The organism is Streptomyces sp. NPDC048483 (assembly GCF_040651455.1).
Taxonomy (GTDB): domain Bacteria; phylum Actinomycetota; class Actinomycetes; order Streptomycetales; family Streptomycetaceae; genus Streptomyces.
Window position 1 is genome coordinate 112,845 of record NZ_JBEZJZ010000001.1, and the last position, 56,488, is coordinate 169,332.

A 56,488-nucleotide genomic window follows, 5' to 3' on the forward strand; every position below is an offset into this window, starting at 1 on the left:
TACGCCACCCAGAACCGCCAGATCGCGGTCAAGCAGATGGGCGCCGAGGCCGACCTCGTCATCGTCGTCGGCTCCAAGAACTCCTCGAACTCCGTCCGCCTGGTCGAGGTGGCGCTGGGCGCGGGCGCCCGCGACGCCCACCTGGTCGACTACGCCGAGGAGATCGACGAGGCCTGGCTCGAGGGCGTGGGCACGGTCGGCGTCACTTCCGGTGCCTCCGTCCCCGACATCCTCGTCCACGGCGTCCTGGACTGGCTCGCCGCGCGCGGCTACGAGGACGTCGAGACCGTCACGGCCGCCGAGGAGTCCATCACCTTCTCGCTGCCCAAGGAGCTCCGCCGCGATCTGCGCGCCGAGGCCGAGGCGGCCACCCGGGGCTGAGCGCCGGACGGCCCCGTGAGCGATCCGCGGCTTCCACGGAATCCGCGGGTGCCGCGGGGCGATTCCGCCAGGCGCCCCGTAGGCGGGCGATCACTTAAGCGATTCAAGGGGTGATCGGCCGCCTGCGCGCCTAGCCTTTTCCCATGAGGGTCTTCGGTGTGGACATCGGCGGATCGGGCATCAAGGGTGCCCCGGTGGATCTCGAGCGCGGCGATCTCGCCGACGACCGCTACAAGGTGCTGACGCCGCACCCGGCCACCCCTGAGGCGGTCGCGGACTGCGTCAAGCAGGTCGTGGACCACTTCGACTGGTCGGGCCCCGTCGGTGCGACCTTCCCCGGCGTGGTCACCGGCGGTACGACCCGTAGCGCCGCCAACGTCGACAAGGGCTGGATCGGCCTCGACTCCGCCGGCCTGCTCACCGGCCGGCTGGGCGCCGGCCGCCCCGTCACCCTGCTGAACGACGCGGACGCCGCGGGCCTGGCCGAAATGCACTTCGGCGCGGGCCGCGGCCGCACCGGCACGGTCATCGTCCTCACCCTCGGCACCGGCATCGGCAGCGCCGTCTTCGCCGACGGCCGGCTGGTGCCCAACACCGAGCTCGGCCACCTGGAGCTGCACGGCCACGACGCCGAGAAGCGCGCCTCGACCAAGGCCAAGGAGGACGAGGACCTGAGCTGGCAGCACTGGGCGCACCGGGTCCAGAAATACCTCGCCCATGTGGAGATGCTGTTCTCGCCCGAGCTGTTCGTGATCGGCGGCGGGGTCAGCCGCAAGGCGGAGAAATTCCTGCCGCTGATCGAGGGCATCAGGGCCGAGATCGTGCCGGCCCGGCTTCAGAACAGTGCGGGGATTGTGGGCGCGGCGATGGCCGCCCATGCCGGTCGGGCTGCTGGGCCACCTCGCGCGGACGGTTCCCCTGCCCCCGCCCCATCGGCCCGGTCGGCTGTGGACTCACCGGTCGGCTGGCCCGACGCTGCGCGATGAGCATCGCCTTACGGAACAGGGCGACGAGCGCGCAGATCAGCGTGCCGGCATAGAGCCAGGGCGCATTCAGCGCCAGGACGGTGAAGATCCCCATCAGCAGGCCGCCGAATCCGTCCGCCCCGCGCTGGATCGGCAGCGCCCCCAGCGCGAACGCGATCGGCAGCGCGACCGGCGCGGCGATCAGGTCGTACGGCCGTACCCACAGCGACGCACACATGCTGACCAGCACGAAGAACACGCCGTACGGGATCTGCGCGGAGCCGAGGAGCAGCCGGTCGAGGAAGGCGAAGACGAGCAGCGCGAGAGTGGCGAGCAGCCAGCAGCCGAGGCCGGTGAGCATCGGGCGCGGCATCCGGCGCAGCAGCTTGGCCAGCGGGGCGGGCGGTGGTGGCCGCCGGGGCCGGGCGCGGTACACCGTCGCGGTCTCGCCGCTGGGCGGCCCCGGCGGCGCGGCGGCCTCCGCGGGGCGCGGCGGCCGGGCATCGGCCTCCACGGCGGGAGCCCGGCCGCTCCGCGGCGGACTGTGCTGGTCCCTGCGCGCTTCGTGTTGCTCCACTCGCCAACGGTAGGCCGCCAAGCGGGATCAAGTGCTCGCAGGACACGCGCTTTGGGTGCGCTTGGCGGTCCGTTCGACGGACGGGCGGCGTGTCCCGGTCCCGGGCGGGGCGCCCACCCGCCCGCCTGCGCGTCTCCGGCCCCGTAGACTGGTGGATCGGCCCTCCCGGGTTCCGTATCCGCACTCCGGATCCGGTCCGGAGCGGTTGCCCACCCACCACCTCTCCCTTCGGAAGTCGAGTCGCCACCGTGTCGCTCACGATCGGAATCGTCGGTCTGCCGAATGTCGGCAAGTCGACCATGTTCAACGCCCTGACCAAGAACGACGTGCTGGCGGCCAACTACCCGTTCGCCACCATCGAGCCCAACGTCGGCGTCGTCGGCGTCCCCGACCCCCGCCTCGCCAAGCTCGCCGAGATCTTCTCCTCCCAGAAGATCCTCCCGGCCACCGTCGACTTCGTCGACATCGCGGGCATCGTCCGCGGCGCCTCCGAAGGCGAGGGCCTGGGCAACAAGTTCCTCGCGAACATCCGCGAGTCCGACGCGATCTGCCAGGTCATCCGTGCCTTCAAGGACGAGAACGTCGTCCACGTCGACGGCAAGGTCTCGCCCAAGGGCGACATCGAGACCATCAACACCGAGCTGATCCTCGCGGACCTCCAGACCATCGAGAAGGTCCTGCCGCGCCTCCAGAAGGAGTCCCGGATCAAGAAGGACGTGGCCTCGAAGGTCGCGGCGGTCGAGGCGGCCAAGGAGATCCTCGAGAAGGGCGACACCCTCTTCTCCCAGGGCATCGTCCAGGGCTCGGGCAAGGAGGAGCTCCTCCACGACCTCCACCTCCTCACCACCAAGCCCTTCCTCTACGTCTTCAACGTCGACGAGGACGAGCTGACCGACGAGGACTTCAAGAACGAGCAGCGCGCCCTGGTCGCCCCCGCCGAGGCGATCTTCCTCGACGCCAAGCTCGAGGCTGACCTCGCCGAGCTCGACGAGGACGAGGCCCTCGAACTCCTCCAGTCCGTCGGCCAGGACGAGCCCGGCCTCGCCACCCTCGCCCACGTCGGCTTCAACACCCTCGGCCTGCAGACCTACCTGACGGCCGGCCCCAAGGAAACCCGCGCCTGGACCATCAAGAAGGGCGCTACCGCCCCCGAGGCCGCCGGTGTCATCCACACCGACTTCCAGAAGGGCTTCATCAAGGCCGAGGTCATCTCCTTCGCCGACCTGATCGAAACCGGCTCGGTCGCCGACGCCCGCGCGGCCGGCAAGGCCCGCATGGAGGGCAAGGAGTATGTGATGCAGGACGGGGATGTGGTGGAGTTCCGGTTCAACGTTTAGTGCGTGACCTGGCACGACAGCGCTGATCCAGCAAACGTGCAGGTCATATGGGGTCGCATCGTTGGGGGTGCGGCCCCGTTTCCGTGCCCGCACGACGCTCCCCGGCACCATGGCGGTGAGGGCGACGGCACGGGTCGTCTGCGGTCACCGGGTCAGCAGGATCAGCGGAACCGGGTCGGCGGGGCTCCAGTCCGGCGGTACGGCGGCGATCGCGTCGGCCAGGGCGGCGCCCTGCAGGAACGCGGGCCGGTGGCCGCCGGCCGGCCGGGCCGCGCTGCCGTCCCAGGTCACCGGGACGAGGCGGGTGCGGCCGGGGGCGGTGCGGCCGGCCGGACCGCCCCGTGGAACTCCGGCCGGGTGCGCAGGCGCCCGTACCGCTCGTCCCGGCGCCCGAGGCCGGATCGGCGGCGAGGGCCGGCACCGGTCGGCGGCTCGTACGGCCCCGCGCCCGCGAGCCAGGAGCAGCCGGGCACGTCCGGGCGCCGGCGGCAGGCACCCGCCCGATCACCTCACACATGACCGTGGGGCCGCGTGCGCCGGGTGTAACCCCAGGCATTCCCGGCGCGTGACGGACCCGAAATTCGCTCTTCATACGGTGCTGTACCTGGGCTGCCGCCGCTGACAAGCGGTCCGGCCCAGGGAGGTGGACACGCCCGCGGAGTGGAGTTTCGGTGGCAGCTGGCTCGAAGGACGGCAGCGTCCGCACGGTCTGTTCGTACTGCGGGGTCGGCTGCGGGATCGTGCTCGACGTGACCCGGGATCCGGCCGACGGCCGGCGCCGGGCCGCGAAGGCTTCCGGGGACAAGGCCCACCCCACCAACTTCGGCCGCCTGTGTACCAAGGGGGCGACGAGCGCGGACATGATGGCCGCGCCCGGACGCGTCGGGAAAGCGCTGGTGCGCACCGAGCGCGGCGCGACGCCGACCGGGACCGACGTGGACGAGGCCGTCGCGGCGGTCGCGGGCCGGCTGCGGGCGATCCTGGACGAGCACGGGCCGGACGCACTGTCCTTCTACGTGTCCGGGCAGATGTCCCTGGAGGCGCAGTACCTGGCGAACAAGCTGGCCAAGGGCTTCGTCCGGACGAACCAGATCGAGTCGAACTCCCGGCTGTGCATGGCCTCCGCGGGCTCCGGCTACAAACTGTCGCTGGGCGCGGACGGCCCGCCCGGCTCCTACCAGGACTTCGACAGCGCGGACGCGTTCTTCGTGATCGGCGCGAACATGGCCGACTGCCATCCGATCCTCTTCCTGCGGATGATGGACCGGGTGAAGTCGGCCGGTGCGAAGCTGATCGTCGTCGACCCCCGCCGCAACGCCACTGCGGACAAGGCCGACCTGTTCCTGCAGATCAGGCCCGGTACCGACCTCGCGCTGCTCAACGGTCTGCTGCATCTGCTGGTCGCGAACGGGCACACCGACGAGGCGTTCATCGCCGAGTTCACCGAGGGCTGGGAGGAGATGCCCGCCTTCCTCGCGGACTACCGGCCCGCCAGGGTCGCCGAGATCACCGGCCTCGCCGAGCGCGACATCCGGCAGGCGGCGCAGTGGATCGGTGAGGCCGGCGAGTGGATGAGCTGCTGGACCATGGGCCTGAACCAGTCCACGCACGGCACCTGGAACACCAACGCCCTGGTCAATCTGCACCTCGCCACCGGCGCCCTCTGCCGTCCGGGCTCCGGCCCCTTCTCGCTGACCGGCCAGCCCAACGCCATGGGCGGGCGCGAGATGGGCTACATGGGCCCCGGCCTGCCCGGCCAGCGCTCCGTGCTCGTCGATGCCGAGCGGGCCTTCGTCGAGGACCTGTGGAAGATCCCCGAGGGCTCGCTGCGCACCGAGGTCGGGCGCGGCACCGTCGAGATGTTCGAGCAGATGGCGGCCGGTGACATCAAGGCGTGCTGGATCATCTGCACCAACCCGGTCGCCTCCGTCGCCAACCGCAAGACCGTCATCGCCGGTCTCGAGGCCGCCGAGCTCGTCATCACGCAGGACGTGTTCGCCGAGACCGAGACCAATGCCTACGCCGATGTCGTCCTGCCCGCGACGCTGTGGGCGGAGTCCGACGGCGTCATGGTCAACTCGGAGCGGAACCTCACCCTCGTACAGGGAGTCGTGGATCCGCCGGAACAGGCCCTGCCCGACTGGCAGTTGATCGCCCGGGTGGCCTGCGCGATGGGCTTCGCCGACGCCTTCACCTACGCCTCTTCCGAGGAGGTGTTCGAGGAGCTCAAGCAGGCGTGGAACCCCACGACCGGCTGGGATGTGCGCGGCGTGACCTACGAGCGGCTGCGCAGCACACCGGTGCAGTGGCCGGCGCCTGCCGCCGACGGGCCGGACCGCAACCCGGTCCGTTACGTCAACGACGGCGTCAGCCAGACGCTGCGGGAACGCGAGGACGGCACCCGCCCCCGCCTGGCCTTCCCGACCCCGAGCGGGCGCGCCCGGTTCTTCGCTCGCCCGCATCTGCCGGCCGCCGAACTCCCCGATGACGACTACCCGTTCGTCCTCAACACCGGCCGGCTCCAGCACCAGTGGCACACGATGACCAAGACCGGCAAGGTCGCCAAGCTCACCAAGCTCAACCCCGGCCCCTTCGTCGAGGTCCACCCCGATGACGCGGTCCCGCTCGGTGTCGCCGAGGGCGACCACCTGGAGGTCGCCTCCCGCCGCGGCCGGGCCGTCCTGCCCGTCGTGGTCACCGACCGGGTCCGGCCGGGCACCTGCTTCGCGCCCTTCCACTGGAACGACCTGTTCGGCGAGTACCTCAGCATCAACGCCGTCACCAACGACGCCATCGACCCGCTCTCCTTCCAGCCCGAGTTCAAGGTCTGCGCCGTCACCCTCGCCAAGACCGCCGCCCCGGTCCCGGCAGCGCGCCCGGGCACGCAACCCGCGACCGCCCCGGCGGGCACCGCGCACCAAGGAGCACCCGTGTCTCTCGTCCCGGACCCGGCAGCCCCAGCGGCTCCGGCGGACTCCGCCGCCCCCGCCCTCTCCTCACTCGCCACGCTGTTCGGCGTCACCGACCTCGCCCCCGTGGCCCTGGCCGAGCCGGAGCGCCGCTACCTCTCCGGCTATCTCTCCGGTCTCGCCCTGACCCCGCCCGACGGGCGCGTCCCGGTACTGCCGCCGGGTGCCCCTTTCGCACCGGGCCACGCCCTGTGGGTCGACGGCGTCCTCGCCGGCATGTTCTCCCGCACCACCGCGCCCGCTTCCACACCCGCTCCCGTGCCCGCTCCCGTGCCCGCTCCCGTGCCCGCGCAGACGACCGCACCGGCCGCCGGGACGGCCGCACCGACCCGCCGGCTGGTCATCCTCTGGGCTTCCCAGACCGGCAACGCCGAGGAGTTCGCCGCCACCGCCGCCGCACACCTCACCGAGGCGGGCGGCACCCCCGAACTCCTGCCCATGACGGGCACCGCCCCGGCGCACCTCGCCGCCGCCACCGACACCGACGTGCTGATCGTCACCAGCACCTTCGGCGACGGCGACGCCCCCGACAACGGCGCCGACTTCTGGCAGGCCCTGTCCGCCCCGGACACCGGACGGCTGGAGGGCGTCCGCTATGCGGTACTCGCCTTCGGCGACTCCAGCTACGACGACTTCTGCGGGCACGGACGCCGCCTCGACCAGCGGCTCGACGAACTCGGCGCCACCCGCCTGCTCGACCGCACCGACTGCGAACCCGACTACGAGGAGGCCGCCGAGCAGTGGCTCGGCCAGGTCGCCACCGCCCTGGCCACAGGCGACGCCGCCGACCGGCAGCCGGTGCCCGCAGGCGGAGCCGGGACGGCGGCCCCCGAACCCACCGCCGCCGCACCGGCCGCGCCCGCACCGGCCCCCGCACCCGCCGGCCACACCAAGGCATCCCCCTTCGCCACCCTCCTCATCGGCAACAGGCTGCTGAGCCTGCCCGGTTCTCAGAAGGAGGTACGGCAGTTCGCCTTCGACACCCGTGACGGCGAACTCGCCTACGACGCCGGCGACGCCCTCGGCGTCTGGCCGGCCAACGGCGCCGGACTCGTCGCCGAATGGCTCGCCCTCACCGGCCTCGACGCCGACGAGCCCGTCGACCTCGGCGACAGCACGCACCTCCCCCTCGAAGAAGCCCTGCGCACCCGCCTCGACATCACCCGCATCACCACCGACCTGCTCAAGTTCGTGGCCGAACGCACCGGCAGCCACGACCTGAAACGGCTCCTGCGGCCCGACAACAAGGACGCCCTGGCGAAGTGGAGCTGGGGCCGTCAGGCAGCCGACGTCGTCGGCGCGTTCCCCGTCCGCGCATCCGCAGCCGAATGGGCCGGTGTCCTCAAGCGCCTCCAGCCCCGGCTGTACTCCATATCCTCCAGCCCGCTCGCCCACCCGAGCCAGGTCCGCCTCACCGTCTCCGTCGTCCGCTACACCAACGACCTCGGCCGCGACCGCAAGGGCGTGTGCTCGACCTACCTCGCCGACTGCGCGGACGACGGCCCGGTCCAGGTCTTCGTACAGCGCTCCCCGCACTTCCGCCCGCCCGCCGACCCCGCCACCCCCATGATCATGGTCGGGCCCGGAACCGGCGTGGCACCCTTCATCGGCTTCCTCGAAGACCGCCGGGCCCGCGGCCACACCGGCCCCAACTGGCTCTTCTTCGGCGAACAGCGCCAGGCCACCGACTTCTACCACCGCCAGGATCTGGAGGCGTACCGCTCGTCCGGCCACCTCGACCGCCTCGACCTCGCCTTCTCCCGTGACCAGCGCAACAAGGTCTACGTCCAGGACCGGATGCGGGAAAAGGGCGCCCGCCTGTGGCAATGGCTCCAGGACGGCGCCCACTTCTTTGTCTGCGGCGACGCGGGCCGCATGGCCAAGGACGTCGACCAGGCCCTCAAGGACATCGCCGCCACCCACGGCGGCATGACCGACGACGAGGCAACCGCCTACGTCAGGCGCCTGTCAGCAGACAAACGCTACGTCCGCGACGTCTACTGACGGTGGACCTGCCGCTGGTCCGGACGGCTGCGACCACCGGTCGGGCCCAGGCCGGCAGCGGCCTGCGGGGCGGCCGGCACCGCACATCGACAGGGGCCCGCACCACACGGTGCGGGCCCCTGTCGGCCGCCGTCGGCCGGCGACCTCAGGCCAGGTCCAGCAACTGCTCGTAGAAACCGCCGAATCCGTTCCGTTCGTCGACCAGGTGAATCTCCAGGATCCAGTGGCAGCGCCATCCCGCCCCCTCGGTGCGACGGATCGGGTGGTCGTTGCCCGGCACGATGTACGACTCCGTCTTGGCGCCGTCGATCGACTCGTGCGGGAACTCCCCGACAAGATGCCCTGCGTGCCAGCCGCCCAAGGTCCAGCCGGCCTCGGCCGCCAGCCGCTCCACCTCGGCGTACAGCCGCTTGCCCGTGATGTCGGGATCAGCCCGGAACGCGCGTCGGCCCCCCGCGAAGACGGTCGCCAGGTCGTCCCGCAGCCGGTGCTTGGCCGGGTCGTCACCGAAGACGAAGGTGCGGCCGAAGTCCGCTTCGTACTCCTCGAAGATCGGGCCGAAGTCGACGAAGGCGATGTCGCCCTCCCCGATGACGCGGTCCGGCGGATTCTCCCGGTACGGGAACAGGGTGTGCGGGCCCGAGCGGACGATCCGCTTGTGCCAGTGCTTCGTCGTCCCGAACATCTCGTTCGCCAGATCCCGGATCCGGTCGCTGACCTCCCGCTCACCGGCCCCGGGCGCCACCAGGCGCCGCGCTTCGACCTCGGCGAACAGGGCCGCCGCCCTGCGCTGTGCCTCCACCAGACCCAGGACGCGCAGTTCCTCGTCCATGCGATCAGGTACGCCCATGGTGGTGCTCCTCCTTTCCCTGCGGTGTCGCGCGCACGATGACGAGCGAGCCTTCGTAGAACGCCTGGCTGCGCAGGTGGCCGAAGCGTGCGTCCCACAGGCCGGAATCCAGGTCGTCCCGCAGGCGCGTGGTGAACCGCTCGCGCACGCGGTCGTCGACGAAACTCCAGGCCGAGCATGCCTGCCGCGCCGCCGGATCCAGCAGCATCTCGGGCCGCCCGTAGTACGCCTCGTTGAAGCCGTCCGTACAGTCCAACGGGATCGGCACGGCCTGCACGCTGCCGGCCGCGCCGAGCGAGGCGGCCATCTTCTCGATCGACGGGTACCGACGGGCCTCGGTGTCGAGCACCTCGGGTGCGTACTCGTACAGCCAGAAATCCCGCACCGATTCCGGATCGCAGGTCAGCACGACCACCGGGCCCCGGGTCACCCGCCGCATCTCGTGCAGGCCCGCCTCCACGTCGCTCCACTGATGGACGCTGAACAGCGTCATCGCCCCGTCGAACGCCCCGTCCCCGAACGGCAGGCTCTCCGCCACCGCGTTCACCGCCCGGGGCAGGCCCGCCGCGCGCTGCGCACGCATCGCCTCGGACGGTTCCACGGCCGTTACGGCGGGGGCCGCCGACTCGTAAGACCCGGAACCGGCACCGACGTTGATGACCGTACGGGCACCGCCCAGCGCGTCCGCGACGAACTGGGCAATGCGGGGGTCGGGGCGGCGGTGGCGCGAGTAGCCTGAGCCGATGCCTCCGTAGTCAACGTCACCTGCACTGCCGTCCAGGCTGCGCACATCCATGGATCCGTACCTCGCCTTGTGAGCAGGAATCGGGAAGGTCGCCCATTGGTGCCTGATGTGTCGGCACTCCACGGCGGGCAACCACCCCCCCATATTGCAACTGCCATGCTGATACGTAAATCAACTGGCAAATGCTTGAGGCAATCCCCCAAACAGCTTGTACATGTGATCTGGAGGCCGCTCCAAGGCGAGCGGTGTCTCGGCCGGCCGGTCCGCCCCTCCGCGCCTTCCGGGGCGCTTTTGCGGCCGGGCCGCCCTCCGTAGCCCACCTCATCCATACCGACGGGCAATTGGGTGACCGCGCATCGGCTCCCGTGACCCGGCCGGGGGGAATTCTCGTTGCTCTCCGGGAGAGGGCAGTGCATGGGCCCGCGGCGCCCGCGCCCTCCGTGCTGCCTGAAGGAGTGGCGTATGAGTCTTCAGCGGGCTTTTTACGGCTCGCGCCAAGCAGGCTGCATCGCCGACCGCTTCGCTACTCCACTTGGCCGCCGCGCGCTTGCGAAAGGCTCCCGTTGTGGTCCGACACGGAGCAAAGGGCGGCGAAATGCCAGAATGCCTACTTTTAGTGTGTATATGCTCACATTAAGTAGTCGTCAGGGCTCCATGCACATGTAATGAAGGGTCAACGGTTCCATGCGCAAAATTCAGCAACTTGCGATCGTCGTCACTGCGTTCGCCGGTCTGTCCAACCTCGGTGCCGGCGTCAGCCTCGCTGACGCTCCCGTCGAGCTCCAGGGTGCCTCCCATGGTCCGCAGGCCACTGCATGGGCCACCTCGCAGTCCGCTGCGGGAGCCTCTTCGCAGGGCGGCAACTCGTACGCCCCGCACGCCGCCCCGCAGGCGGTCGCCCCGCAGCCGGCTCCGCAGGCCGTGGCACCGCAGCCGGCCCCCCAGCCGGCTCCGCAGCCCGCCTACCAGCCGGCTCCGCAGGCGGTCGCCCCGCAGCCGGCTCCGCAGGCCGTTGCGCCGCAGCCCGTCTACCAGCCGGCTCCGCAGGCCGTCGCCCCGCAGCCGGCCCCCCAGCCGGCTCCGCAGAGCTACGGCTCGTACGGAGACAAGGAGAAGGGCAACGACAAGAAGGTCGACCTCCGGCAGAACACCTCCTGCAAGTCGCACGACCTGAACGTCGACATCCTCGGCCAGGTCGGGCTCCTCAACGGCGCGCTGGGCAACGCGATCAACGGTGAGGGCCACCCGGGCAAGCAGGGCACCCGCCAGGGCTCGAGCATGGGCTGCAACAACGCTGCCCACGTCAAGTAACGGAAAGGGGCCCCGGTGTCCTGGCCATGTGCCCGGCACCGGGGCCCCTTTTCGACCTTCGTCAGGGCCCGGGCGCGGGACGGTTCGCCGTGCAGAGCGCCCGGGCATCGATCGCAAAGGAACGCACCACATGTTCAGTCGGAAGAAGATCGTGGCCCTCTCGGGGCTCCTGGGCGGCCTCGCCATGACCTACGCCGGTGCCACCCAGGCGTACGGCGGAGGATCCGAGAGCGACTGCACCCGCTCCGCCGTGGGCAACCGCGTCTGCGTCTACAAGGGCCAGCACATCTACAAGAGCAAAAACGGCAGGTACGTCATCCGGCAGGCGAAGGACTGCTCGACCATCTCCCGCCAGCGCGTGCTCTGGCCCGAAAACGGTCTGCTGAACAGTTGGGGCGGCACCACCAAGATCGGGCCCGTCGTGAACTGCTCCAACACGGTGCACCTGCCCAAGGGCGTCAAGATCCCCCACTTCGGGCACTGAGGCGCACACGGTGGATGGCCGGACCAGGGTGACCCGGGCCCGGCACCACGGCGCCATGGAGATGCGGACCGGCCCGCGCATCGGCAAGCGGCACCGCGCCGGGCGTTCGTGAGGGCCTGCCCGCCTCCGCCTTGCGCCGCGTGGTCGTGCGCCCGGTGCTGACGATTGATCAGCGCGCCAGGAGGCCCGCCCGCGTCGAGGCGGGCGATGGCTGCGGCGGTTGCGGCGGCTGCGCGGGTCACCACTTTTCCGCGGTCCCGTGTTCCCGTCAGGATGCCGACTCCCGTCGAGGAACCCGGACCGGCCTGGCGCCGGGACAGGTACGACGCATCGATGCCGCGTGGACACCCCGCGGCATCGCTGTGCACGCTCCGGTCGACGACCGCCTGGAGTTGATGGCGGCCCGCGGCCGCCCGAACGCCCCGTCGGCCATCGCCTGCGCCCGGAAGGTCTCCTTCCCGATGGCGCCCAAGGAGCCGCAGGGCACCGCCGCGGCGGCAATCCCAGGGCACCGCTGAGCTGTTCGCCGTGGTGCGTGAGTTCGCCCTGCTGGTGATCGCCGAGGACCCGTACCGCAGAGCTCGGACGCTCCGGTGGCCACGCGCTGCCGGGGGATGACGCGGCAGCCAAGGGGAGAGTGGCGGGGGAGCAGATCTTCGACGGACTCCTCGGCGACGTGATGAGGACGCCTTCGGGCGGGGCATCAGGAGCGAGGGCCGCGCAACCGCCGGGCCCTCGCCCGGCCGACCGCGGCATCACCGAGCGGCTGCGGTACAGGATCCCGGCCTCGGACTGCTCCAACTTCCCACGATAATTGCCCAGTTGACGATGTCGCGCCATGTGTTCCGACCGGCGGGACAGTCGGAGTCAACCACCCGTACATGCCCGCCCGCCTCGTACGGGAAGGCCGCGAAAACCGGGGTCAGGAGGCCGTGCCGGGTCGGCGCGGGCTGGTAACGCCGGGACCGGGAACGTCGCTTGAGGGCCTCGCCCCGTGGTGTGGTCGCGGCGCCGTGTGCCGACGTCCAGAGGGAAGAGGCCCTGCCGCCGGCCCGAGAGGCCCTCACATGCCGCCGGGGCGACGGCGGTGAATCTCGCCGTCGCCCCGGGGATACCAGGTTCTCCCGTGCCGGTGTCGCCTGACCTGCCGGGCCTCCAGAGGCTGAACGGGCCTCCCCGAGAGGCTGGTTCAGCGGTCTTTCGGCCCGGCTGCGGATCGGACGGACGTCATCGCCCGGGATCTGCCGAAGGTCGGAAGGATGGGCCGCGGTGCCGGGCCTGTGCTCGGGCGCCGGGACCCCTTTCCCTTACTTGTCGAAGGCCTCGTTGTTGCAACCCATGCTTGAGCCCATCGTGGTGGACTGCGCACCCGGAGAGCCCTCGCCGCCGAGCAGGTTGCCGCCCAGACCGTCCGCGATCCCGACCTCGCCGAGGATGATGACGTTCGTGTCGTGCGACCTGCAGGAGCTGCCCTGCTTGATGTCGAACTCCGTGCTGCTCTTCCCGCTTTCCTTCCCGCCGTCGGCGTACGCGGTGCCGGCACCGAGGAGCGCGACGCTGCCGAGGGCGGCGACCACTACGGCAGCCTTGCGAAGCTTAAGCATTTTATCTCCGGTAGATTGAGCGGATGCGATCAGTTACCGATCGACTTCGTTCAGTTACTGAGGCTAATGCGAAATATCCTGCAATCACATGGCGACGCGCCGCATTTCCCTGACCGACAGGAACTGGCATCGGCCCGGCAAATGCCCCGCACTCCGAGCAGTTCAGGGCGCCGGCCGGCCACAACGGGTGCAGGCGCTCCGCGTCAACAGCCCTGTCCGGGACCGGTGAAAGCCTTTGCCTGGGTGCGACGGAAGCCCCAGGACTCGTGGGCGGCGGGCAGGCCGACCGGGCGGCCTGCGTCGAGCGGTGTCTGCCGAGCCGGGGCGTTGTCCGCCGGCGCAGGCCTTCGCCTTGGCCTCCGCGCCTGCCTGTGTCACCGGCCAGGGCGCTCACCAGCGCGCTGCGAGGGACCGGCAACAGCACTGGCGGGCACGACACTTCGGCGGCCGGGCCGCCACTGCCTCATGCGTCCGTCACCCGACTTCGGCACCGGAACCGGAGTCGTGAAGAAGGTCGCAAACGAATCCCGGCACCGAGCCATAAGCTCGGTGCCGGGATCCTTTCCGGTTGGCTACCCGCCGACCGGCGCTCAGAACGCGCTGTTGTTGCAGCCCATGGATGAGCCCATCTTGGTCGACTGCGCGCCCGCGGCGCCCTCGCCGCCGAGCGCGTTGCCCAGCACGCCGTCGAGGATCCCGACCTCGCCGAGGATGTCAACGTTCAGGTCGTGGGAGCGGCACGTGCTGCCCTGCTTGATGTCGAAGTGGCCACCGTCCTTCCCGCCGCCGTACTTTCCGCCCTCGGCGTGGGCGGTGCTGGCGCCGAGGAAGCCGACGCTGCCGAGAAGGGCGGCCACTACGGCAGCCTTGTGAAGCTTGCGCATGTCATCTCCGGTGGATTGATCGGATGCGATCGGTGAGCGATCGACTTCGTGCAGTTACAGGAGGCTAATAGGAAGTTTCTGGCAACTCGGGTATCGACGCGCGGAATTCCGCGATCGTCCCGTTCGTACGACCGCACCGCACGCGAACGGGCCTTTCGAGAGATCACCCTCGAAAGGCCCGCGGCGAGCATCGTGTGTGGTTGGCCCAGCGGGCTTACCCCCTGGCGGTGGCGAAGGCGTTGGCCTGGGTGTTGGCCTGGGTGCAGGTGGTGCCCCGGGTCTCGGCGGCGGCGAGCACCGCGACCGGGAGGTTGGCGTCGAGCAGGCTCTGCGGACTGCACTCCTGGTACGGACGGAAGAGGTTGTTCTGATCCTGCGGAGCGCCCTGCGGAGCGGCCTCCGGGGAGAGCTGCGGGGAGAGTTGCGGGCTGAGCTGTGGGTTGAGCTGCGGGTTGACCTGTGGGGCGGTCTGCTGCGGAGCGGTCTGCTGCGGGGCGGCGGACTGCTGCGGACCGGACTGCGAGCCGGAAGCATGCGAAGTGGCCTGCGAAGCGGTCCAGGCGGTGCTCTGGGGGGTGTCCGGCTGCGGAGCAGCGGGCGGGGTGGCGCCGTTGTACCCGACGGGAGCGTCGGCATTGCCGATCCCGGAACCGATGGCGGACAGACCGCCGGCCGCCGCAAAGACGAGCGCGACCTGGTGAAGCTTGCGCATGGAACCCTCGGCCCTTCATTACCTGTACATGGAAATCTGAATTACTTATTGCGTCTTGTGCGCGCCAACAGTGCTAATTCTGGGGTTTCACACCCTGCGCACCCCCGTGTCGGACCACGGCAGAAGTCTCCGGCAGCCCCCGCGACGGCATCCGCTGCGCTGCTTCCCACGCCCCTCGAAGTCGACGGCGGATCCCATCGTCTCTCCTCTGAATTCGCGTCGGACAACAGTCGACGTGGCCGCCGTGGGCCGCCCCGGCGCCAGGGAAGAGCATTTCCCCGGCAGCGCCCGACGGGCTCCTGCACTGTTCTCTCCCAGCGGGCAACGAGATTTCCCCTGGCCCGGTCACGGGAACCGAAGCGCCGTCACCCATTTGCCGACTGGCGTAAATCATTTGGGGTGTTGGCGGACTCGCTTTTGCCGGAGCGGTACGGAGCGGTCGGGAGCGGTGGTGTGGCGTGAGTGCGGCGGCCCGCAGGGATGCCGAAACCGTGGGCGGCAGTGATCGTGCGGCGGGGTCTGACGGCCATGCCGGTACACCAAGTGATCTTGACGGTGCATCAGACACGACGACGGCGTTGTTCGGTCGGCTTGGCGGCCTGCGTCGACGCCGTTCGCAACGTTCCACCGCCGCCCGACCCGCTGCCAGGCGCCAGAATGCTGTGACAGCAGGGGAGTTCGGGCCTGGTGGGCTTGCAACACCGCTGCCGGGCGGTCACCGGCAGCGCAATCATCGAGCGCGTCGAACGGCAGGCGCGCGACCCAAGCCCTCGCCAGGGCAACCTGACAGGACACATGAGCGTGGGGTCCGATCGCGACCGGACCCCACACTCCCTACATGACGGAGTGACAGCTTCGGACGCTGTCACTCCCTGCATTCAGTCCTGGGCGCCTGCGCGGCGGCCCCGGCGGTAGAGCAGGACGCCACCGAGCAACAGCCCGGCACTGGCCGCAGCCGCCATGCCGAGCCGTTCCTCCGCACCGGTCTGCGCCAGCTGGGGGCGAGCGGGAGACGCGTCGTGGTGGCGGAGGTGGTGCCCGATCGAGGGTGTGGCGGCCGGAGGCACCGACGCGCGGTGGCGCGGAGTTGCCGGCTGACGGTGCTGGTGCGACGGCTTGTTGTGGCGCACCTGCGGCTTGTGATCCTTCTGTTGGTGGTGGTGCCGCGCGTGGCTGGACCCGCTGTTGATGCAGTCGTTGCCAAAGGCGGCATTGAGCGCGCCGATCCCGTCCGCCGTGTTGCCGCAGACGTTCACCGGCACATGCACCGGAAGCTGCACCAGGTTCCCGGACAGGACTCCCGGGGACTTCGCGGCCACGCCCTTGGCCTGGGCTCCGCCCTTGCCGTGGCCGTGGTGACGGTGATCGACATTGACGCAGGTGTTGCCGATGGCGGGGTTGAACACTCCGACGACGTCGACCGTGTTGCCGCAGACGTTGGCCGGGATGTGGACGGGTACCTGGACCAGGTTGCCGGACAGGACGCCGGGGGAGCCGACGGCAGCGCCCCGGGCACCGCTGTCGGCGAGGGTCGTGCCCGCGCTCGCGAGTAGCAGGCCGCCGGCAGCAGCCGAAGCGGCGATGACCTTCTTGATCACGTTTCTCCTTCGTGGCAGTGCGGTCACGCCCGCGGACCGCGCAAGACACAACGAGACCGAAGTGGGTAGGCCACGAATCCGGCATTTCGATCACTCTTTCAGCCTGGTGCATACACCCACTCGGCTGAGCAGAGACATCAATTCCGGTTTTATGGAGAAATTTTCAACGGTGATCGCTTCAGGGGCGGTCGAGGCCGAGCGGGCCTTGAACCGTCGGGATATCCGATGCACCGTCACGAAGGATTCATGAGGCATCCATGAGCGCCGCAGTTGGGCCGGGGGGTGCGGGTTGCGACGGGTTTTTCGTCGCCGTCCGCATCACCCACCCCGCGCTACGGGCCCGTCCGTCCCCGCGGCCGGCGCAGCGGGGCCACGATCAGTTGCGGGGGAGCTCGAACAGCGGCAGCTGACCGATGTGCAGCGGACCGATGGCGGAGTTGGCCTTGAGGGGGATGCCGAGGACGCCGGTGACGGGGTCCGGGGTGGGGCCGTTGGCGTGGGCAGGGATCGAGAGGGCCCCGGTGAGAGCGAGGGCTCCCAGCACGGTGGCGAGTGCATGGCGCACAGCGGCTCCTGCTTCCTTCGTGTCATGGGCGTGTTCCTTGCGCGGGCCACCCTTCCACCCGTGCGGGGCAGGTTCCGGCGTCCACGCCAAGCGGTCACCTGAACGCACGACCGCGAGAAAAACGCACGGGGCGCGGCTTGCCGACGGCCATACGACATCACGCGGACTGAGTTGCGCTCGCAAGTGCGGGTCGGGCGGGTCCGTCGCGCCATTTCGGATACGCCGCCACCGATATCCCGATAATCCGCACGGTGGCAAATGGGTGACGGCGCTTCGGCTCCCGTGACCGGACCAGGGGAAATCTCGTTGCCCGCTGGGAGAGAACAGCGAATGGGCCCGTTGGCTGCCGCCGGGAAATGCTCCGCCCTGGTGCCGGGGGCGGCCCGCGGCGGCCGCGCCGGCAATGTTGTCCGACGCGAATCGGAGGAGAGGCGATGGGATCCGCTGTCGACTTCGAGGGGCGTGGAAAGCGGCGAAGCGGGTGCCGTAGTGGGCTTGCGGGAGGCATTCACGTGGTCCGACACGGGGGTGCGCAGGGTGTGAAACCCCAGGATTAGCACTGTTGGCGCGCACAAGACGCAATAAGTAATTCAGATTTCCATGTACAGGTAATGAAGGGCCGAGGGTTCCATGCGCAAGCTTCACCAGGCCATGCTCGTCGTCGCAGCGGCCGGCGGTTTCTCCGCCATCGGTGTCGGCGTCAGCCATGCCGACGCTCCCGTCGGGTACAACGGTGCCGCCCCGCCCGTTGCTCCGCAGCAGTACGCGCCGCAGCCGGCTGCTGCTCCGGCTCCCGCTCCGCAGCCGGCTTATGCCCCGGCACCGGCTCCGGCTCCTGCGCCGCAGCCGGCTGCCGCTCCGGCTCCCGCTCCGCAGCCGGCTTATGCCCCGGCACCGGCTCCGGCTCCTGCGCCGCAGCCGGCTGCCCCTCCGGCCCCCGCCCCGCAGGCCGCTCCTCCGGCTCCCGCGCCCCAGCCGGCTGCCCCTCCGGCCCCCGCCCCGCAGGCCGCCGCTCCGCAGCAGAGCGGCCCGCACACCACTGCATGGGCCTCTTCGCAGGGCGCCGCGCATGCTTCCGCCTCGCATGGTGCTCCGCAGCAGGAGCAGCAGCAGGCTGCGCCGCAGCAGGCACCTGCTCCGGCCCCCGCGCCGCAGCAGGCGCCTCCGGTCGTCCCGCAGGTGGCCCCTCAGGCGGCGCCGCAGGTCACCCCGCACGTCGCCCCGGAGGTCGTCGTCCCGCAGGTCGTCCAGCCGCAGTCCGTTCCGCAGGTCGGCCCCCAGGTCAACCCGCAGGTCAACCCGCAGGTGAACCCGCTGGTCAACCCGCTGGTCAGCCCGGGCGTCCCGCAGGCTTCCCGGCTTGGGCTCGGGCAGCTCGCGGCGCCTCCGGTGGGGCAGCTTGACCTGCCCCGAATTTACTGACCGTGCAAGGACGGCCCCCTGGGTGCAGGAACGGCGGAGGCGGGGCCACTTCTGGCCGCCGTCGAACGCTGTGCGCAGCCGGCGCGAGCCGCCGCAGTGGGGCGGCGGCAACCGCCGGGTCCTCGCAGGTCTGCCGTGCCGAGCGGTGCGGGGCATTTCCTATCGGTTCCTGTCGGCCGCTCGTAGTTGTCAGAACTCGATCTGGTGCAGATCGCACCGCTCACTCAACGGAGAAGTAATGCGCAAGCTTCAGAAGGCTGCCGTCCTGGGCGCCGTCCTCGGCAGCGTCGGCTCCCTCGCCGCCGGAACCGCCTACGCTCACGGCGAGGCGGGCGCCCACGACAGCATCAGCACGCAGCACACCTCGTGCAGGACGCACGACATGAACGTCGACGTCCTGGGAAATGTCGGGGCCGTCAACGGCCTGGCGGGCAACCTGCTCAACGGTGAGGGCTCCCCGGGTTCGCAGCCCACCCGCATGGGCTCGAGCCTGGGCTGCAACAACGGCGCCCACTGAGCACCGGGCAGCCGCCCAGGTAGCCGAAAGGGGTCCCGGCGCCGAGCCACAAGCTCGGTGCCGGGACCCCGTTTCTCTTACTTGTCGCCGCCGCCGCCGCTGCCGACGCTGGTGTTGCAGCCCATGCTCGAGCCGATCGGGGTGGACTGTGCGCCCGCGGCGCCCTCGCCGCCGAGTGCGTTGCCCAGCACGCCGTCGAGGACGCCGACCTCGCCGAGGACGTCAACGTTCAGGTCGTGCGACCGACACGAGTTGCCCTGCTTGACGGTCCATGAGTCGCCGTGCTTGCCGCCGCCGTACTTGCCGCCTTCGGCGGAGGCGGAGCCGGCGCCGAGGAGGCCGACGCTGCCGAGGACGGCCACCACAACGACAGCCTTGTGAAGCTTGCGCATTTCATCTCCGGTGGATTGAGCGGATGCGATCTGTAACAGATCAACTGCGTACAGTTACGAGAGGTTAATAAGAAATATCTCTCGTCCGCTCGGCGACGCGCCGAATCTCATGATCGCGGTCAGGGCGGCGCCCGGCCGCCCGTAGGGCCGCCGGGCGCCGCGCACCGGATGTGGTGGCAGGTCAGGTGGTGCGACGGATCCTGGGGAAGGTGGTGGCCGCGGCGAGGAACAGCCAGGTGGTGACGATGAAGGGCCAGCTGAGGGTACGTCCGCCGAACGGGGCGAAGTAGGCGTTCAGGGCGGCCGTCAGCACCGTCGCCACGGCCACACCCACCACGGTGTAGAGCGCCGTCGTCACCGCCCTCGCCAGGAAGAGGGTGCCCAGGGCGATGGCCACGAGGACCCCGTTGTAGCCGTAGACACCCGTGGCGACCGCACCCGGCGGGGCGCCCAGGGCCCAGGACAGCAGCACCGCCACGGCGCTGCCCACGACGGCGGCCAGCCCATAGCGGATCCCGCCGATGAAGAGCCCCACCAGCATGATCGCGCCGACGTACCAGTGCGCCGACAGGCCGACCTGGGAGACGTTGGCGAAGAACCCGTGCCACAGATCGGTCCAGGTGTACTCGATGCCGGGAGTGGCGGCGATCGGCAGGGCCGCGGGGCTGCCGCCGGGCCAGATCCGGGTGAAGGCGGAGGCCGCCACCAGTACCACCCCGACAACCACACAGAACGGCGAGGTCAGCACCGGCAGCCGCCAGGGCGCCAGCAAGGTCGTCAGCGCCGAGACCGCCAGCACGCAGACGACGGCGCCGCCGATGGTCAGCAGGTACGTCGAGGGCTGGGGGCCCAGGAAGATGTACAGGGCGATGCCGGTCAGGCAGCCGCTGAAGCCTTGTGTTCCCAGGTCGATGGTGCCCCTGTCGACGCCCAGGGCGTACGCGGTGGCGGTGGAGACCACGGCGCCCAGCAGCCCGAAGACGCCCGTCTGCCAGTTGCCCACGAAGACCGCGAGCATGAACAGGACGCCGGTCCAGACATTCGTCAGCAGGCTGAGCTGGCCGAAGCTGCGGACCAGCTGCGCCATGAGGTGGACCGGACCGGGGAGCCCGGCGGCCTCCGCCTCGGTGTCGGGCGCGGCCGGCTTCAATGCGTCGGGAGTGATCACGGTGTCTCCTAGGCGGTCCGGGTGCGCCGCTGCCACGCCCGCTGCGGGAGATGGGGACCACAGCGCACAGACCGCGGCGCACCACCGCGTCCGGCCCTACGGCAGGACGCCTTGCGGCAGGACGTGGGTCGACGGCAGGACGTGAGGCGTCGGCGGCGTGATGTGTGTCGACGGTGCGGCGGCGTACGGCGGGGCCGATACGTCGGGGGCGAGCTGCCACTGCCCGCCCTCCTCGCGGATGGCGAGGACGCGACCGCTCCCGGTGTGTCCCCCCGGCCCCGAGAACCAGCGGGCGTCGCTCGGATCCCACCAGCGGTTCCCGACCCGGAGCACCTCGTGGTGCACCGCCATCCGCCCGATCCACGCGTCGGCGACCTGCGCCTCGTTCCAGACGGCCCGCCAGTGTTCGGGGGCCAGCGGCGGGGTCAGCACCGCGGCGCGGGCGCGCGAGTGGGGTACGGACTTGTGGGCGAGGAGCGTCGCCGCCACATCGGCGTGCACCCCGCAGTCGCCGATGAGGTCACCGTGGTCCATCAGGTCGCACCAGTACGTCGGCCACTGCACGGGCCCCCATTGGAAGAGCCCGGGGATGGCGGCGAGCGCGGTCCCGGTGTCCCCGAAGTGCGTGAGCCGGGCGAATACACCGTGTCTGACCATCCCGCAGCACGGCTTCGCGTGACTGGACACCCGGGACAGGCCGATCCGGTCGAAGCGCTTGAGGTCTGTGCTCAGACCGCTCATGGCTGCCCCAATTCCCGCGGCGCGGTCCCGCGCCCGAATTCGTAGGCCATCGAGGTGTCGTACCCGCCGCACATGCCGAAGGCGAGGTGGTCTCCCTCCCGGACGTCGGTCAGGTCCAGCCGGACCGAGAGCACGTCGTGCTCCATGCAGGACCTGCCCAGAATCCAGTTCGGGCCGGGCCCCAGTGGCACCCAGCGGGAGCCGTCGAACCGGGCCACCGGGTGTGGATGGAACGGCGCCTCCGGCATGTCGCCCTCGGCCGCGTCGACGACGATGTCGACGCCGCGGTGGGATGTCCGGCGCGCCAGGACCTGTGTCACGACGGCGGCCGACGGCTGGGTGAGAAGCTTGCCCGGCTCCATCACCAGCAGGGGATCCCCCTCACGTGCGACGGCGGGACCGTGCGCGAGCACGTGCTCCAGCGAGGCGCGAAGGTAGGGCAGGTCGTCGACATGCCACCCGCCGCCGATGTCCACCACGGCCGGGGGTCCGCCCAGCTGGTCCGCCAGCGGATCGGCCGCGCTGAGCGCCGTCACGCATTCGCGCTGCCAGCGCGCCGCGCCCAGGACGCTCTGGGCGAAGTGGAAGTGCAGCCCCCATCCGGCCCCGAGGCGCTCGGCGAGAGAGCCGAGCAGCCGGGACGTCTCCGCCATGGTGTCGCGCTCGTGCAACGGGACGCCGAAGCGGCTGACGAGCCCGGCGGGCGCGACGCGGACCCCGACGACCTCGGCCTCCAGCTGGAAGCCGCTGTCCAGCAGGGTGTGGAGTCTGCTCAGTTCCGCCACGGAGTCGACGAAGAAGGCGAAGCACCGTACGCGGTCGGTGGCGGGCCACCACTTCGCGGGCCCGTTGAGGATCGCCTGTTCGGCCGTCAGGCCGTGCCGCTCGGCCGCTTCGAGTTCGCCCAGGCTGATCGCCTCGGCGGCCATGCCGAGCCGGGCGGCCTCCTGCAGTACGGCGGGGTGGGGACAGGTCTTCACGCTGTGTGCGAGAACTACCCGGCCGAGCCCCTCGACCTCCTGCCGCAGGGCCCGGACCTGCTCGGTGAACAGGGGGAGGAGGAGGTGTCTGCGCGGAGTGGCCGCGCTCCCGGGGGGATCGAGCAGTTCCTCGAAGCCACTGGGGTGTGCGGCCGGCCCTCCCGTGTGGGTGTCCGTCTCCCTCACGTCTGCGGTCGTTCCGCCCATGTGTGCGGCGGATGCCGGGCGGTTCACGATCGGCTCCTCGGTCACCTCGGCCTCGTCGGGCGGGACCAGACACCGCTGGCCCAGCGACGGCATCCCTGAATGGCGTTTGTCACCCGGACGGGAGACCCCGCCCGCGACCCAGGCGATGGGGGTGATGCCGAGGTCCGGGTGTACCGGGATCTCCTCCACCACACGGGTGAAGCCCGGCGTGAGGAGTCTGCCGGGGTCGGCGCCCTGTCCCATGACCAGCGCGGCGGGCAGGTTGGCGCCGCACACGGAGGCACCGTGGATCCAGGCGGGAAAGCGCGGGTTGATCTCCATGAGGGTGAGTTCGCCGCTCCAGCTGCGGATGAGTTCTAGCTCACCGCCACCGGTCCACTGGGCGTCGGCGACCAGGTCCGCCAGACGGTCGTGCAGCGTCCCGTCCAGCTCGGTGACTTCACCGGCCCAGGTCTTGCCCTCGGTCGTGACCATCGCCTTCGTGATGAAGACCGCGTCGAGGAGCCGGCCGTCCAGGGCACAGAACGTGATGCTGCACTCCTGGCCGGCCACATGCGCCTCCAGATGCCAGTCGCCGCCCCATGTCCGCTGGACGACATCGCCCAGGGCCAGCGCGGCCCCGGCGGTGTAGGCCCGGTACGCGTCGTAGTGCTGGCCCTTCACCCACGCCCCGTAAGGGGACCGGCGGATGAATTGGTCGACGGCCGGCCAGCTGGTGTCGGTCTCGTGCGTCGCCGTGCTCAGGCCGAGCCGTTCCGCCGCTTCGGCAGGGGGTTTGCACACCAGCTCCAGCGCTGTCTTCGGGGGCCCCAGAATCCGGTCGTGGGACCCGAGTTCACGCGCCAGCAGCCGGACCTCCAGATCCAGGCAGGGGATCAGGACCGCGTCGTCGGGCTCCAGAAGGCGGCCCATCTGGTCGATCCACGTGGCCAGATGCGCCTCGCGCCACGCGGGGAGACAGACCAGGTCGTCCAGGAGCTCCGAGTGCAGTCCCGAACTCTCCCGCGAATAGTCCAGGCCGACGATCCGGAGATCGGGCCGGGCGAGACGCAACGAGCGGGCCACGCTCAACCCTGGTGAGGGGTTCGGGCCACTGTGCATACCGCTGACGAAGACCGTGCCGACCGCTTTCGAGGGACCGCAGGGGTCCACCGCATCCTCTGGGCACGGGGTGGTCCCCTGCGCTTCCTCAGGTCTGATGACATCTCGGCCTGCGCCTACCGGCTCGCGTCTGGTGCGTGCTTGAAGCCCCATGCCGACATCATCAGCAGAGCTTCTCTCCATGCGCACCCGGTGGCATCCGGCAGGGTGAGGCGCCGCGACGGCCCACCGAAGCCGCGGCCGCGCCACCCGGGCCGCCGGAGGGCCCCTGTCCCGGATCGCCGCGCCCGGCTCCTGCGGTCAGGCAAACGGCGGATGGCCGGACCGGGATCGACCCGGCCCGGCCACCCACCGTTCGGAAGGGCGCTCTCTGAGCCTTCATCCATGTCAAGGGAAAGAAGGGAAGGGGGAAGCGGCCGACGAGGCGCAGGGGTCTGCCGGGCCTGCCGCGCAGGCCACCTGCCCCGGACGCAGCCCGTCGCAGACGCGTATCACTGCTTCAGGGGCTCGGTCCCGAATGCGGGCGCCTCGAGGCCCTCGACCGGCGGTGCCGAGTTCGAGTTGGAGCAGTTCACGGAGGGCCCGATGTGCATCGCCCCCTTGTTCAGCAGGCCGCCCGCGGGCAACGACAGGGGCTTCGTCGACAGGCAGTCCTGCGCCTGGTGGAGGGCGAATCCGCCGTCGTCACCGGTGCCGCCGCCGTTTCTTTGCATGCAGGTGATGTTGCCCTGGGTGTCGCGGGCGCAGGTGCCCGCGGACCCTCCTGCGTACGCCTCCGTGGCGCCGGCGCAGATCATGACGAGGCCGCCCAGGAGCCCCGAGGCGGCTGCGAGCTTGTTCCGACTGAACATGTGCTGTGGGTTTCCTTTGTGATCGATGCCCGGGCGGCAGGCACCGCGAACCGGCCCGCGCCCAGGGCTCTGAGAAGGTCGAAAAAGGGGCCCCGGCGCCGGGCACGTGGCCAGGACACCGGGACCCATTTCCGTTACTTGCCGCCGCCGCCGAAGGCGCTGTTGTTGCAGCCCATGCTCGAGCCGATCGGGGTGGACTGTGCGCCCGCGGCACCTTCGCCGTTGAGCGCGTTGCCCAGCACGCCGTCGAGGACGCCGACCTCGCCGAGGACGTCGACGTTCAGGTCGTGCGACCGGCACGAGCTGCCCTGTCCGACTCCGACGCCACCACCGCCGGCGTAAGCGGTGCCGGCGCCGAGGATGCCGATACTGCCGAGGGCGGCTGCTACGACGGCAGCCTTGTGAATCTTGCGCATGTTGTCTCCGGTAGATTGAGCGGATTCGATCAGTGAGTGATCGACTTCGTACAGTTACGGCAAGCTAATACGAAATACCCGCAACAACTTGGCGGCGCGCCCGGATTTCGGGACCGTCGCGAGGGGGTCAACCGCACCGTCGGCGACCGTTCGGTCATGCCTCATGCGAACGGGCTCTTCGGGGGTGATCCCCGAAGAGCCCGCGGCGCGCGGCGCGTGTGGCCACCCCGCCGGTCTTACCTGCCGAAGGCGTGGTTGAACTGGCCGCAGGTGGTGTCGAAGTTCTGGCCGAGACCGAGCACGCCGACCGGGAGATTGCCCTCGGCAAAGGTCTGCGGGCTGCACTCCTGGTACGGACGGTAGAGGTCCTTGACCCCGTGCCCGCCGTGCCCGCCGTGGGCGAAGGCGGCACCGGCGCCGGCACCGGCAGTGATGGCTGACAGACCGCCGGCCGCTGCGGCGACGATCACGACATGCTGAAGCTTGCGCATGGAACCCTCGGTCCTTCATTGCCTGTACATAGAGGCCTGATTGCCTACTGTGACTGGCCGCACACTAGCAGTAGTCATCTGGGGGGTTCCACACTGTTGCGCGCCCCGTGTTCGCCCCTGCAGAAACCTTCCGCACGCGTACTCGACGTTGCTCCGGCCGCTCGGCGACTTTGGTCCTCTTGGTGCATGGCAGAAGGGGCCGGCTCCTCCCGGAGCCGGCCCCTTCTGCCATGCGTGTGCCCGCTGGTGCTACTCACCGTCGGGCTGGGCCCGGGCTTCCTTCTTCTCCTTGATGCGTACCGCTTCCTTGCGGACCTCGGCCTGGGTGGCGCGTTCCTTCCGCAGCCACTCGGGGTCGTCCGTCTTCAAGGCGTCGATCTGCTCGGTGGTGAGGGGGTCGGTGATCCCGCCACGCGCGAGGCCTGAGATGGAGATGCCCAGCTTCGCCGCGACGACCGGTCGGGGGTGCGGGCCGTTGCGTCGCAGTTCCTGCAGCCACTCCGGCGGTTCGGCCTGCAGCGCGTTCAGCTCGCTGCGCGAGACGACACCCTCCTGGAACTCTGCGGGGGTGGCCTCGAGGTACACACCCAGCTTCTTCGCCGCCGTTGCGGGCTTCATCGTCTGGGCGGTCTTGTGCGACGTCATGGGGTCAAGGGTATCGAGCGTGTGCGCTACCTCCGACCACGACCGGATAACCTGGCCGGGTGACAGGCTCGGCAGTACCTCCATCGTTCCGGCTCGCGTATGTCCCGGGGGTGACGCCCGCCAAGTGGGTGCGGATCTGGAACGAGCGGCTGCCCGGCATCCCCCTGAACCTCATCGCCGTGTCCGCCGCCGAAGCGTCCGACATGTTGCGGGGCCGCGGTGCCGACGCGGGTTTCGTGCGGTTGCCGATCGACCGGACGGACCTCAGTGCGATCCCCCTCTACACCGAGACGACGGTGGTCGTGGTCCCGAAGGACCACCTCGTCGCGGCGGTCGACGAGGTGGCCACCGAGGACCTGGCCGACGACGTCGTGCTGCATCCCCTCGACGACACCCTCGACTGGGAGCGTCTGCCGGGACGGCCGGCGATCGAGCGGCCCGCCACGACGGCGGACGCCATCGAGCTGGTGGCGGCAGGGGCGGGGCTCCTCGTCGTCCCGCAGTCGCTCGCCCGCCTGCACCATCGCAAGGACCTGACCTACCGGCCGGTCACGGACGCCCCCCAGTCGCGCGTCGCGCTGTCGTGGCCGGAGGAGGCGACCACCGACCTGGTGGAGGACTTCATCGGGATCGTCCGCGGACGGACCGTCAACAGCTCACGAGGGCGCACGCCGGCCGCGGCACAGCCGAAATCCCAGCGCTCCGAGGCGGGCGGCGCACGGCGGAAGCCCGCGGCCGGCAAGCCGACGGGCAAGAGCGCGCGGGGCGGTTCCGGTGGCCCCAAGGGCGGCAAGCGCGGCAAACCCCGGCGCCGGTCGTAGCCCCGGCGTCGCGCCTACGCAGCCGCAGGGCCGGACTCCGCCGGGAGCCCGGCCCTGCGCCGCGTTACGGCGGAGGCCGGTCGTGGCGGTCAGATCCCGTCGACGGCCGCGACGGTGAAGGGAGTCTGCGGCGTCCCCGGGCCCATCGGGCCGCCCTTGTCGAACTGTGAGCGGACCACCAGAGTGCGTCCGCCCTGGCGGACCAGGGTCGTGGGGACCTGCAGCGCCTCGTCGGTGACGCGGCGTTCCACGCGGGCCCGGGTGCCGTCGTCGGAGAGGCGCCAGCGGCTGATCGTATTGCTGGCGTTGTGCGCCACCCAGAGCGTGTGGTGGCGCAGCTCGAGGCCGTCGCCGTGCTTCAAGTCGCCGCCGTGCAGGGCGACCTGGCGGATGCCGCCGGAGGTGAGGTCGACGCGGTAGAGGCCGCCGCCGGTCATGTCGACGGTCAGCAGGTAGCGCCCCGACGGGTCGGCGGCGATGCCGTTGAGGGCGAGGGTGCCGGGCGCGTGCGGATCGGCGGCGCCGGAGAGGTCGTAACGCGGGGTCAGAGCGGCGCGTCCGCCGTCTGCCGCGGCGCGCGCCAGCTGGGACGGGGTGACGCGGTAGATCACGGCGCGGACGCTGTCGGTGAGGTAGGCGCTGCCGTCGGGGGCGAGGGCAAGGTCATTGATGAACGACTTCTCGCCGGGCGAGTCGAAGCGGGCGAGCAGCCTGCGCCCGCGGATGTCGTAGACCGAGACACCCGCCGTGGAGTCGATGACCCACAGCCGCCCGGCGCGGTCCACCTTCAGGCCGTTGGCGGTGGCGCGGCCGTCCGTGCCGGCGGGCAGGAAGACCTTCGCAGTGCGGTGGCCGGGGGTGATCCGGTAGACCGCCCCGGTGGCGTACGAGCCCACGTAGAGCTCCCCGGTGCGGGGGTCGGCGGCGATGCCTTCCGGGTAGACCCGGTCGCCGGGCAGTGCGTAGGCCGCGTGGATGCGCGCCTGCGTCTGGGCGTCGGTCCGGGGCTGCGCGGCGGGAGCGGCGGACTGCGCCACCGCGGCGCCGGGCAGGGCGAGGGCGGCGGTCAGGGCCAGCGCGGCGGCGCCGGTCAGCGGGTGGTGCCTGACGGAACGGGGCATGGTGCCTCTCTGTCTGCATCAGATGAGTGGGCACGAACGATAATTAGAACTCTAATCATCGTCAAGGTACTTATTACTGTACGGCCGCTACGATGCGCAGGTGACACGCATGCCCGCCACCGAGCGCCTCGGCTTCCATCTCAAGCGCGCCGAGCAGGCCCTCAACGCGACCAAGCACGCGGCGCTCAAGCCCGCCGGCCTGACCGTCGCGCAGTACGCGGCGCTGCTGTCCCTCTCCGAGAGCCCGGGGATCTCGGCCGCCGCGCTGGCCAGGGCCTGCGGGGTGACGCCGCCGACCATGAACACCGTGCTGAAGAACCTCCAGGAGCGCGGCCTGATCGAGCGCACCCCCCATGAGTGGCACAAGAACATCCTGGAGACCCGCCTCACGGAGGAGGGCGAGGCCGTCATGGCCGACGCGGACGCCCGGGCGATCCGGGTCGAGCGGGCCCTCGCGGACGAGTTCAGCGAGCCGGAGCGGGAGGCGCTCGTCGCCCTCCTGGGCCGTTGTGTGGATCTTCTCGAATCGGTCCGGCCCGCTTGACCGCAGGCGCCGTCCTCCGGGTTTGCGGAGCCGCGCGCCCGGACAAGAAATACCCGGACACCGATTCCCTTCCTTTCGGAATCCGGAATCCTCACCGTCCTCCTCCGGAATCCTCGCCGGATCCTTCCCCACATCATCTCCGGAACATTTCAAATGTCCTGACGATCAGCAATTCCGAGTTGAAATTCGGATGCGCAAAAGGAAGGATCTGATCGCTGGGAAATCGCTTGGCCACGTCGGGCCATGCGTCCGCGTGTATAAGGAGAAATGGATTTGTCCAGGTCGCGTTTGGTGGTCGTCGGTGGTGTGGTGCTCGCGGCCGGGCTGGTGGTCAGTGGCTGCAGTTCGGGCGACCAGGGCGGGGGAAGCGACGGCGGGAAGGGCGGCGCCGGGGCGGAGAAGCCCGGTCCCCAGGCGAAAATGCTCGGCCAGGTGCCGATGGCCAAGGTCAGCGAACTGACCGGCTCCAAGGGGATGTGGGCGACCAAAAAGAATTTCGTCAAGGCCGATCTGAAAAAGATAGTCGGCTATCCGCTGGACGGCGGAAAGGCGCAGTGGACGGTCCCGCTCGGCGGGGAAATCTGCTGGTCGTCGCCCCGGCCCACCCCGGACGGCCTGATCGGCGTCGTGTTCAAGAATGACAAGGACGATCCCGCGGTCTGCACCGAGATCGGGCTGGTCGATCTGAACTCGGGGAAGATGCGCTGGCACAAGCAGGCGCTCGACGGCACCTCGTCCCAGATGTTCGACGAGGTGACCATCGGCGGCGGCACCGTCGCCGCGGCCGGCACCAACGTCTCCGCGGCCTGGACCGTCGGCGGCAAACCGCTGTGGAAGCCCTCGGACAAGAAGTGCCAGGACACGGGGTACGCGGGCGGCGGTGACAAGCTGATCGCGGTGCGGGACTGCGGTGAGACCAAGCATCCCAAGGTGGACATCCAGACGATCGACCCCAGGACGCGGGCGGTGAAGTCGAGCTACAAGCTGCCGGCCGGCACCGAGACCGCACACGTGGTGTCCGTCGATCCGCTGGTCGTCGCCGTCGACGACGGTAAGGCGCAGGGCGGCTCCAGCGTGTCGGAGTTCGTGTCGATCGACGACAGCGCGGCACAGGGCAAGCTGCTCGCCAAGATCAGTGCCAAGGGCGGGAAGTACGGGAAGTACGAGGCCGAGTGCCCAGCCAACGAGGCCGACCGTTGCTCCCAGCTCGCGGTCAGCAAGAAGGCGGGCGCGCTCTATCTGGGGACGAGGGACCCGCTCGACGCGAGCTCCGATGCCGAGAACGACATCGTGGCGTTCAGCCTCAAAACGGGGAAGCAGACCGGCAAGATCGAAGGGGCCGAGGACGGCCGCCTGCTGCCGATCGGGGTCGACGAGGACGGCCAGGTGATCGCCTACCAGGAGGCCGACGACGTGTCGGAGAAGGCCGGCGCGGTCTGGCGGATCGACCCCGCCTCGAACAAGAAGACCCAGGTCCAGCAGAACCCCGCCGCCGGCCTCGCGGCCGAGGCGCAGTTCGACAGCGACCGCGAGCTGCTCTACGCCAATGACCGGCTCTACCTGGGCTCCGACTATGTGCGTGCGCCCGCTTCCTACGACAAGGGCAAGCAGGTGCTGGCCGTGGTCTTCGGCGCGAAGAAGTAGCCGAAGGAACAACCGATCCGGCGCCCTGGCGCCACCGCTGACCGGGCCGTGCCTCTCCTTTGGGGCACGGCCCTCGGCGTTCCCGGAAAAGGGGGGCGGTTCCGCAGGGGGTTTATTCATTATGCGGCGTGCGAGGGGCTGAACGCATCGGCCGCGGGGAGGAATTGGGGCGGTTTTTGCGGGCTTAGTGTTTTCGCATGGCTGAGGAAATGACGGAGGGCGTGTGTGTCGCGGGCGACGGCGTGGAGCTGGCCGTGCGGGATTACGGGGGCGAGGGGCCCGCCGTACTGCTGCTGCACGGTGCGGGGCGGACGCTGGTGGACTGGGAGCCAATCGCGCCGCTGCTGGCCGCGGGGCACCGGGTCGTGGCGATGGATCTGCGGGGGCACGGGCGGTCGGGGGACGGCGCGGTGCCGTGGACGGTCGAGGTGGCCGTCGAGGACGTGGCGGCCGTGCTGGGGGCGTACGGGATACCGGATGCCGTCGTCGTCGGGCATTCGCTGGGCGGGATGATCGCCGCGCTGTGCCTGGAGCGGGGGGCTCCGGCGGCGGTGAACCTTGACGGTCACGGGATGGGGCGGGCCGAGCAGTACGTGGGACTCGGCACGGCATATGTGAGGCAACGGCTGGCCGAGGCGCGGCAGTTCGCCAAGGACGCCGGCGGCCGGCCGTTCGCGGCGGAGGCGCTGGCCGGGGTGCTCGGCCATCAGGCCGCCATGGCCGCCGAGCTGGGGATCCCGTACGGCCTGCTGGAGAGGGGGGTGCGGCGGTCGCTGGGGGAGACGGCGGACGGGCGGCTGTTCCTGCGGCCGGGGCGCGAGCGGGCGGGGGAGCTGCAGGAGGCGATGGCGGGGCTCGGCCTGTTCGCGCTGTACCGGCGGGTGACCCGGCCGCTGCTGATCGCCCGCGCGCTGCGGCCCAACCCGCCGGTGCCGGGGGTGCCGCCCTGGTTCGACGAGCTGATGGCCGCGTATACGCAGGGGCTGCGGCGCGACCTCGACGAACTGGCACGGACGCAGGAGCGGGTGACGGTCGCCGACGTCGACGGGACGCATGCGATGCTGCTCGAACGGCCCGCGGAAATCGTTGCGTTGGTGTCGGGGTTCGTCGCCGCGCACGGTGCGCGCTAGCGCGGGAAGAGCTGGAAGAGGGTGGCAGGGCGGCCCCGGTAGCGTTCGCCGCCCGCGCGGACCATCTGCTCGATGAAGGTGCGGGCGTAGGCGGCCGGGTCCTGGCCGGGGCCGCCCAGGCCCTTGATGTACGCCTCGTGTGCGGCCAGTGAGGACACCGCCCGCGCGATGCCGGGGCCGACCTCCGCGGCGTGTGTGGGGTAGGGGGAGCCCGCGACGGCCACCCAGCGGACGCCCGTCCAGGGGGCGAGCCCCTGGCCGTCCTTGAGCTCGGGGAAGATCCAGCGGTTGCCGGCGTCGTCCGCCGCGTCCAGGACGGCGCGGCCGACGACCCGGTGGTCGGGGGTGTTCCACCGGACCCCGCCCCAGGTGTCGTGATGGTTGAGGGTGATCAGCAGCTCGGGGCGGTGACGGCGGATGGCCGCGGAAAGATCGCGGCGCAGCGCCGTGCCGCCCTTGATGACGCCGTCCCGGTGGCCGTCGAGGAACTCGACGGTACGGACGCCGACGTGCGCGGCCCCGGCCCGCTGCTCGCCCTCCCGGATCGCGGCGCACACGGCCGGCGCCAGCCCGTCGATGCCGGCCTCGCCGCGGGTGACCAGGAGATAGGTGACCTCGCGCCCGGCGGCGGTCCATTCGGCGACGGCGGCCGCGGCCCCGTACTCGAGGTCGTCGGGGTGGGCGACGATGGCGAGCGCGCGCTGCCATGTGTCGGGCATGGCGGAGAGGCGCTGCTCGTCGCCCTTACGGGAGGGCGGCGACGGCGGCGAGGGCGGCGAACCGGGCTCGTCGGGCATGGGTAGCTGTCCGTTCCCTTTGTTCCCTTTGTTCCTTTTGCTTCCTTTGTTCGTGTTGGCGCGGTTCGATCGTGCCATGCCGCGGAGGCGCGCACCGGGTGGCCCGGGATGCGTGTGCGGGTCCGGGGGCGGGGGCGTATGGGGGCGTATGCGGGGCGTGCGGGGTGGGCGGAGCGCGGGAGGCGCGGTGGGGCGCGGCCCGAATTCCCGGCTGTGCGGGGGTGGGGACGCCGGTTGAGCTGGGGCTCCTCGCCACACGTCAAGCTTTGGCCCAAGGTTGCGGTCATGAACGCGCGGTTGCCACGCTGTTGCTGACTGTCAAGCTGTTGGGAGGGGCACGTGCCTTTCGGTGAGCAGCCCGCGTACCTCCGTGTCGCAGGCGACCTGCGCCAGAAGATCGTCGACGGGTTGCTGCCGCCGCACACCCGCCTCCCCTCCCAGGCCCGGATCCGCGAGGAGTACGGCGTCTCGGACACCGTCGCCCTGGAGGCGCGCAAGGTCCTGATGGCCGAGGGGCTGGTCGAGGGACGCTCGGGGTCGGGCACCTATGTACGCGAGCAGCCCGTGCCGCGCCGTATCGCCCGCGCCGGCTATCAGTCGGGCACCTGCTCCACGCCGTTCCGCCAGGAGCAGACCGACGAGCGGGTGCGGGGGACCTGGGAGTCCAGCAGCCGCCAGGAGGGCGCCGGTTCGGCGGTCGCGGCGCGGCTGCGGATCCCGGCGGGCGCCCGGGTGATGCGGACGCGCTATCTCTTCCGGGCCGAGGGGGAGCCGTCGATGCTCTCCACCTCCTGGGAGCCGCTCGAGGTGACCGGGCGCACGCCCGTGATGCTGCCGGAGGAGGGGCCGCTGGCGGGGCGCGGGGTGGTCGAGCGGATGGCGGCCATTGACGTCGTGGTGGACAACGTCGTGGAGGAGGTCGGCGCGCGGCCGGGCCTGGCGGAGGAGGCCATGGCGCTGGGCGGGGTGCCGGGGCATGCCGTACTGGTCATCTCCCGTACGTACTTCGCGGGTGGCTGCCCGGTGGAGACGGCCGATGTCGTCACGCTCGCGGACCGCCACCGGGTCACCTATCACCTGCCGGTGAGGTAGCCGGCGGGCCCGCTGCGGACGGCGGGCCCGTCGTCCACGATCCCGCAGCGGCAGGCCCCTACGGGTCCCGTACGTCCGCACAACGGATCCCGTACGGTCCGCATTTCCTCACCCGCGTGTCCTATTTACGCGCTTTCGCCCGCGAATGAGGTCCGGATATCGGTGTTGGATACCTCACAACGCCTCAACTGGGCGGGTCTTTTTCCTGCGACAGGGCAACCGATCTTCGGATTCGCTCTTACGATGGCGAAGTTTGTGCACGGACCGGGGAAGACCAGGAGACCAGCACGTGAGCACGACGAAAACGCAGGGTGCGGAGCAGGGCTCGCATTCGAATTATCGCCGGTCCCTCGGGACCATCGCCCTGACCGCCACTGGTCTCGGGTCCATCATCGGGTCGGGCTGGCTCTTCGGGGCCGAGCGGGCCGCGGCCATCGCCGGACCGGCCGCGATCGTGGCCTGGATCATCGGGGCGCTCGTCGCGCTCACGATCGCGCTCACCTATTCCGAGCTCGGCGCGATGTTCCCGAAGGCCGGCGGCATGGTCCGCTACGGCCAGTACTCGCACGGCTCGCTCGCCGGATACCTCGCGGCCTGGGCGAACTGGATCGCCATCGTCTCGGTCATTCCGGGTGAGGCGACCGCCTCCGTCCAGTACATGAGCTCCTGGGACTTCGGCTGGGCGCACGCCCTGTACGACGGCAAGGAGCTGACCGGCACCGGCGTCGCACTCGCCAGCGTCCTGCTGGTCTTCTACTTCTTCATGAACTGGTTCGCGATCTCGCTGTTCGCCAAGACCAACACCGCCATCACGGTGTTCAAGGTCGTGGTGCCGGTGATGACCGCGGCCGCGCTGATGTTCGCGCACTTCGACACCGGCAACATCGCCCACCACGGCGGCTTCACCCCCAACGGCTGGAGCTCGGTCTTCACCGCTGTCGCCGTCTCCGGCATCGTCTGGGCCTACAACGGCTTCCAGTCCCCGCTGAACCTCGCCGGCGAGGCGCGCAACCCGGGCAAGTCCCTGCCCAAGGCCGTCATCTCCTCGATCATCATCGCGCTGGTCATCTACGTCGCCCTCCAGGTGGCGTTCCTGATGGCGGTGCCGGGCGACAAGCTGGCCTCCGGCGGCGGCTGGGCCGGGCTCAACTTCAACTCCCCGCTCGCCGACCTCGCCGTCGCCTGGGGCCTGAACTGGCTGGCCCTGCTGCTGTACGCGGACGCGTTCGTCTCGCCGTCCGGTACGGGCATGATCTACGCGGCCACCACCTCGCGCATGATCCACGGCGTGCAGGAGAACGGTCACCTGCCCGGCGTCTTCGGCAAGGTGGACAAGAAGACCGGTGTGCCGCGTCCGGCGCTGCTGCTCAACCTCGCCATCGCGTTCCTCTTCCTCGCGGTCTTCCGTGGCTGGGGCTCGCTCGCCGAGATCGTCTCGATCGCCACGGTCATCTCGTACATCACCGGCCCGGTTGCCGTGATGTCGCTGCGCCGCATCTCGCCGGACCTCACGCGCCCGGTCAAGCTGCGCGCGATGCCCGTCATCGCGCCGGTCGCGATGGTCTTCGGCTCGCTGGTGCTGTACTGGGGCCGCTGGCCGCTGACCGGCAAGGTCATCCTGATCATGGCCGTCGGGCTGCCCGTGTGGGCCTGGTACGAGATCGGCAAGCCGCTCACCCAGGGCCGCAAGCCGTGGGCCGATCTGCGCCCGCACCTCAAGGCCGGCGCCTGGATGGTCGCCTACCTGCTGATCATGGCCGCCGTGTCGTACGCGGGCGGCAAGGAGTTCGGCGGCAAGGGCTATGTCCCGGAGGGCGTCGACCTTGCCCTGGTCGCGGCGCTGGGTCTGGCGTTCTACTACTGGGGCGTGCGCAGCGCATGGCGTAACCCCTCGCTCCTGCAGGCCGAGGCGGAGCTGCGGGCGGACGAGGCGGCGGCGGACCGCCCGGCCCAGGACGACACCGCGGAGAAGGCTCCCGTCGGCGCCTGAGGCCCCGTACTTCCCCCGCTTCTCACCGGCCACTCGCGGCCGCTCCCGGTTCCCGGGGGCCGCGGGTGGCCGGTTCGGTATCTCTTTGTGCAAATCCGTATGCGGTGCGTAAAGGTCGGGCGTACGCTCGGGCATATGCGGATTGCGATTTCGGCATCAGCACAGGAGGGGTGCATGACGGCGCAGTGCACGGCGGACGGAGGGGCGCAATGACCGACAGTGGGGCCGTACTGCCCTGGCTCGTCATCCGCCAGGACGAAGGTGGCAACCGCTATCGCGTCGGCCGTTATGCCACCCGCGCGGAGGCGGAACGAGTGGCCGATCGACTGGACACCCGGGGCCACCAGCAGCTTTACGTGGTGGAGAAGGTGGGCCGGGCGATGACCTGAGGGGCGGCGAAGGGGGAGCGGGACGACGGCGGGGGACGTAGGCTGCGGCGCATGACGACCGTGCGCGTAGTGGTGGGTGCAGCGGTGTGCGACCGGGGACGGCTGCTGGCCGCGCGGCGCAGTGCACCGCCCGCCCTGGCAGGCCGTTGGGAGCTGCCCGGCGGCAAGGTGGAGGACGGCGAGACGCCCGAGCAGGCGCTGGTACGCGAGCTGCGCGAGGAGCTGGGCGTCGAGGCGGCGGCCCTGGAGCGGATCCCGGGCGAGTGGGTGCTGCGGCCGGGCTATGTACTCCAGGTGTGGACGGCCCGGCTGCTGTCGGGCGAACCGCGCCCGCTCCAGGATCACGACGAGCTGCGCTGGCTGCGGCCCTCGGAGGAGCAGCACGTCGACTGGCTCGACCAGGACCGCCCGGCCGTCGCCGAGGCGATGCGCCGGCTGTCGGCGACGCCCGTACGGCAGCGGAGCGCGCTGCCGTAACCGCGCGCGCTGCCCGGTTCGGCGTGCGCGGCCGCAAACACGGCGTGCGCCCGCAGCGGCGTGCAGGGGACGGGCGGAGCGCGCGACGATACCCACCCCACGGCCCCGGTCCGCTCGCCGCGCCAAGATGCGCCATTTGTGCCACAGTGCACGGTTGAAGGCGATACTTGGGTCCCGATACCGGGTATGTCCTGATTAACCCCGGCAGAGCAGGTATAAAGCAGGCGCATCAACGGGGATCCCGTCAGGCTGGGAAGTGATCGGCGTGAGCGACAGCGCAGCGGCAGGGGTCCCGGAGTCGCCCTCCCCCAAGGTCCGCAGGCGCGGCGTGGTCCCCGGCTCACCCATTGCCGAATGGAGCTTTCCGGCCGACCCCGGCGCGGTGCGCACCGCCCGCTCCAGGGTCCGTCAGACGCTCGCCGACTGGGGCCTGAACGGCGCCGTCGACGTGGCCGTCCTGCTCGTCAGCGAACTCGTCACCAACTCCCTGCGCCATGCCACCGGCCCCATCGGCGTCCGGATGGTGCTGCTCAGCGGCAGCGCACTCCTCGTCGAGGTCTCCGACCCCCTGCCCGACCCGCCACAGGAACGCACCGCCGCCCCCGACGACGAAGGCGGCCGCGGATTGCAGCTGGTGGCGTGCAGTTCGCGACGCTGGGGCACCCGGCGGGGAAAGAGTGGCAAGACAGTGTGGTTCGAGCTGTCCGTGGCTGGTTAGGAGACATGTGGAGTCCTGATCGTTGCCATTTCATCGACATTCTGTAGATGGCCTGCGATCGAGACTGTGCTGTGATCGTGAAGACCGTGTTCCGGATAGCCGGGGTGCTGGATACTCAGGCTGGTCCGGTCCGGGCACGATGAGCTGGAGGGGACGGGGCTCGTGAGCGAGATGTCACGTGGCGGGGCAGAACCCGCGCAGACCGAGGACCAGGGTGGTGCGGACGGCCCCGGCGACCCAGGCAGGCACCGGCATGCGCCCGGCCTGCACGGCGTACCCGTCTGGCAGAGCAGCCGGCCCGGATCGATCTACGACTACATCCGCGTCGCCTCCTTCTCGCTGGGGCCCGACGGACGGATCGACCAGTGGAGCGAGCGCGCCGCCGACATGCTCGGCATCCCGGCCCGCTACGCCCTGGGCAAGGACCCCGTAGCGGCGTTCGTCCCGAACGAACTGCGCGAGACCGGCCGCCGCAAGGTGTCCGAGATCCTCGACGGCCGCGAATGGACCGGCCTGGTGCCCTACCGCAGGGAACCCGACGGCGACACCGAAGGGCTCGCCGAGATCTATGTGATGCCCTCCGAGACGGAGAGCGGCGAGCGCGCCGCGGTCTGCCTGGTGGTCGACGTACGGGCGCTGCGCGGCATCGAGACCGACCTCGCCGCCTCGCAGGCCGTTTTCGGTCAATCTCCCATGGGCTTCACCCTGTTCGGCACCGATCTGAAGCTGCTGCGGGTCAACGAACGCTTCGCCACCGTCTTCGGCGGCCCGGCCGGCAAGTACCGCGGCTGCTCCCCGCACGACTTCCTGCCGCGCCCCGAGGCCGAGCGGATGGCCGCCGCACTGCGCCGCGTCCTGGACACCGGCGAGCCGGTCACCGAGATGCAACTGGTCGGCGCGGTGCCCGGCGAGGGGGACCGCCGCCGCTGGTCGGTCTCGCTCTACCGGCTGCACGGCGCCAGCGGCCGCCCCATCGGCGTCGCCGCCCTCGCCGCCGACGTCACCGGCCGCCGCCGCGCCGAACGCGAGGCCGCCAACGCCCGCCGCAACCTCGCCCTGCTCAACGAAGCGGGCGCCCGGATAGGCAATTCGCTCGACCTGGAGACCACCGCCCGCACCCTCCTGGACGTCGCCGTCCCGCAGTTCTGCGACCTGGCCTCGGTGGACCTCTACCAAGGACTGCTGGCCGGTGACGAGGCTCCGCCCGGCATGAGTGACGGCAGCGCGGAACTGCGCCGGGTCGCCTTCGCCAGCGCCGTCTCCGACGCCCCGCTGGCCACCTCCACCTGCTGCATTCCCGACGGCGGCTCCCCCGACGACCCGGTCGCGGTCGGCGCCGTCCACCGCTACCCCTTCAACTCCCCCTGCGCGGGCGCCCTGCGCACCGGCCAGGCGCAGATCATCCCCGGCCGGGAGAGCGACGACGGCCCGGAACTGGGCGCGGTGGTGCACTCCACCCTCGCCGTCCCGATGGTCGCCCGGGACACCGTCGTCGGGCTGGTGCAGTTCTCCCGTACGAAGGGCAGCGAGCCGTTCGGTGAGCGCGACACCGCCCTCGCCGTCGAGCTGGCCGCGCGCGCCGCGGTCTGCATCGACAACGCCCGCCTCTACCGCCGCGAACACGAACGCGCCCTGATCCTCCAGCGCAGCCTGCTCCCGCCGGGCGACCCGGAGGCCGCCGGCCTCGACATCGCCTGCCGCTATCTGCCCGGCACCACCGCCACCGAGGTCGGCGGCGACTGGTTCGACGTCATCGAACTCCCCGGCCACCGCACCGCGCTGGTCGTCGGCGACGTCATGGGCCGCGGCCTGCGCGCCGCGGTCGCGATGGGCGAACTCCGCACCGCCGTCCGCACGTTGGCGCTCCTGGACCTCGAACCCGCCGAGGTGCTCTCGGCCCTGGACGAGATCGCCCGCGGGCTCGGCGGCAGCGGCGACGGCCGGTCCGCGCCCAGGTCAGCGCGCGGCCGCACCGGCGCGGCCGCCAACGTCCCCGAGCACGGCGCCCTGGCCCGTACCGCCGATCTCTCCGAGGTCTACCTCGCCACCTGCGTCTACGCCGTCTACGACCCGGTCACCCGGCGCTGCACCTTCGCCAACGCCGGCCATCTGCCGCCGGTGCTCGTAGAGGAGGGCGAGGACGCGCTGCTGCTGGACGTGCCGCCGGGGATGCCGCTGGGCGTCGGCGGCGAGCCCTTCGAGGAGATCGACGTCGACCTGCCGGACGGCGCGCTGCTCGCCCTCTACACCGACGGCCTGGTGGAGTCCCGCGACCATCCCCTCGAAGAGGGCCTGCAGGCATTCCGCAGGGCCCTCTCGGACGCCGACCGGCCGCTGGAGGACGTCTGCGACCACGTCCTGAGCGCCCTGGACACCTCGCACGGCGAGGACGACATCGCGCTGCTGATGGCCCGGGTGCACGGCCTGCCCAAGGACGCGGTGGGCGACTGGAGCCTGGCACCGGAGGCCCGCTCGGTGGCCCGCGCCCGTGAGCTGGCCCGCGACCAGCTCACCGACTGGGGCCTGCAGGAGCTGGTCGATACGACGGAGCTGCTGGTCAGCGAGCTGGTGACCAACGCCCTGCGGCACGGCCAGGGCGAGATCCGGCTGCGCCTGCTGCTGGACCGCACCCTGGTCTGCGAGGTCTGGGACGCCGACCTCGCCCAGCCGCGCCGCCGCCGCGCCCGCGACACCGACGAAGGCGGCCGCGGCCTCCAACTGGTCGGCCTCCTCAGCACCGGCTGGGGCAGCCGCCGCACCCCCCGCGGCAAGACGGTGTGGTTCGAACTCGCCCTCCCTGACGGCGAGTCGGAGGCGGTGGATCCGACGGAGGCCCTGCTGAGCCTGTTCTGAGGGCCGTCGGCGGGGCATCGCCGCCGACCGGGCATCCACAGGCCCTGCCGGCACAGGCGGGCCCCGCCTACCCTTGGGATACAGGGGGCCCACCCAGCCCGTAGGGGACATCCCGTACGGGGTGCCTGGCAGGGGCCGCCCGTACGGGACCCCGCAGGGCCTCCGGCAGGGGACCCCGCCGCAGGGCCTCCGGCAGGGGACCCCGCCGCAGGGCCTCCGGCACGGGACCCCGCCGCAGGGCCCCCGGCACGGGCCCCCGCCAGAGCACGCCCCGTACGGCCCCCGCAGGCCCGCCCGCCAAGGCCGCCTCAGGCGTTCCGCAGATGATCCGCCGCCAGCTCCGCCTCCCGCACCACCTTCTCGGTGTCCACATGCACCAGCTCGCCCCGCGCCTTGCGCAGATGGCCGTCGACGAAGACATGACTGACGTTCGGCGGCTGGCCGTTGAGCACGATCTGGCTGGTCCAGTCGAAGCGCGGGGCGAAGTTGAGGGTGCCGGGGTCCAGGACGAGGACGTCGGCGCGTTTGCCCGGGGTCAGCGAGCCGATCCGGTCGGCCATGCCGATGCACTCCGCCCCGCCCAGGGTCGCCATCCGCAGCACGGCCGGGATCGCCGGATGGATCCCGGCGTCCTCGTGCCGCGCCCGTTGCAGCCCGACGGCCGCCTTCATCACATTGAACATGTCCGAGGTGTCGTTGGTTCCGCCGTCGTGCCCGAGCCCGGCCCGTACGCCGTGCCGGTGCATCGCGGGCAGCGGAATGATGCCGGACGCCAGCCGCATATTGCTCAGCGGGCAGTGCGCGACCCGTACGTCGTGCTCGCCGGTCAGCGCGATCTCCTCGTCGGTGAGATGGATCGCGTGGTTCATCAGGAGACCGGGACCGAAGGCGCCGGTCTCGCGCAGCGAGCGGATCGGGTCGTCCTTGCGGTCGTCGCGGTGCTCGAGGACATGGGAGTTGAGCATCACACCGAGATCGCGCGCCACCTCGTGGAACTGCCGCAGCTCCTTGAGCGCGGACATCCCCGCATGCACCGCCACCTGCGCGGAGGCCAGCGGCAGCGGGTCGAGGAAGTCCTTCTTGATCTTCGGGATGAGGGGGATGTCGGCCGCGCCCTGCGTCGAGGCGTAGACGAAGCGCAGTCCGGCGTCGTCCAGCGCGCGGATGTAGCGCTCGCTGGTGTCGTACGGGATCGGATGCACCCAGTCGACGACGGTGGTGACGCCCGCCTGGAGGGCGTCGAGGGCGGCCAGATGGACGAAGCGGTACATGTCGCGGGCGTCGATCCTGGGCAGCGTGGCGCGGTTGCAGTCGGACAGCCAGCCGTAGAGGTCCTGGGCCGAGCAGCCGCCGCGGATGCTGGACTGCCACAGGTGGTTGTGCAGATCGACGAAGCCGGGCAGGACGAGTTTTCCGTTCGCGTCCACCACCCGGGCGCCGCGCGGCACCTCCAGTCCCTTGCCGACGGCGGCGATCCTGCCGCCCCGCAGCAGGACGTCGGTGCCGCCCTCGAGCGTGCCCAGCGGGCCCTTGCCGACCTCGGGGTCCATGGTGAGCACCAGGTCCGCGCCGCGCAGCACGGTGGTCCGCCGCTCGCCGCGTATCTCCTGTGGTGCTCCCGGTCTCTCCGGCTGTCCCTGGCGCACCGCGGAGGTACCGGCGGCGGCCGCCAGAGGGGCGCCGCCGATACCTGCCAGGACCCTGCGCCGGCTCAATTTCGGAAAGTTCATTCCGTTCTTATACCGCGGTGGCGAGCGGGTGCCAGAGGTCACTTCCGGTCAAGTGACCTAGCGTCAGAAACTGCTGAGTAATGCGGACTTAGGGGAATTCGCAAGCGCCCATCGGGTGCTCGTCCCGCGCGTATCGGTCACTCACCACGGCGCCGGATCTTGTTCCCGAGCCACACCAGCGGGTCGTACTTCCGGTCCGCCGCACGCTCCTTCAACGGGATCAGCGCATTGTCGGTGATCTTGATGTTCTCCGGGCAGACCTCCGTGCAGCACTTGGTGATGTTGCAGTAGCCCAGCCCGTGGTCGTCCTGCGCGCTGCGCCTGCGGTCCAGCCCGGACTCCGGTGCCGCGTCCAGCGGATGCATGTCCAGCTCGGCGATCCGCATCAGGAAACGCGGTCCGGCGAAGGCGGACTTGTTCTCCTCGTGGTCGCGCACCACATGGCAGGTGTCCTGGCACAGGAAGCACTCGATGCACTTACGGAACTCCTGCGAGCGGTTCACATCCTCCTGCTGCATGCGGTACTCGCCGGGCCCCAGTTCCGCGGGCGGGACGAACGCCGGGACCTCGCGCGCCTTGGTGTAGTTGAAGGACACATCGGTGACCAGGTCGCGGATGACGGGGAAGGCCCGCATCGGGGTGACCGTGACCGTCTCCGTACGGTCGAACACCGACATCCGCGTCATGCACAACAGCCGCGGCCGCCCGTTGATCTCCGCACTGCACGAACCGCACTTGCCCGCCTTGCAGTTCCAGCGCACGGCGAGATCGGAGGCCTGGGTCGCCTGCAGGCGGTGGATGATGTCCAGCACCACCTCGCCTTCGTGCACCTCGATCCGGAAGTCCTCCAGACCGCCGCCGTCCGCATCGCCCCGCCACACCCGGAAGTGCGCCAGGTACGCACCGGACGGGCCGCCCGACTCCGTCCCGTTCGCCTGCTGAACTTTCGTCCGCCCGCCGTCTGCCTGCGGCTCCGTCGTGTTCTGCCCGCTCACCGGCTCAGCTCCTCGTCCGTCAGATACTTCACCAGCTCCTCCTTCTCGAAGAGTTCGAGGAGATCGGGCCGGATCGGCGGGGTCTCGCGGCGGGACAGCCGGATCTGGCCCAGCCCCGGATCCGACTCCGCCGTGGCGGCCCGGTAATCGGCCAGCTCACAGACCAGATTGATGTTGCGCCAGTGCCGGTCCATCGCCGGATGGTCGTCGCGGGTGTGCCCGCCGCGGCTCTCCTCGCGCTCCAGCGCCGCCCGCGCCACGCACTCGCTGACCAGCAGCATGTTCCGCAGATCGATCGCCAGATGCCAGCCGGGGTTGTACTGCCGGTGCCCCTCGACCCCGGCACGCCGGGCCCGTACCCGCAGCCCGGCCAGCCGGTGGAGGGCCTCGGTCATCTCGCCCTCCCGGCGGATGATGCCGACCAGGTCGTTCATCGCCTGCTGGAGTTCCTGGTGCAGGGTGTACGGATTCTCGGCCGGACCGGCGTCGTGCACCGGGTCCAGCCCTTCGTCCTCGGCGCTGAAGGGGCGCAGTGCCTCCGCCTCGGCCGCGTCGATCGCCCGCTCGTCGGGGACCGGCAGTCCGGTGACCGCCGCGGCGTACTCGGCGGCGTGCAGCCCGGCCCGGCGTCCGAAGACCAGCAGGTCGGACAGGGAGTTCCCGCCCAGCCGGTTGGAGCCGTGCATCCCGCCGGCCACCTCACCGGCCGCGAACAGGCCGGGCACGCCGGTCGCCGCCGCGGTGTCCGGGTCCACATCCACCCCGCCCATCACGTAGTGGCAGGTCGGCCCGACCTCCATCGGCTCGGCGGTGATGTCCACATCCGCCAGTTCCTTGAACTGGTGGTGCATGGACGGCAGCCGCCGTTTGATCACTTCGGCCGGCATACGGGTCGAGACGTCCAGGAAGACGCCGCCGTGCGGGGAGCCGCGGCCCGCCTTGACCTCGGCGTTGATGGCGCGGGCGACCTCGTCGCGGGGCAGCAGCTCGGGCGGGCGGCGGTTGTTGTCCGGGTCCTCGTACCAGCGGTCGCCCTCTTCCTCGGACTGCGCGTACTTCTCCTTGAAGACGTCCGGGACGTAGTCGAACATGAAGCGCTTGCCCTCGCTGTTGTGCAGCACCCCGCCGTCACCGCGGACGGATTCGGTGACGAGGATCCCCTTCACCGACGGTGGCCAGACCATTCCGGTCGGATGGAACTGCACGAACTCCATGTTGATCAGCGGGGCCCCGGCCAGCAGCGCCAGCGCGTGCCCGTCGCCCGTGTACTCCCACGAATTCGAGGTCACCTTGAAGGACTTGCCGATCCCGCCGGTGGCCAGCACCACGGCCGGCGCCTCGAGGACGAAGAAGCGGCCCGACTCCCGCTCGTAGCAGAAGGTGCCCGCGACCCGCTCGCCCTCCTTGAGAACGCGGGTGACCGTGCACTCCTGGAACACCTTCAACCGGGCGTCGTGCGAGCCGAATTCGCGCTCGTCCTCCTGCTGGAGCGAGACGATCTTCTGCTGGAGGGTACGGATCAGCTCCAGCCCCGTACGGTCCCCGACATGCGCCAGCCGCGGGTACTCGTGGCCGCCGAAGTTGCGCTGGGAGATCCGGCCGTCGGGCGTACGGTCGAAGAGCGCGCCCCAGGTCTCCAGCTCCCAGACCCGGTCGGGGGCCTCCCGCGCGTGCAGTTCGGCCATCCGCCAGTGGTTGAGGAACTTCCCGCCGCGCATGGTGTCCCGGAAGTGCACCTGCCAGTTGTCGCCCTCGTTGACATTGCCCATGCTGGCCGCGATGCCGCCCTCGGCCATCACCGTATGGGCCTTGCCGAACAGGGACTTGCAGATCACGGCCGTCCGCATACCCGCCTCGCGGGCCTCGATCGCGGCGCGCAGCCCGGCCCCGCCGGCGCCCACCACGATCACGTCCCATGCCTGCCGGTCCACATGCGCCATCGACGACACACCTTTCCTGGATGGAGTTGTCTCGGAAGCTGTCTGGAAGCTGTCTCGGAAAAGCCGTCTCAGAAGAAGCGCGGATCGGCGAAGGCCCCGGTGGCCAGCAGATAGACGTACAGATCCGCGACCCCGACGCTGATCAGCGACGACCAGGCGAGCAGCATGTGCCGCTCGTTGAGCTTGCCGACCCAGCCCCACAGCCGGTAGCGCACCGGGTGCTTGGAGAAGTGCCGCAGTCGGCCGCCGATGATGTGCCGGCAGGAGTGGCAGGAGAGGGTGTACGCCCAGATCAGCACGATGTTGGCCAGGAAGACCAGCGTGCCCAGACCCATATGGCCCCAGGCGTAGTGCGCGTCGCGGAAGGTCAGCGCGGTGTCGTACGTCAGGACCAGCGCCACCAGCACCGCGAAGTAGAAGAAGTAGCGGTGGATGTTCTGCAGGATCAGCGGGAAGCGGGTCTCGCCGGTGTACTTCTTGTGCGGCTCGGCGACCGCGCAGGCCGGCGGCGAGGCCCAGAAGCCGCGGTAGTAGGCCTTGCGGTAGTAGTAGCAGGTCAGCCGGAAACCCAGCGGGAAGATCAGGATCAGCAGCGCGGGGGACAGGCCCCACCAGGGCCCGAAGATCTCCCAGTTGGGGCCGCCGCGCATGGTCTGGCAGTTCTGTGCCAGGCACGGCGAGTAGAACGGCGACACATAGGGCGCGTGGTAGTAGTCCGCGTTCGCGAAGGCCCGCCATGTCGAGTAGACGATGAAGGCGAGCAGGCCGGCGGCGGTGCAGGCCGGGGCCAGCCACCAGCGGTCGGTCCGCAGATGGCGGGCGGGGATGGCGGCACGCGAGGCGGCATGCACGCCGGTCGCGCCCGCTTGCGGTGAGGGTTCGATGCCAGTGGCCAACGTGGGTCTCCGTGGAGGGCGCTCCGCGAAGGATGCACCGTCAAGGATGCTCCCTCGGGGCGGGAACGGGGTAGGGGTCTGAGTGGGGCGAGGGCACCCCCTAAGGGCTCTCCGCCAGAGGATCGGGGATGTCCCCTAGGGCCGGCAGGGCCTGCAGGGCGTTGAGGGCCTGCAGGGCGTTGAGGGCCTGCAGGGCGTTGAGGGGCTTCAGGGCCTGCAAGGGTCTTCTCCTCAAGGCGCGTGCCGGTCCTCGGCGCCGAGACCTTCGTCGTCGGCGCCCTTCCACAGCGCGGGGTCGTACGGCGCATCCGAGACCGTCACCATCTCGTCCTTGGCGGCGCCGGGCCGGGCCTGCTTCGCGCCCGCCGCGCTCTCCTTCAACAGGCCGAGGCTCTCGCGCAGATGGTTCGCATCGCTGCGCACCCGCCGCATGTCCAGCCCGGCCCCGATGTGCTCCTCCAGCCGCGCCACGGACCGGATCAGTTCCGTCAGGTTGCGCTCAACCGCCGTCAATTCGTCCTGAAGGGACATAACGTGCCCTCACCTCCGAAGGGTGTGGTGGGCGATCTCATGCGCCCGCGAGTGTCGCGCGTCACAGTAGGCGTTGGGAAGGGGGCCTGCGTCATTACGACTCGAACCGGTGCGTTTCGGTAAACATGCGCCGCGGCGGGTGTCGAACGCGGATACGGGGACGGCGGGTGCGGGCCGTCCGTGTATCCGCCGTCCGGGCCGCTTTTCCCTGGCCCGCGGTCTCTGGATGGGGCCGGTCGGGTGACCTTGCCGTGGCAGTCGACGTGTCGTACGGGCGCGTCGGGACCGGTCGCCTTCAGTAGGGGAGCCATAGATGTGATGAGCCGCAAAGTCGGCCGGACGTGTGGGCGCGGCGCGGGCGAGCCTCGGAGGTAACTGCCATGACGACCGACCAAGTCAGCTCAGCGTGCCGCCGGCGGCGCTGTGCCGCGCTGATCGCGGTGGGGGTCCTGCTCCCGCTGCCTGTCCTGGCCGGATGCAGCGACGACGCGGACGCGGGCGCCGCCTCCCAGGACATCGCCCCGGCCGCCCGGGAACGGCTCAAGAACGGCGGTACGGTCCGCTGGGCCGTTGACTCCCTGCCCGGCACCCTCAACGCCTTCCAGGCCGACGCCGACGCCACCACCGCGCGGGTCACCGGCGCGGTGCTGCCCACCCTGTTCACGCTCGACGACCGCGGCCGCCCGCAGCGCAACGCCGACTACCTGGACGCCGCCGACATCTCCGCCCGTGAGCCGAAGCAGGTCGTCACGTACAAGATCAATTCCCGGGCGCGGTGGAGCGACGGCCGCAAGATCGGCGCGGCGGACTTCATCGCCCAGTGGAAGGCGCTGCGCGGCAAGGACAATGCGTTCTGGACGGCCCGCAACGCCGGGTACGACCGGATCGCCAAGGTCACCCAGGGGGCGGACAAACACGAGGTCAAGGTCACCTTCGCCAAGCCTTACGCCGACTGGCGGTCCCTGTTCACCCCGCTCTACCCGCAGAGCGTGATGGGTGACGCCGACGCCTTCAACGACGGGACCCGCGAGCGGCTCAAGATCGCGGCCGGGCCGTTCATGATGGGCGAGCGGGAGAAGGGCAGCGACCGCGTCACCCTGGTCCGTAACCCGAAGTGGTGGGGCCCCCGCGCCAAGCTCGACCAGATCGTCTTCACGGAGCTGCCACGGGACAAGCGGGCCGCGGCCCTGGCCGCCGGGTCCGTCGACGTCGCCGAGATCGACCAGAGCGCCGCCAGAAAGGTCGCCTCGGCCGGCCACCCGGCAGGATCCAGGAGCAAGGCCGGTACGGACGCCAAGCCGGCGGCCCCCACGAAGCTGCGCGGCTACGCCGTCCGTAAGGCCCTCGAGCCCGCCTACACCCAGCTCGCCCTCAACGGCAGCACCGGCCCGCTCACCGACGAGCGGGTGCGCCGCGCGGTGGCCCGCGCCATCGACCGCCAGGCGCTCGCCGACACCGTCCTCAAGCCGCTCAGCCTGCCCGCGAAGCCGCTCGGCAGCCATCTGCTGATGGCCGGGCAGGACGGGTACGAGGACCACAGCGACGCGGTCGGCGGGCAGGACACCGGCGCGGCCAAGGCGCTGCTCGCGGACGCGGGCTGGAAGCCGGGCGCGGTCACCGAGCAGGCCAAGCAGAAGCCGGACGCGGTCGCGCCCAGCGCGTCGGGGGCCGCGGCGGAGCCGTCCCCCAAGACGGGCTCCGACGACGGCCGCAACCCCGAGCGGCCGGGCCGGGCCGCCGCGCGGGGCCATGACGCCGACGCCCGGCCTGCGGCCGCCGAGGCCCCGCTGTCCGCCGCGGGCGCGGTGGGCTCCGAGGTCCAGCAGTCCGCGCTGCTGCGGCAGAGCGCCGCGGTCTACAAGGCGCAGGCCGCCGCCCAGGAGGAGGCCGACGGCGGCGCGAGCCCGGCCTCCCTGACGTACCAGCGGAGCGCGGCGCGGGCCATGGGCCAGGCCGAGCGGGTCGAGACCGGGCAGGACTCCGGACCTGCCGGGGCGCGCCCCATGAGCGCCGAGCAGGCCCGCGAGGCGCGCGCCGACGAGGAGCGGGCGCACCCGGTGGCCGCCGCCCAGGTCGCCGCCGACAGCGACCCCGACGCCAAGGGCGCCCCGGGCAAGAAGGCCGCCGCCGCCCCCACCGTGCGCAAGAACGGCAAACCGCTCACCCTCCGCTTCGTCCTCCCCGACGGGGCGGGCTCGGAGCAGCTGCGCACCGTGGGGGAGCGGATCTCCGCCATGCTCGGCAAGATCGGCATCCAGACCTCCGTCCAGCGGGTCGCCGATGCCGGCTACTTCCAGGACCACATCGCCGCCGGCGACTACGACCTGGCGCTCTACTCCTGGCCCGGCACCGCCTACCCCGCGACCGACGCCCGCCCCATCTACGCCAAGCCCGAGCCCGCCGCCGACGGCTCGCTCACCGTCGAGCAGAACTACACCCGCGTCGGCACCGACCACATTGACCAGCTCTTCGACCAGGCAGCCTCCGAGCTGGACGAGGAAGCGGCCGGCAGCCTGATGGCGCAGGCCGACGCCCGCATCTGGGCCGTGGCCGGGTCCATCCCCCTCTACCAGCGCCCGGAACTGGTGGCGGCCAGGAAGTCCCTCGCCAACATCGGCGCCTTCGGCTTCTCCTCGCCCCGCTTCCAGGACATCGGCTACACGAAGTAAAGGTGGAGCCAGAGCTAATAACTGGTAAGAAACCGCAGGTCAGGGACAGTGCGTACGGCCTGTGGCGGCCGATGTCGCCCCAGGCCCGTACGATGGGGTGAGGTCGTGGCGTATGCAAGCCCGGCCGAGAGGCTCACGTGCCGGACCGTACGTGCCGCCATCCACGATCCGGGAGAAGCGCTCCAGTATGCCCACCCGTCACGACATTCGTAACGTAGCCATCGTCGCCCACGTCGACCACGGCAAGACGACCCTCGTCGATGCCATGCTCAAGCAGGCCGGCGCCTTCGCCGAGCACGCTGCCGAGAAGCTCGACGACCGGATGATGGACTCGAACGACCTGGAGCGTGAGAAGGGCATCACGATCCTGGCGAAGAACACTGCCGTCAAGTACCACCCCAAGGACGGCGGGGACCCCATCACCATCAACATCATCGACACCCCCGGCCACGCCGACTTCGGTGGCGAGGTCGAGCGCGGCCTGTCGATGGTGGACGCGGTCGTCCTGCTGGTCGACGCCTCCGAGGGCCCGCTGCCGCAGACGCGCTTCGTCCTTCGCAAGGCCCTCGCGGCCCGTATGCCGGTCATTCTGTGCATCAACAAGACCGACCGCCCCGACTCCCGGATCGACGAGGTCGTCAACGAGACCTACGACCTGTTCCTGGACCTGGACGCGGACGAGGAGCAGATCGAGTTCCCGATCGTCTACGCCTGTGCCCGTGACGGCGTCGCCTCGCTGACGAAGCCGGAGGACGGCACGGTCCCGGCCGACAGCACCAACCTCGAGCCGTTCTTCACCACCCTGCTGTCGCACATCCCGGCCCCCGAGTACGACGTGTCGGCCCCCCTCCAGGCCCACGTCACCAACCTCGACGCGGACAACTTCCTCGGCCGTATCGCGCTGCTCCGTGTCGAGCAGGGCGAGCTGAAGAAGGGGCAGACCGTCGCGTGGATCAAGCGTGACGGCACGGTCGCCAACGTCCGCATCAGCGAGCTGATGATGACCGAGGCGCTCACCCGCAGGCCGGCCGAGAAGGCGGGCCCGGGCGACATCTGCGCCGTCGCCGGTATCCCCGACATCATGATCGGCGAGACCCTCGCCGACCCGGAGAACCCGATCGCCCTCCCGCTGATCACGGTGGACGAGCCGGCCATCTCCATGACCATCGGCACCAACACCTCCCCGCTGGTCGGCCGCGGCGGCACCGGCAAGGGCGCGGACGCCAAGTCCGCGATAAAGGACCGCAAGGTCACCGCCCGCCAGGTCAAGGACCGCCTGGACCGCGAGCTGATCGGTAACGTCTCGCTCCGCGTCCTGGACACCGAGCGCCCCGACGCCTGGGAGGTCCAGGGCCGCGGTGAGCTCGCGCTCGCCATCCTGGTCGAGCAGATGCGCCGCGAGGGCTTCGAGCTGACCATCGGCAAGCCGCAGGTGGTCACCCAGGAGATCGACGGCAAGGTCCACGAGCCCGTCGAGCGCATGACGATCGACGTGCCCGAGGAGCACATGGGTGCGGTCACGCAGCTCATGGGCGTCCGCAAGGGCCGGATGGACAACATGTCCAACCACGGCTCCGGCTGGGTCCGCATGGAGTTCGTCGTGCCGTCCCGTGGCCTCATCGGCTTCCGTACGGAGTTCCTGACGAACACCCGCGGTACGGGTATCGCCCACTCCATCCACGAGGGCCACGAGCCGTGGTTCGGCCAGCTGGTCACCCGCAACAACGGCTCCCTGGTCGCCGACCGCGCCGGTTCGGTCACGCCGTTCGCGATGATCAACCTCCAGGAGCGCGGTGTCCTGTTCACCGAGCCCGGCACCGAGGTGTACGAGGGCATGATCGTCGGCGAGAACTCCCGCGCCGACGACATGGACGTGAACATCACCAAGGAGAAGAAGCTCACCAACATGCGTGCGGCTTCCGCGGACACCACCGAGAACGTGGTCCCGCCGCGCAAGCTCTCCCTGGAGCAGTCCCTGGAGTTCTGCCGCGACGACGAGTGCGTCGAGGTCACCCCCGAGGCGATCCGCATCCGCAAGGTCAACCTGGACGCCCGCGAGCGCGCCCGCGCGGCGTCGCGTGCGAAGCACGGCTGATCGTCTGCTTGTTGTGTGACGGGGCGCCCCTCCTGCGGGAGGGGCGCCCCGTTCGCCGTTTCGGCCTCCTCTACGGCTGCTACGGCTGCGGGGCCAGCGTGAACCACACCGTCTTCCCGTTGGGGTAATCCCGTACGCCCCACGCATCGGCACAGGCATCGACGATGCCGAGACCGCGCCCGTTCTCGTCCTCGGGCGCGGCCTTCTGCTGTTCCGGGGTCCCGGTGCCCGTGTCCCATACGGCGATGGTGAGGTCGTGCGGCGACCGGTCGACGCTCACGTAGGCGTCGGTCCTGGTGTACCGGTAGGCGTTGGTCACCAGCTCCGACACCATCAACTCTGCTGTTTCGGTAAGGCAGTTGAGGTCTGCCCCGGCCAGGATCTGCCGCAGGGCGGCACGGACGACGCCCACTGCTCTGGGATCGTTGGGGATGAAGATTCCGTAGGACCAGGTCTCTGCGGGCGTGCGCATGTGGCAGCCTCCAGGTAGTTGCCTGCTGTGACTGGCGCCATACGTAAGGTAGTGCTCAGGTTGCCTATCCACAACCCAACTGGGTGTGTTACCGGTTGCGTGATACTGCTCGTATGGACCGAGGGAGGGATGCATGGGTCTGAGGGCCAACCCGACGTACCGTCAACGACGGTTCGGTGCCGAGGTTCGCAAGTTGCGCGAACGGGCCGGGCTTTCGGTGAACGAGAGTGCTGCGGTGATGGGGATGAATCAGTCGCACATCAGCAGCGTGGAGACCGGGCGCACGGGCTTGTCGGAGGAGCGGCTTCGCAAGCTGGCGGCGAAGGTGGGTGGTATAAGCGCGACGTACGTTGACGCGCTTGCGGAGTTGGGGCGGCGGCCGGACAAGGGGTGGTGGAGCAGCTATCGAGATCAAGTGCGGCCATCGCTCCTCGACCTCGCAGAGCTGGAAGACGAGGCTGCTGCTCTCGTCTGCTACGAGCCGATGTTCGTGCCAGGGCTTATACAGACGCGGGACTATGCGACGGCGATCCACCGCGGTGGCTATGTGAACGTGTCTCCTGAAGTTGAGGAGGCGGCGGTGGACTTCAGGATGAAGCGCCAGGCAGTGCTCACGGGCGAGGGGGCGCCGAGTTTCCACGCGATCATCCACGAAGCAGCCCTGCACCCGTCCTTGGGTGACCGTCGCGTCATGCGCGATCAATTGGGCCACCTCTTGGAACTGGCGCGGCTGCCGAACGCAACCATCCAGATCCTCCCGTTCGACGGCCCGGTGGCCTTCGGCAGTTCCTTCACCTTGGTTGAGCCGAGTGTGCGGGAGCTGAGCACCGTGGTGGTGGCCCATGTGGAGAGTTCCCTGTACCTGGGCGATGCCGAATCGCTCGCCAAGTATTCGCACACGTTCGCTAGGCTGACAGAGACGGCGTTGCCGCCAGAGGCGAGCCACGTGAAGGACTCGCTCGGGCTCATTCAGCGGCTCCTGTACCCCCTGCTCTAGGAAGGCGCGTATGTCTCAGCTCAAGTGGCAGAAGTCCAGCTTCAGCGAAGGCCACGCCGACACGTGCGTCGAGGTGGCCGCCGCCCTGTCCGGCACCCGCCATCTCCGCGAGAGCGATGCCCCGGCGGCCGTGATGGCCACCGGCGTGGCCGCTCTCCGGGACCTCGTACGGTCCGTGAAGGCGGGCGACTTGGACGTGCCCACACCGTAAGGAGCTGCGTATGCCCCAACTCTGTTGGCAGAAGTCCAGTTTCAGCGAACCGGGGTCCGACCAGTGCGTCGAGGTGGCCGCCACCCCGTCCGGCACCCGCCACCTCCGCGAGAGCGACGCCCCGCAGACCGTAATGACCACCATCCTCGCCGCCTTCCGGGACCTCGTACGGTCCGTGAAGGCGGGCGACCTGGACGCGCCCACCGCGTAGGGAGTTGCAGATGCCCCAACTGCCCCGACAGGAGCCCGGCTTCAATGAGGGCACCGACGGCTCCGCCGTCCTGCGGGATCTCGTACGGGCCGCGGGCTGGACTCCCCCACACCGTGACCGTGAGGAGACGTACGTGACGGCGGCCGTCGTGGAAGACGAAGAGGACGACGACAGCCGCGACTACGTGGCCGGCTGCCCGCTCACCCCGCAACTGGTCCAAGAGATCGTCGGCCTCGCCGAACTGGACTGGGAGGACTGGGAAGCAGCCGACGCCGCCATGCGCCGCCTGGGCTGGCGTGACGACGAAAGCCCGCTGGAGGCGAGTTTCGTGACCGGGGTCGGTCACCTTGTCTTTGGCGGCGACGGCTGCTTCTACATGCCGTTCGCCCATGCCTACTGCCTGGGGTGCGACTTCCACGGCACGGAAGACTTCCGGGGAGATTTCCCCGGCTGGTCGAGCCAGGCGGACGCGGGGCGGGACGTACTCGACGCGCACGTCAACGCCGCCGTCGACCGCTTCGCCGAACGACTCGGTCCGCCGCACCGGGACGGCAGCAAACAAAAGCTCGGGAATGAGACCGGGGAGTATCTGTGGCGCTTCGCCGCCTGGCGGATCGGCGGGAATCTGCTCGTCGTCGGACAGGGGCTGGACGCCCTCTCGTACTACCAGGACGAGCACGCGTTGGTGTGCATGGGCCCGCTCTCCCCGGATGCGCCGATCCCCGATATCGACGGGCTCGCCGATTTCGTGTGCTAGGCGGGGGCGCGGCGAGGCGTGTGAACGCCGCTGTTGTCGCTTGCCGAGGAGCCATGCGCGGACGTATCCGTCCCGGCCCGTGGTGACCGCGGCGCCCGTCGCCGGCACTCCAAGCCCCATGCGCACAGCGGCTATGATCAAGGTGGAAGTGTCATGTGCATGGCGTAGCCTGCGCGACGCATGAAGGGCGCTCCACAGCACCACACGGGGGAGATATGGCAAACAATTCGGGATTTCACGTCCAGCAGGAGGGCATGAAATCCGAAGCGAAGAAGCTTGACGAGGCGGGCGAGGATGTCGGTGACATCAAATCTGCCATAGCCGACGCAGTCCATTTCGATAACGATATTCTCGGCGGCTCCGACTCCGGCCCTGCGTACAACGCATTCTCCCACGCATGGCACGACGAGACGAAAACGCTAGAGGGCGCGCTCCACGAACTCGCTGACAAGGTCCGAAAGTCGCAAGAGGACTATCACCAGGCTGACCGTGAGGCGATCGTCGTCACGGAATCGGCGGCTGCGGCAGACGCGCGGATATCCACAAGGCCGGCCCCCGCAGGAGGCTCGTCACCCTTCGGCTGATCTCAGCCGACACTCGCTCTTCCCTCATGACGGAATCGCACACAAGGGGCTGACGCCTTCTATGGCCGAGCAGGAATCGACCACTCAGCGCCGCGCCAAGCTGGATGCGTGCTTGAAGCGGATCGTCGAATGCGACGACAAGAACGACATGATCGGCGAAATCAAAACTGCCCTCGGCGTTCCGGCCCCGGTCGGCTCGCCAGGGACGCTCGAGCTGCTGGGGAAGCGCTATCGCACCCAGTCGAAATCCGCTGAGGATATCGCCGACCGGGTCGCGCAGGTGGCCGCATCCGGCCTTCCGGACGTCTGGATGGGCAAGACCGGCGCACAGGCATCCAACGTCATCCAGGCGGCCTCCCGTGCGACCCAGCAGATGACCGAAGCCCTGCAGAAAGCGAGCAAGGCACTGCTGACCCTGGGCGATGCCATCGGCGATGCCCAGAAACTCGACGGTACCGGCCGTGACCAATTGCACGAGGCGTTGTCCGTTCTCGGATCCGAGGACGGCTTCTTCGACAACATGGTGGACACGGACGAGGAAGACGATGCCGTGTGGCGGGCCGGCACGGTGGCCTCCGCGGGCATCGACAAGATGCTCTCCGCTGCCAAGTCCGCCGACGACGCCGCGCGCGCGGCCGCCCGCGACCTCAATAAATTCGCATCCGAGGCACGCGCCGGGAAGATGCACACCAATGACCTGTCCGACGCGGACAAGCTCGCCCTCGCCGACACTGCGGTTTATGTCGACGGTCCGTCGGAAATGAATGAGCTCCTCAGCGCCAACGACCTTGAACGTTCCGGCCGTTACATGGAAAAGATGAACGCCCAGGAACGATCGAAGTTCGACAAGATGCTTGCCGATGCCAAGTCGCCACAGGAACGCGCCTATATCGTCAAGGGGTTGGCCGCGGGATATGACATGAAAGCCTTGACGGACTTCCAGGGGAAGATCCACGGCAAGGACCCGGCGTGGCTGCAACGGCACTTGTCGCCGGTGACCACCAAGGGCGACAGCCTGCAGGACGAGGGGCTCGCCGAAGACGGCTCAAACAAAAATAAGGACAACCAAGATTTCCATGGAGAGAAGTGGTCACAGGACGGCCTTACCTGTGTGCCCTCCTCCACCGTCAACGCGCGGGCCATGGTCGACCCCCTGTATGCGCTGGAACTGACTGGTGGGCCTTCCGGACAGGAGGATGACCCCGGCGCTTTCCGTGAGCGCCTGGGCAAGGAACAGCTGCGCATGCACGACGAGGGTGACGGAAGCTATGACTACGACTTCCCGTTCTCCCGGCATCCCAACGGCGTATCCAACGAAGGCGCGGATACCCTCGCCGACAAGGAGATCAGCCCCCACACCGGCGCGTCATACGACTACCAGGAGACCGGCAGCGCGGACGCCCGTCGCGATGTTCTGCCCGACATCGAGAAGTCCGTGGCCGATGGCAAGCCGGTCCCGATCGCGATCGAGGGATACAACAAGGACGACGAGTGGGAGGGCCACGCAATGATGATCGTCGGTCAGGAAGGCAACATGCTTCAGGTCTACAACCCCTGGGGTACGACGACGTGGGTCAGTGAGGACGACTTCGTCAATGGCCATATGAACAAGGCCGCTGACAACAGAATGCCCGATGCCTACGGCGTCCACCTGCCCGCGAACTGAAGTGGCCCTTGATGCACAACAGACTCACCACCGGATTCCTCCGTTCACTGCCCGCACTGGCGCTCGCCATGCTCGCCGGATGTGGACTCACCGGCCCCGCGACATACGAACTCGACGAGCCCGACATCGAGGTGGGCCCTGGCGAGGAATTCACCCTCTCCGTACCTTCCGAGGCCACGCTCGGTGAGCGCTGGTACGTGGCCTCACCCAAGCCGGATCCCTCAGTGGTGCGTGCTTCCGGTGAGGGCCACGGGAATTCGGGAGGTGAGGACGTTGGTGCGGGCGGGGGCACTCAGCGCTTCGACTTCACGGCGGTCAAGCCGGGCAGCACGAAGATCAAGTTGATCCACTGCCCGGTGTACTCGTGCACCACCAAGGACGGCACGGTCTCCGCCTCCCCGTCGCCGGCCGGCAGCAATCATGACGAACCGACCTACCACACCTACACAGTCACGGTGCAGTGACCGATTCCGAGGCAGCCATGAATCCGACGCCACCGCTTTCCCCTGCCAGAACAGATGACGAACTTGCACAGCTCGACGTCCCCGCCCTGCTGCGCTACGGCCTCGGCTTCGGCGGGCACCATCGCACCACGCTCTTCGGCGACGGGGCCGTGGGCGCGGCCGTGGTGCTCGACCGGCTCGGCGTACCCCCGCGCTCGGTCGCGTTCCTCGCCAAGGTCACCCGCAGCGGCGGGGTGCCGTACGCCGCCGAGTTGCCCGAGCCCGTGCCGGGCGACGCGGCCGGGCCCCTGGTCCGGACGTGGCTGGGGTCTGCGGCATCCGTGGTGCACACCGTGGAGGGCGACGAAGTCGTTGCGCGCTGGCTGGAGTCGGTAGCCGCGATCATTGCCCTCAGATTTACGCATCGAAGCAGGTCCGGTGGGTCCCGGACATCGCCTGCCGCTGGGTAGCGCCACGGTAGGGCGGACCTTGGTGGTGGCTCGCCGGGGGCGTGCCCGAGGGCGTGACTCTCAGCTCACCGGTCGAAGGCCGGGACGCGTGCATACCCGTCCCGGCCCGCGGTGGCGGCGACGGTGCGGCCGTCGAGCTCGGTGATGCGGAGGCCGCAGGCGTCCCACACGATGACGGTGCCGTCCCAGCCCGCTCTCCAGGTCCCACTGTGCGAGGGGCTGGTGACTCCGGATTTTCGTCCACTGGTCTTTCGCCGGTTCCCAGGTGAAGGCAACACCGCAGACATCGACGCAGACCGGCAGCGGCCGACCGGCCACGACGACGAGA

At 70.1% G+C, this 56,488-nt stretch carries 52 protein-coding genes and 2 pseudogenes (1 of these 54 running past the window's edge); 29 read left to right on the forward strand and 25 right to left on the reverse strand.

The genetic code is table 11. The features are described from left to right. Both AB0D04_RS00560 and ppgK read left to right on the forward strand, forming a co-directional pair. A protein-coding gene (locus tag AB0D04_RS00560; RefSeq protein WP_362697395.1) for a 4-hydroxy-3-methylbut-2-enyl diphosphate reductase crosses the window boundary here: on the forward strand, positions 1–381 show its end. It extends 612 nt beyond the left edge of the window; only the last 381 of its 993 coding nucleotides appear in the window; its start codon lies beyond the left edge, outside the window; its stop codon occupies positions 379–381. Between the two features lie 143 nt (positions 382–524). Then, entirely contained in the window at positions 525–1,367 is an 843-nt protein-coding gene (gene ppgK, locus AB0D04_RS00565; protein WP_362697398.1) for a polyphosphate--glucose phosphotransferase, read from the forward strand. A gap of 13 nt (positions 1,368–1,380) precedes the next feature. Here ppgK and AB0D04_RS00570 read toward each other — a convergent pair. Continuing rightward, positions 1,381–1,719 (reverse strand): annotated as a pseudogene (locus AB0D04_RS00570) (DUF6542 domain-containing protein); the annotation flags it as partial. A 452-nt stretch (positions 1,720–2,171) separates the two neighbouring features. On the opposite strand from AB0D04_RS00570, the gene ychF reads away from it, so the two are divergent. Then, entirely contained in the window at positions 2,172–3,260 is a 1,089-nt protein-coding gene (ychF, locus tag AB0D04_RS00575; protein ID WP_362697401.1) for a redox-regulated ATPase YchF, read from the forward strand. Between the two features lie 144 nt (positions 3,261–3,404). On the opposite strand, the gene AB0D04_RS00580 is transcribed toward ychF, so the two are convergent. Further along, the gene (locus tag AB0D04_RS00580; RefSeq protein ID WP_362697404.1) at positions 3,405–3,551 is read right to left on the reverse strand and encodes a hypothetical protein; all 147 of its coding nucleotides are present in this window, start codon (positions 3,549–3,551) and stop codon (positions 3,405–3,407) included. A gap of 380 nt (positions 3,552–3,931) precedes the next feature. Between AB0D04_RS00580 and AB0D04_RS00585 the strand changes: the two genes are divergently transcribed. Further along, on the forward strand, positions 3,932–8,233 hold the full coding sequence (locus AB0D04_RS00585) for a bifunctional nitrate reductase/sulfite reductase flavoprotein subunit alpha (protein WP_362697406.1): 4,302 nt from the start codon (positions 3,932–3,934) through the stop codon (positions 8,231–8,233). A 145-nt stretch (positions 8,234–8,378) separates the two neighbouring features. Here AB0D04_RS00585 and AB0D04_RS00590 read toward each other — a convergent pair whose 3' ends face one another. Together AB0D04_RS00590 and AB0D04_RS00595 are read right to left on the reverse strand one after the other, a co-directional pair. After that, entirely contained in the window at positions 8,379–9,083 is a 705-nt protein-coding gene (locus AB0D04_RS00590; protein ID WP_362697409.1) for a M24 family metallopeptidase, read from the reverse strand. Further along, positions 9,070–9,879 carry a class I SAM-dependent methyltransferase gene (locus AB0D04_RS00595; RefSeq protein ID WP_362697412.1) on the reverse strand — a complete coding sequence of 270 codons (810 nt, stop codon included), beginning with the start codon at positions 9,877–9,879 and terminating at the stop codon, positions 9,070–9,072. The genes AB0D04_RS00590 and AB0D04_RS00595 overlap by 14 nt, the downstream gene beginning before the upstream one ends. A gap of 1,077 nt (positions 9,880–10,956) precedes the next feature. Between AB0D04_RS00595 and AB0D04_RS00600 the strand changes: the two are divergent. The 3 genes and pseudogenes from AB0D04_RS00600 to AB0D04_RS00610 form a co-directional block, all read left to right on the forward strand. Beyond that, a pseudogene (locus AB0D04_RS00600) lies at positions 10,957–11,139 on the forward strand (hypothetical protein); the annotation flags it as partial. Positions 11,140–11,269: 130 nt separating this feature from the next. Continuing rightward, a complete protein-coding gene (locus tag AB0D04_RS00605) occupies positions 11,270–11,623 on the forward strand; it encodes a hypothetical protein (RefSeq protein ID WP_362697415.1) in 354 nt (117 codons plus the stop codon). Positions 11,624–11,985: 362 nt separating this feature from the next. Next, complete coding sequence (locus tag AB0D04_RS00610) at positions 11,986–12,141, forward strand: hypothetical protein (protein ID WP_362697418.1); 156 nt, start codon at positions 11,986–11,988, stop codon at positions 12,139–12,141. A 789-nt stretch (positions 12,142–12,930) separates the two neighbouring features. On the opposite strand, the gene AB0D04_RS00615 is transcribed toward AB0D04_RS00610, so the two are convergent. The 5 genes from AB0D04_RS00615 to AB0D04_RS00635 form a co-directional block, all read right to left on the reverse strand. Further along, complete coding sequence (locus AB0D04_RS00615; RefSeq protein ID WP_362697421.1) at positions 12,931–13,227, reverse strand: hypothetical protein; 297 nt, start codon at positions 13,225–13,227, stop codon at positions 12,931–12,933. Positions 13,228–13,817: 590 nt separating this feature from the next. Beyond that, complete coding sequence (locus tag AB0D04_RS00620) at positions 13,818–14,111, reverse strand: hypothetical protein (RefSeq protein ID WP_362697424.1); 294 nt, start codon at positions 14,109–14,111, stop codon at positions 13,818–13,820. Between the two features lie 214 nt (positions 14,112–14,325). Further along, a complete protein-coding gene (locus AB0D04_RS00625; RefSeq protein ID WP_362697427.1) occupies positions 14,326–14,823 on the reverse strand; it encodes a hypothetical protein in 498 nt (165 codons plus the stop codon). 878 nt (positions 14,824–15,701) lie between these two features. Further along, complete coding sequence (locus AB0D04_RS00630) at positions 15,702–16,421, reverse strand: chaplin (RefSeq protein WP_362697430.1); 720 nt, start codon at positions 16,419–16,421, stop codon at positions 15,702–15,704. A 376-nt stretch (positions 16,422–16,797) separates the two neighbouring features. Then, a complete protein-coding gene (locus AB0D04_RS00635) occupies positions 16,798–16,986 on the reverse strand; it encodes a hypothetical protein (protein ID WP_362697433.1) in 189 nt (62 codons plus the stop codon). 630 nt (positions 16,987–17,616) lie between these two features. On the opposite strand from AB0D04_RS00635, the gene AB0D04_RS00640 reads away from it, so the two are divergent. Continuing rightward, positions 17,617–18,408: a hypothetical protein gene (locus tag AB0D04_RS00640; protein WP_362697436.1), complete on the forward strand. Its 792-nt coding sequence runs from the start codon at positions 17,617–17,619 to the stop codon at positions 18,406–18,408. A gap of 238 nt (positions 18,409–18,646) precedes the next feature. After that, positions 18,647–18,925: a hypothetical protein gene (locus AB0D04_RS00645; RefSeq protein WP_362697439.1), complete on the forward strand. Its 279-nt coding sequence runs from the start codon at positions 18,647–18,649 to the stop codon at positions 18,923–18,925. A gap of 77 nt (positions 18,926–19,002) precedes the next feature. On the opposite strand, the gene AB0D04_RS00650 is transcribed toward AB0D04_RS00645, so the two are convergent. The 8 genes from AB0D04_RS00650 to AB0D04_RS00685 all read right to left on the reverse strand — a co-directional run bounded on the left by AB0D04_RS00650 (position 19,003) and on the right by AB0D04_RS00685 (position 25,917). Beyond that, positions 19,003–19,317: a hypothetical protein gene (locus tag AB0D04_RS00650; RefSeq protein WP_362697442.1), complete on the reverse strand. Its 315-nt coding sequence runs from the start codon at positions 19,315–19,317 to the stop codon at positions 19,003–19,005. Between the two features lie 181 nt (positions 19,318–19,498). Next, positions 19,499–20,485, reverse strand: coding sequence for an urea transporter (locus tag AB0D04_RS00655; protein WP_362697445.1), 987 nt, complete (start codon positions 20,483–20,485; stop codon positions 19,499–19,501). Positions 20,486–20,581: 96 nt separating this feature from the next. Beyond that, complete coding sequence (locus tag AB0D04_RS00660) at positions 20,582–21,226, reverse strand: hypothetical protein (protein WP_362697448.1); 645 nt, start codon at positions 21,224–21,226, stop codon at positions 20,582–20,584. After that, positions 21,223–23,478, reverse strand: a complete 2,256-nt coding sequence (locus tag AB0D04_RS00665; protein WP_362697450.1) for a hypothetical protein — start codon at positions 23,476–23,478, stop codon at positions 21,223–21,225. Before AB0D04_RS00665 ends, AB0D04_RS00660 begins: the two co-directional genes overlap by 4 nt. A 527-nt stretch (positions 23,479–24,005) precedes the next feature. Continuing rightward, the gene (locus tag AB0D04_RS00670) at positions 24,006–24,365 is read right to left on the reverse strand and encodes a hypothetical protein (RefSeq protein WP_362697452.1); all 360 of its coding nucleotides are present in this window, start codon (positions 24,363–24,365) and stop codon (positions 24,006–24,008) included. 134 nt (positions 24,366–24,499) lie between these two features. After that, positions 24,500–24,781: a hypothetical protein gene (locus AB0D04_RS00675; RefSeq protein ID WP_362697455.1), complete on the reverse strand. Its 282-nt coding sequence runs from the start codon at positions 24,779–24,781 to the stop codon at positions 24,500–24,502. Positions 24,782–25,017: 236 nt separating this feature from the next. Beyond that, complete coding sequence (locus AB0D04_RS00680; RefSeq protein WP_362697457.1) at positions 25,018–25,272, reverse strand: hypothetical protein; 255 nt, start codon at positions 25,270–25,272, stop codon at positions 25,018–25,020. Positions 25,273–25,521: 249 nt separating this feature from the next. Continuing rightward, on the reverse strand, positions 25,522–25,917 hold the full coding sequence (locus tag AB0D04_RS00685) for a DUF5997 family protein (protein ID WP_362697460.1): 396 nt from the start codon (positions 25,915–25,917) through the stop codon (positions 25,522–25,524). A 59-nt stretch (positions 25,918–25,976) separates the two neighbouring features. On the opposite strand from AB0D04_RS00685, the gene AB0D04_RS00690 reads away from it, so the two are divergent. Continuing rightward, a complete protein-coding gene (locus AB0D04_RS00690) occupies positions 25,977–26,738 on the forward strand; it encodes a LysR family transcriptional regulator substrate-binding protein (protein ID WP_362697463.1) in 762 nt (253 codons plus the stop codon). An 89-nt stretch (positions 26,739–26,827) separates the two neighbouring features. Here the strand turns inward: AB0D04_RS00690 and AB0D04_RS00695 are convergent, their stop codons facing one another. Next, on the reverse strand, positions 26,828–27,859 hold the full coding sequence (locus AB0D04_RS00695) for an SMP-30/gluconolactonase/LRE family protein (protein WP_362697466.1): 1,032 nt from the start codon (positions 27,857–27,859) through the stop codon (positions 26,828–26,830). 109 nt (positions 27,860–27,968) lie between these two features. Between AB0D04_RS00695 and AB0D04_RS00700 the strand changes: the two genes are divergently transcribed. The 3 genes from AB0D04_RS00700 to AB0D04_RS00710 all read left to right on the forward strand — a co-directional run bounded on the left by AB0D04_RS00700 (position 27,969) and on the right by AB0D04_RS00710 (position 31,177). Further along, the gene (locus tag AB0D04_RS00700) at positions 27,969–28,403 is read left to right on the forward strand and encodes a MarR family transcriptional regulator (protein ID WP_362697685.1); all 435 of its coding nucleotides are present in this window, start codon (positions 27,969–27,971) and stop codon (positions 28,401–28,403) included. A 273-nt stretch (positions 28,404–28,676) separates the two neighbouring features. Further along, on the forward strand, positions 28,677–30,047 hold the full coding sequence (locus AB0D04_RS00705) for a hypothetical protein (protein ID WP_362697469.1): 1,371 nt from the start codon (positions 28,677–28,679) through the stop codon (positions 30,045–30,047). Between the two features lie 197 nt (positions 30,048–30,244). Then, on the forward strand, positions 30,245–31,177 hold the full coding sequence (locus AB0D04_RS00710) for an alpha/beta fold hydrolase (RefSeq protein ID WP_362697472.1): 933 nt from the start codon (positions 30,245–30,247) through the stop codon (positions 31,175–31,177). On the opposite strand, the gene AB0D04_RS00715 is transcribed toward AB0D04_RS00710, so the two are convergent. Further along, the gene (locus tag AB0D04_RS00715; RefSeq protein ID WP_362697688.1) at positions 31,174–31,896 is read right to left on the reverse strand and encodes a PIG-L deacetylase family protein; all 723 of its coding nucleotides are present in this window, start codon (positions 31,894–31,896) and stop codon (positions 31,174–31,176) included. The genes AB0D04_RS00710 and AB0D04_RS00715 overlap by 4 nt on opposite strands. Positions 31,897–32,313: 417 nt before the next feature. Here AB0D04_RS00715 and AB0D04_RS00720 point away from each other — a divergent pair, with 417 nt between their 5' ends. From AB0D04_RS00720 to AB0D04_RS00745, 6 genes are all read left to right on the forward strand, one after another. Then, positions 32,314–33,066 carry a GntR family transcriptional regulator gene (locus AB0D04_RS00720; protein WP_362697474.1) on the forward strand — a complete coding sequence of 251 codons (753 nt, stop codon included), beginning with the start codon at positions 32,314–32,316 and terminating at the stop codon, positions 33,064–33,066. A 289-nt stretch (positions 33,067–33,355) separates the two neighbouring features. Next, a complete protein-coding gene (locus tag AB0D04_RS00725; RefSeq protein WP_362697476.1) occupies positions 33,356–35,056 on the forward strand; it encodes an APC family permease in 1,701 nt (566 codons plus the stop codon). A gap of 209 nt (positions 35,057–35,265) precedes the next feature. Further along, positions 35,266–35,445 carry an SPOR domain-containing protein gene (locus tag AB0D04_RS00730; protein ID WP_362697479.1) on the forward strand — a complete coding sequence of 60 codons (180 nt, stop codon included), beginning with the start codon at positions 35,266–35,268 and terminating at the stop codon, positions 35,443–35,445. Positions 35,446–35,496: 51 nt separating this feature from the next. Beyond that, positions 35,497–35,922, forward strand: a complete 426-nt coding sequence (locus AB0D04_RS00735) for a (deoxy)nucleoside triphosphate pyrophosphohydrolase (protein ID WP_362697482.1) — start codon at positions 35,497–35,499, stop codon at positions 35,920–35,922. Between the two features lie 328 nt (positions 35,923–36,250). Then, on the forward strand, positions 36,251–36,640 hold the full coding sequence (locus tag AB0D04_RS00740; RefSeq protein WP_362697691.1) for an ATP-binding protein: 390 nt from the start codon (positions 36,251–36,253) through the stop codon (positions 36,638–36,640). A 171-nt stretch (positions 36,641–36,811) separates the two neighbouring features. Further along, complete coding sequence (locus AB0D04_RS00745; RefSeq protein ID WP_362697694.1) at positions 36,812–39,493, forward strand: SpoIIE family protein phosphatase; 2,682 nt, start codon at positions 36,812–36,814, stop codon at positions 39,491–39,493. A gap of 308 nt (positions 39,494–39,801) precedes the next feature. Here AB0D04_RS00745 and AB0D04_RS00750 read toward each other — a convergent pair whose 3' ends face one another. The 5 genes from AB0D04_RS00750 to AB0D04_RS00770 all read right to left on the reverse strand — a co-directional run bounded on the left by AB0D04_RS00750 (position 39,802) and on the right by AB0D04_RS00770 (position 45,585). Beyond that, positions 39,802–41,223, reverse strand: a complete 1,422-nt coding sequence (locus AB0D04_RS00750; protein WP_362697485.1) for an amidohydrolase family protein — start codon at positions 41,221–41,223, stop codon at positions 39,802–39,804. A 137-nt stretch (positions 41,224–41,360) separates the two neighbouring features. After that, entirely contained in the window at positions 41,361–42,119 is a 759-nt protein-coding gene (locus tag AB0D04_RS00755; protein ID WP_362697697.1) for a succinate dehydrogenase/fumarate reductase iron-sulfur subunit, read from the reverse strand. Positions 42,120–42,214: 95 nt separating this feature from the next. Continuing rightward, positions 42,215–44,158 (reverse strand): fumarate reductase/succinate dehydrogenase flavoprotein subunit, encoded by a 1,944-nt coding sequence (locus AB0D04_RS00760; protein WP_362697488.1) that lies wholly within the window; start codon positions 44,156–44,158, stop codon positions 42,215–42,217. A 68-nt stretch (positions 44,159–44,226) separates the two neighbouring features. Further along, positions 44,227–45,054 carry a hypothetical protein gene (locus AB0D04_RS00765; protein WP_362697491.1) on the reverse strand — a complete coding sequence of 276 codons (828 nt, stop codon included), beginning with the start codon at positions 45,052–45,054 and terminating at the stop codon, positions 44,227–44,229. 231 nt (positions 45,055–45,285) lie between these two features. Then, a complete protein-coding gene (locus AB0D04_RS00770) occupies positions 45,286–45,585 on the reverse strand; it encodes a hypothetical protein (protein ID WP_362697493.1) in 300 nt (99 codons plus the stop codon). A gap of 380 nt (positions 45,586–45,965) precedes the next feature. Between AB0D04_RS00770 and AB0D04_RS00775 the strand changes: the two genes are divergently transcribed. Together AB0D04_RS00775 and typA are read left to right on the forward strand one after the other, a co-directional pair. After that, positions 45,966–48,254, forward strand: coding sequence for an ABC transporter family substrate-binding protein (locus AB0D04_RS00775; RefSeq protein WP_362697496.1), 2,289 nt, complete (start codon positions 45,966–45,968; stop codon positions 48,252–48,254). 187 nt (positions 48,255–48,441) lie between these two features. Next, positions 48,442–50,349 carry a translational GTPase TypA gene (typA, locus tag AB0D04_RS00780; protein WP_362697499.1) on the forward strand — a complete coding sequence of 636 codons (1,908 nt, stop codon included), beginning with the start codon at positions 48,442–48,444 and terminating at the stop codon, positions 50,347–50,349. 79 nt (positions 50,350–50,428) lie between these two features. Here typA and AB0D04_RS00785 read toward each other — a convergent pair whose 3' ends face one another. After that, positions 50,429–50,821, reverse strand: coding sequence for an ATP-binding protein (locus AB0D04_RS00785; RefSeq protein WP_362697501.1), 393 nt, complete (start codon positions 50,819–50,821; stop codon positions 50,429–50,431). 133 nt (positions 50,822–50,954) lie between these two features. Between AB0D04_RS00785 and AB0D04_RS00790 the strand changes: the two genes are divergently transcribed. From AB0D04_RS00790 to AB0D04_RS00825, 8 genes are all read left to right on the forward strand, one after another. Further along, entirely contained in the window at positions 50,955–51,818 is an 864-nt protein-coding gene (locus tag AB0D04_RS00790; RefSeq protein ID WP_362697503.1) for a helix-turn-helix transcriptional regulator, read from the forward strand. Between the two features lie 10 nt (positions 51,819–51,828). Beyond that, entirely contained in the window at positions 51,829–52,029 is a 201-nt protein-coding gene (locus AB0D04_RS00795; protein WP_362697506.1) for a DUF397 domain-containing protein, read from the forward strand. A gap of 10 nt (positions 52,030–52,039) precedes the next feature. After that, positions 52,040–52,240, forward strand: a complete 201-nt coding sequence (locus tag AB0D04_RS00800) for a DUF397 domain-containing protein (RefSeq protein WP_362697509.1) — start codon at positions 52,040–52,042, stop codon at positions 52,238–52,240. Positions 52,241–52,250: 10 nt separating this feature from the next. Then, complete coding sequence (locus AB0D04_RS00805) at positions 52,251–52,997, forward strand: hypothetical protein (RefSeq protein ID WP_362697512.1); 747 nt, start codon at positions 52,251–52,253, stop codon at positions 52,995–52,997. Between the two features lie 215 nt (positions 52,998–53,212). Then, positions 53,213–53,581, forward strand: a complete 369-nt coding sequence (locus AB0D04_RS00810) for a type VII secretion target (RefSeq protein ID WP_362697515.1) — start codon at positions 53,213–53,215, stop codon at positions 53,579–53,581. 61 nt (positions 53,582–53,642) lie between these two features. Continuing rightward, on the forward strand, positions 53,643–55,247 hold the full coding sequence (locus AB0D04_RS00815) for a WXG100 family type VII secretion target (protein ID WP_362697518.1): 1,605 nt from the start codon (positions 53,643–53,645) through the stop codon (positions 55,245–55,247). An 11-nt stretch (positions 55,248–55,258) separates the two neighbouring features. Beyond that, on the forward strand, positions 55,259–55,711 hold the full coding sequence (locus AB0D04_RS00820) for a protease inhibitor I42 family protein (RefSeq protein ID WP_362697521.1): 453 nt from the start codon (positions 55,259–55,261) through the stop codon (positions 55,709–55,711). Further along, entirely contained in the window at positions 55,708–56,160 is a 453-nt protein-coding gene (locus AB0D04_RS00825) for a hypothetical protein (protein WP_362697524.1), read from the forward strand. Before AB0D04_RS00820 ends, AB0D04_RS00825 begins: the two co-directional genes overlap by 4 nt. Positions 56,161–56,488 lie beyond the last annotated feature (328 nt).

What these genes read in the sequence shown, in the direction of transcription:
- AB0D04_RS00810 (WP_362697515.1), top strand. Translation starts at nt 53,213, where the DNA reads ATGGCAAACAATTCGGGATTTCACGTCCAGCAGGAGGGCATGAAATCC.
- AB0D04_RS00770 (WP_362697493.1), bottom strand. Translation starts at nt 45,585, where the DNA reads ATGTCCCTTCAGGACGAATTGACGGCGGTTGAGCGCAACCTGACGGAA.
- AB0D04_RS00695 (WP_362697466.1), bottom strand. Translation starts at nt 27,859, where the DNA reads ATGCCCCGTTCCGTCAGGCACCACCCGCTGACCGGCGCCGCCGCGCTG.
- AB0D04_RS00645 (WP_362697439.1), top strand. Translation starts at nt 18,647, where the DNA reads ATGCGCAAGCTTCAGAAGGCTGCCGTCCTGGGCGCCGTCCTCGGCAGC.
- AB0D04_RS00615 (WP_362697421.1), bottom strand. Translation starts at nt 13,227, where the DNA reads ATGCTTAAGCTTCGCAAGGCTGCCGTAGTGGTCGCCGCCCTCGGCAGC.
- AB0D04_RS00680 (WP_362697457.1), bottom strand. Translation starts at nt 25,272, where the DNA reads ATGCGCAAGCTTCAGCATGTCGTGATCGTCGCCGCAGCGGCCGGCGGT.
- AB0D04_RS00660 (WP_362697448.1), bottom strand. Translation starts at nt 21,226, where the DNA reads ATGAGCGGTCTGAGCACAGACCTCAAGCGCTTCGACCGGATCGGCCTG.
- AB0D04_RS00815 (WP_362697518.1), top strand. Translation starts at nt 53,643, where the DNA reads ATGGCCGAGCAGGAATCGACCACTCAGCGCCGCGCCAAGCTGGATGCG.
- AB0D04_RS00800 (WP_362697509.1), top strand. Translation starts at nt 52,040, where the DNA reads ATGCCCCAACTCTGTTGGCAGAAGTCCAGTTTCAGCGAACCGGGGTCC.
- AB0D04_RS00735 (WP_362697482.1), top strand. Translation starts at nt 35,497, where the DNA reads ATGACGACCGTGCGCGTAGTGGTGGGTGCAGCGGTGTGCGACCGGGGA.
- AB0D04_RS00805 (WP_362697512.1), top strand. Translation starts at nt 52,251, where the DNA reads ATGCCCCAACTGCCCCGACAGGAGCCCGGCTTCAATGAGGGCACCGAC.
- AB0D04_RS00675 (WP_362697455.1), bottom strand. Translation starts at nt 24,781, where the DNA reads ATGCGCAAGATTCACAAGGCTGCCGTCGTAGCAGCCGCCCTCGGCAGT.
- ppgK (WP_362697398.1), top strand. Translation starts at nt 525, where the DNA reads ATGAGGGTCTTCGGTGTGGACATCGGCGGATCGGGCATCAAGGGTGCC.
- AB0D04_RS00760 (WP_362697488.1), bottom strand. Translation starts at nt 44,158, where the DNA reads ATGGCGCATGTGGACCGGCAGGCATGGGACGTGATCGTGGTGGGCGCC.
- AB0D04_RS00625 (WP_362697427.1), bottom strand. Translation starts at nt 14,823, where the DNA reads ATGCGCAAGCTTCACCAGGTCGCGCTCGTCTTTGCGGCGGCCGGCGGT.
- AB0D04_RS00605 (WP_362697415.1), top strand. Translation starts at nt 11,270, where the DNA reads ATGTTCAGTCGGAAGAAGATCGTGGCCCTCTCGGGGCTCCTGGGCGGC.
- AB0D04_RS00745 (WP_362697694.1), top strand. Translation starts at nt 36,812, where the DNA reads ATGTCACGTGGCGGGGCAGAACCCGCGCAGACCGAGGACCAGGGTGGT.
- AB0D04_RS00640 (WP_362697436.1), top strand. Translation starts at nt 17,617, where the DNA reads ATGCGCAAGCTTCACCAGGCCATGCTCGTCGTCGCAGCGGCCGGCGGT.
- AB0D04_RS00795 (WP_362697506.1), top strand. Translation starts at nt 51,829, where the DNA reads ATGTCTCAGCTCAAGTGGCAGAAGTCCAGCTTCAGCGAAGGCCACGCC.
- AB0D04_RS00650 (WP_362697442.1), bottom strand. Translation starts at nt 19,317, where the DNA reads ATGCGCAAGCTTCACAAGGCTGTCGTTGTGGTGGCCGTCCTCGGCAGC.
- AB0D04_RS00700 (WP_362697685.1), top strand. Translation starts at nt 27,969, where the DNA reads ATGCCCGCCACCGAGCGCCTCGGCTTCCATCTCAAGCGCGCCGAGCAG.
- AB0D04_RS00620 (WP_362697424.1), bottom strand. Translation starts at nt 14,111, where the DNA reads ATGCGCAAGCTTCACAAGGCTGCCGTAGTGGCCGCCCTTCTCGGCAGC.
- AB0D04_RS00595 (WP_362697412.1), bottom strand. Translation starts at nt 9,879, where the DNA reads ATGGATGTGCGCAGCCTGGACGGCAGTGCAGGTGACGTTGACTACGGA.
- AB0D04_RS00670 (WP_362697452.1), bottom strand. Translation starts at nt 24,365, where the DNA reads ATGTTCAGTCGGAACAAGCTCGCAGCCGCCTCGGGGCTCCTGGGCGGC.
- AB0D04_RS00685 (WP_362697460.1), bottom strand. Translation starts at nt 25,917, where the DNA reads ATGACGTCGCACAAGACCGCCCAGACGATGAAGCCCGCAACGGCGGCG.
- AB0D04_RS00715 (WP_362697688.1), bottom strand. Translation starts at nt 31,896, where the DNA reads ATGCCCGACACATGGCAGCGCGCGCTCGCCATCGTCGCCCACCCCGAC.
- AB0D04_RS00790 (WP_362697503.1), top strand. Translation starts at nt 50,955, where the DNA reads ATGGGTCTGAGGGCCAACCCGACGTACCGTCAACGACGGTTCGGTGCC.
- AB0D04_RS00785 (WP_362697501.1), bottom strand. Translation starts at nt 50,821, where the DNA reads ATGCGCACGCCCGCAGAGACCTGGTCCTACGGAATCTTCATCCCCAAC.
- AB0D04_RS00750 (WP_362697485.1), bottom strand. Translation starts at nt 41,223, where the DNA reads ATGAACTTTCCGAAATTGAGCCGGCGCAGGGTCCTGGCAGGTATCGGC.
- typA (WP_362697499.1), top strand. Translation starts at nt 48,442, where the DNA reads ATGCCCACCCGTCACGACATTCGTAACGTAGCCATCGTCGCCCACGTC.
- AB0D04_RS00820 (WP_362697521.1), top strand. Translation starts at nt 55,259, where the DNA reads ATGCACAACAGACTCACCACCGGATTCCTCCGTTCACTGCCCGCACTG.
- AB0D04_RS00730 (WP_362697479.1), top strand. Translation starts at nt 35,266, where the DNA reads ATGACCGACAGTGGGGCCGTACTGCCCTGGCTCGTCATCCGCCAGGAC.
- AB0D04_RS00710 (WP_362697472.1), top strand. Translation starts at nt 30,245, where the DNA reads ATGGCTGAGGAAATGACGGAGGGCGTGTGTGTCGCGGGCGACGGCGTG.
- AB0D04_RS00775 (WP_362697496.1), top strand. Translation starts at nt 45,966, where the DNA reads ATGACGACCGACCAAGTCAGCTCAGCGTGCCGCCGGCGGCGCTGTGCC.
- AB0D04_RS00590 (WP_362697409.1), bottom strand. Translation starts at nt 9,083, where the DNA reads ATGGGCGTACCTGATCGCATGGACGAGGAACTGCGCGTCCTGGGTCTG.